At 63.3% G+C, this 54,782-nt stretch carries 60 protein-coding genes (1 of these 60 running past the window's edge); 11 read left to right on the top strand and 49 right to left on the bottom strand.

Translation table 11 applies throughout. The annotated features are described in order from the left end of the window. The 3 genes in view from cysT to RT460_RS10890 are tightly spaced (at most 24 nt apart) and all read right to left on the bottom strand, a layout consistent with a single transcriptional unit that may run on beyond the window. Positions 1-518, bottom strand: the 5' portion of a protein-coding gene (gene cysT / locus RT460_RS10900) for a sulfate ABC transporter permease subunit CysT (protein ID WP_313319010.1). Its footprint begins 319 nt before the window's first position; the window shows 518 of its 837 coding nt (coding positions 1-518); it begins with the start codon at positions 516-518; its stop codon lies beyond the left edge, outside the window. 24 nt (positions 519-542) lie between these two features. Further along, entirely contained in the window at positions 543-1,565 is a 1,023-nt protein-coding gene (locus tag RT460_RS10895; RefSeq protein WP_313318983.1) for a sulfate ABC transporter substrate-binding protein, read from the bottom strand. Positions 1,566-1,577: 12 nt separating this feature from the next. Beyond that, the gene (locus RT460_RS10890; protein WP_313318982.1) at positions 1,578-3,005 is read right to left on the bottom strand and encodes a porin; all 1,428 of its coding nucleotides are present in this window, start codon (positions 3,003-3,005) and stop codon (positions 1,578-1,580) included. Positions 3,006-3,166: 161 nt separating this feature from the next. Between RT460_RS10890 and kbl the strand changes: the two genes are divergently transcribed. Then, entirely contained in the window at positions 3,167-4,381 is a 1,215-nt protein-coding gene (kbl, locus tag RT460_RS10885; protein WP_313318981.1) for a glycine C-acetyltransferase, read from the top strand. A 135-nt stretch (positions 4,382-4,516) separates the two neighbouring features. Here the strand turns inward: kbl and RT460_RS10880 are convergent, their stop codons facing one another. From RT460_RS10880 to RT460_RS10865, 4 genes are all read right to left on the bottom strand, one after another. Continuing rightward, positions 4,517-4,816: a hypothetical protein gene (locus RT460_RS10880; protein WP_313318980.1), complete on the bottom strand. Its 300-nt coding sequence runs from the start codon at positions 4,814-4,816 to the stop codon at positions 4,517-4,519. A gap of 101 nt (positions 4,817-4,917) precedes the next feature. Further along, positions 4,918-5,742: a pseudouridine synthase gene (locus RT460_RS10875; protein ID WP_313318979.1), complete on the bottom strand. Its 825-nt coding sequence runs from the start codon at positions 5,740-5,742 to the stop codon at positions 4,918-4,920. Between the two features lie 21 nt (positions 5,743-5,763). Next, on the bottom strand, positions 5,764-6,261 hold the full coding sequence (locus RT460_RS10870; protein WP_313318978.1) for a hypothetical protein: 498 nt from the start codon (positions 6,259-6,261) through the stop codon (positions 5,764-5,766). A gap of 174 nt (positions 6,262-6,435) precedes the next feature. Continuing rightward, positions 6,436-7,536, bottom strand: a complete 1,101-nt coding sequence (locus RT460_RS10865; RefSeq protein ID WP_313318977.1) for an OmpA family protein — start codon at positions 7,534-7,536, stop codon at positions 6,436-6,438. 383 nt (positions 7,537-7,919) lie between these two features. Between RT460_RS10865 and RT460_RS10860 the strand changes: the two genes are divergently transcribed. Then, on the top strand, positions 7,920-8,945 hold the full coding sequence (locus RT460_RS10860) for a zinc-binding alcohol dehydrogenase family protein (protein WP_313318976.1): 1,026 nt from the start codon (positions 7,920-7,922) through the stop codon (positions 8,943-8,945). 63 nt (positions 8,946-9,008) lie between these two features. Here the strand turns inward: RT460_RS10860 and RT460_RS10855 are convergent, their stop codons facing one another. Continuing rightward, complete coding sequence (locus tag RT460_RS10855) at positions 9,009-11,054, bottom strand: LTA synthase family protein (RefSeq protein ID WP_313318975.1); 2,046 nt, start codon at positions 11,052-11,054, stop codon at positions 9,009-9,011. Positions 11,055-11,216: 162 nt separating this feature from the next. Here RT460_RS10855 and RT460_RS10850 point away from each other — a divergent pair, with 162 nt between their 5' ends. The 3 genes from RT460_RS10850 to RT460_RS10840 all read left to right on the top strand — a co-directional run bounded on the left by RT460_RS10850 (position 11,217) and on the right by RT460_RS10840 (position 15,030). Continuing rightward, a complete protein-coding gene (locus tag RT460_RS10850) occupies positions 11,217-13,247 on the top strand; it encodes an NADPH-dependent 2,4-dienoyl-CoA reductase (protein WP_313318974.1) in 2,031 nt (676 codons plus the stop codon). 605 nt (positions 13,248-13,852) lie between these two features. After that, positions 13,853-14,311 carry a cell wall hydrolase gene (locus RT460_RS10845; protein WP_313318973.1) on the top strand — a complete coding sequence of 153 codons (459 nt, stop codon included), beginning with the start codon at positions 13,853-13,855 and terminating at the stop codon, positions 14,309-14,311. A 101-nt stretch (positions 14,312-14,412) separates the two neighbouring features. After that, complete coding sequence (locus tag RT460_RS10840) at positions 14,413-15,030, top strand: glutathione S-transferase N-terminal domain-containing protein (protein ID WP_313318972.1); 618 nt, start codon at positions 14,413-14,415, stop codon at positions 15,028-15,030. A gap of 74 nt (positions 15,031-15,104) precedes the next feature. On the opposite strand, the gene msrA is transcribed toward RT460_RS10840, so the two are convergent. From msrA to msrB, 3 genes are read right to left on the bottom strand one after another with little or no spacing between them, the layout of a single operon-like run. Further along, on the bottom strand, positions 15,105-15,839 hold the full coding sequence (gene msrA / locus RT460_RS10835) for a peptide-methionine (S)-S-oxide reductase MsrA (RefSeq protein WP_313318971.1): 735 nt from the start codon (positions 15,837-15,839) through the stop codon (positions 15,105-15,107). 15 nt (positions 15,840-15,854) lie between these two features. After that, complete coding sequence (locus tag RT460_RS10830) at positions 15,855-17,606, bottom strand: cytochrome c biogenesis protein DipZ (protein ID WP_313318970.1); 1,752 nt, start codon at positions 17,604-17,606, stop codon at positions 15,855-15,857. Between the two features lie 33 nt (positions 17,607-17,639). Next, positions 17,640-18,143, bottom strand: a complete 504-nt coding sequence (gene msrB / locus RT460_RS10825) for a peptide-methionine (R)-S-oxide reductase MsrB (RefSeq protein WP_313318969.1) — start codon at positions 18,141-18,143, stop codon at positions 17,640-17,642. Between the two features lie 145 nt (positions 18,144-18,288). Between msrB and RT460_RS10820 the strand changes: the two genes are divergently transcribed. Both RT460_RS10820 and RT460_RS10815 read left to right on the top strand, forming a co-directional pair. Further along, complete coding sequence (locus RT460_RS10820; RefSeq protein ID WP_313318968.1) at positions 18,289-19,008, top strand: response regulator transcription factor; 720 nt, start codon at positions 18,289-18,291, stop codon at positions 19,006-19,008. Continuing rightward, positions 19,005-20,495, top strand: coding sequence for a HAMP domain-containing sensor histidine kinase (locus RT460_RS10815; protein ID WP_313318967.1), 1,491 nt, complete (start codon positions 19,005-19,007; stop codon positions 20,493-20,495). The genes RT460_RS10820 and RT460_RS10815 overlap by 4 nt, the downstream gene beginning before the upstream one ends. 19 nt (positions 20,496-20,514) lie before the next feature. Here the strand turns inward: RT460_RS10815 and RT460_RS10810 are convergent, their stop codons facing one another. From RT460_RS10810 to RT460_RS10795, 4 genes are all read right to left on the bottom strand, one after another. Continuing rightward, positions 20,515-21,576 carry a suppressor of fused domain protein gene (locus tag RT460_RS10810; RefSeq protein WP_313318966.1) on the bottom strand — a complete coding sequence of 354 codons (1,062 nt, stop codon included), beginning with the start codon at positions 21,574-21,576 and terminating at the stop codon, positions 20,515-20,517. Positions 21,577-21,682: 106 nt separating this feature from the next. Continuing rightward, positions 21,683-22,162, bottom strand: a complete 480-nt coding sequence (locus RT460_RS10805) for a hypothetical protein (protein WP_313318965.1) — start codon at positions 22,160-22,162, stop codon at positions 21,683-21,685. Between the two features lie 140 nt (positions 22,163-22,302). Then, entirely contained in the window at positions 22,303-24,198 is a 1,896-nt protein-coding gene (prpE, locus tag RT460_RS10800) for a propionate--CoA ligase (RefSeq protein ID WP_313318964.1), read from the bottom strand. Positions 24,199-24,453: 255 nt separating this feature from the next. Continuing rightward, positions 24,454-25,083 carry an RluA family pseudouridine synthase gene (locus RT460_RS10795; RefSeq protein ID WP_313318963.1) on the bottom strand — a complete coding sequence of 210 codons (630 nt, stop codon included), beginning with the start codon at positions 25,081-25,083 and terminating at the stop codon, positions 24,454-24,456. 146 nt (positions 25,084-25,229) lie between these two features. Between RT460_RS10795 and RT460_RS10790 the strand changes: the two genes are divergently transcribed. Beyond that, entirely contained in the window at positions 25,230-26,705 is a 1,476-nt protein-coding gene (locus RT460_RS10790; protein WP_313318962.1) for a hypothetical protein, read from the top strand. On the opposite strand, the gene RT460_RS10785 is transcribed toward RT460_RS10790, so the two are convergent. Continuing rightward, on the bottom strand, positions 26,614-27,570 hold the full coding sequence (locus RT460_RS10785) for a glycosyltransferase (protein WP_313318961.1): 957 nt from the start codon (positions 27,568-27,570) through the stop codon (positions 26,614-26,616). The two genes, RT460_RS10790 and RT460_RS10785, sit on opposite strands and share 92 nt — an antisense overlap. A 405-nt stretch (positions 27,571-27,975) precedes the next feature. Between RT460_RS10785 and RT460_RS10780 the strand changes: the two genes are divergently transcribed. Continuing rightward, entirely contained in the window at positions 27,976-29,928 is a 1,953-nt protein-coding gene (locus RT460_RS10780) for an acyltransferase family protein (protein ID WP_313318960.1), read from the top strand. 73 nt (positions 29,929-30,001) lie between these two features. Here the strand turns inward: RT460_RS10780 and RT460_RS10775 are convergent, their stop codons facing one another. Further along, positions 30,002-30,985 carry a malate dehydrogenase gene (locus RT460_RS10775; RefSeq protein ID WP_313318959.1) on the bottom strand — a complete coding sequence of 328 codons (984 nt, stop codon included), beginning with the start codon at positions 30,983-30,985 and terminating at the stop codon, positions 30,002-30,004. Positions 30,986-31,096: 111 nt separating this feature from the next. After that, the gene (locus RT460_RS10770) at positions 31,097-31,591 is read right to left on the bottom strand and encodes a peptidylprolyl isomerase (RefSeq protein ID WP_313318958.1); all 495 of its coding nucleotides are present in this window, start codon (positions 31,589-31,591) and stop codon (positions 31,097-31,099) included. A gap of 207 nt (positions 31,592-31,798) precedes the next feature. On the opposite strand from RT460_RS10770, the gene typA reads away from it, so the two are divergent. Beyond that, positions 31,799-33,628 (top strand): translational GTPase TypA, encoded by a 1,830-nt coding sequence (gene typA / locus RT460_RS10765; protein WP_313318957.1) that lies wholly within the window; start codon positions 31,799-31,801, stop codon positions 33,626-33,628. Positions 33,629-33,633: 5 nt separating this feature from the next. Further along, positions 33,634-34,107 carry a DUF2127 domain-containing protein gene (locus RT460_RS10760; protein WP_313318956.1) on the top strand — a complete coding sequence of 158 codons (474 nt, stop codon included), beginning with the start codon at positions 33,634-33,636 and terminating at the stop codon, positions 34,105-34,107. Positions 34,108-34,291: 184 nt separating this feature from the next. Here the strand turns inward: RT460_RS10760 and RT460_RS10755 are convergent, their stop codons facing one another. The 31 genes from RT460_RS10755 to RT460_RS10605 form a co-directional block, all read right to left on the bottom strand. Then, positions 34,292-34,777, bottom strand: a complete 486-nt coding sequence (locus tag RT460_RS10755; RefSeq protein ID WP_313318955.1) for a transposase — start codon at positions 34,775-34,777, stop codon at positions 34,292-34,294. 331 nt (positions 34,778-35,108) lie between these two features. Next, a complete protein-coding gene (locus tag RT460_RS10750) occupies positions 35,109-36,476 on the bottom strand; it encodes a 3-deoxy-7-phosphoheptulonate synthase class II (RefSeq protein WP_313318954.1) in 1,368 nt (455 codons plus the stop codon). Between the two features lie 29 nt (positions 36,477-36,505). Next, positions 36,506-37,021 (bottom strand): disulfide bond formation protein B, encoded by a 516-nt coding sequence (locus tag RT460_RS10745; RefSeq protein ID WP_313318952.1) that lies wholly within the window; start codon positions 37,019-37,021, stop codon positions 36,506-36,508. A 145-nt stretch (positions 37,022-37,166) separates the two neighbouring features. Further along, entirely contained in the window at positions 37,167-37,553 is a 387-nt protein-coding gene (gene rplQ, locus RT460_RS10740; RefSeq protein ID WP_313318951.1) for a 50S ribosomal protein L17, read from the bottom strand. A gap of 194 nt (positions 37,554-37,747) precedes the next feature. Next, on the bottom strand, positions 37,748-38,746 hold the full coding sequence (gene rpoA / locus RT460_RS10735) for a DNA-directed RNA polymerase subunit alpha (RefSeq protein ID WP_313318950.1): 999 nt from the start codon (positions 38,744-38,746) through the stop codon (positions 37,748-37,750). A gap of 54 nt (positions 38,747-38,800) precedes the next feature. Then, on the bottom strand, positions 38,801-39,430 hold the full coding sequence (gene rpsD / locus RT460_RS10730; protein WP_312368514.1) for a 30S ribosomal protein S4: 630 nt from the start codon (positions 39,428-39,430) through the stop codon (positions 38,801-38,803). Between the two features lie 14 nt (positions 39,431-39,444). Further along, complete coding sequence (rpsK, locus tag RT460_RS10725) at positions 39,445-39,837, bottom strand: 30S ribosomal protein S11 (protein ID WP_054657227.1); 393 nt, start codon at positions 39,835-39,837, stop codon at positions 39,445-39,447. Positions 39,838-39,850: 13 nt separating this feature from the next. Continuing rightward, the gene (gene rpsM, locus RT460_RS10720) at positions 39,851-40,207 is read right to left on the bottom strand and encodes a 30S ribosomal protein S13 (RefSeq protein ID WP_054663350.1); all 357 of its coding nucleotides are present in this window, start codon (positions 40,205-40,207) and stop codon (positions 39,851-39,853) included. Between the two features lie 347 nt (positions 40,208-40,554). Then, positions 40,555-41,910 carry a preprotein translocase subunit SecY gene (secY, locus tag RT460_RS10715; RefSeq protein WP_313318947.1) on the bottom strand — a complete coding sequence of 452 codons (1,356 nt, stop codon included), beginning with the start codon at positions 41,908-41,910 and terminating at the stop codon, positions 40,555-40,557. Positions 41,911-41,917: 7 nt separating this feature from the next. Then, a complete protein-coding gene (gene rplO / locus RT460_RS10710; protein ID WP_313318945.1) occupies positions 41,918-42,361 on the bottom strand; it encodes a 50S ribosomal protein L15 in 444 nt (147 codons plus the stop codon). Between the two features lie 6 nt (positions 42,362-42,367). Next, positions 42,368-42,559, bottom strand: coding sequence for a 50S ribosomal protein L30 (gene rpmD / locus RT460_RS10705; protein ID WP_062169020.1), 192 nt, complete (start codon positions 42,557-42,559; stop codon positions 42,368-42,370). After that, the gene (gene rpsE, locus RT460_RS10700) at positions 42,552-43,094 is read right to left on the bottom strand and encodes a 30S ribosomal protein S5 (protein WP_313318943.1); all 543 of its coding nucleotides are present in this window, start codon (positions 43,092-43,094) and stop codon (positions 42,552-42,554) included. The genes rpmD and rpsE overlap by 8 nt, the downstream gene beginning before the upstream one ends. Before the next feature lie 161 nt (positions 43,095-43,255). Then, entirely contained in the window at positions 43,256-43,609 is a 354-nt protein-coding gene (gene rplR / locus RT460_RS10695) for a 50S ribosomal protein L18 (RefSeq protein WP_312368527.1), read from the bottom strand. A 33-nt stretch (positions 43,610-43,642) separates the two neighbouring features. Further along, positions 43,643-44,170: a 50S ribosomal protein L6 gene (rplF, locus tag RT460_RS10690; protein ID WP_313318942.1), complete on the bottom strand. Its 528-nt coding sequence runs from the start codon at positions 44,168-44,170 to the stop codon at positions 43,643-43,645. A gap of 15 nt (positions 44,171-44,185) precedes the next feature. Next, positions 44,186-44,584 (bottom strand): 30S ribosomal protein S8, encoded by a 399-nt coding sequence (gene rpsH, locus RT460_RS10685; protein WP_313318940.1) that lies wholly within the window; start codon positions 44,582-44,584, stop codon positions 44,186-44,188. Positions 44,585-44,798: 214 nt separating this feature from the next. Then, complete coding sequence (gene rpsN, locus RT460_RS10680) at positions 44,799-45,104, bottom strand: 30S ribosomal protein S14 (RefSeq protein WP_313318938.1); 306 nt, start codon at positions 45,102-45,104, stop codon at positions 44,799-44,801. A gap of 18 nt (positions 45,105-45,122) precedes the next feature. Further along, positions 45,123-45,665: a 50S ribosomal protein L5 gene (gene rplE / locus RT460_RS10675; protein WP_062169033.1), complete on the bottom strand. Its 543-nt coding sequence runs from the start codon at positions 45,663-45,665 to the stop codon at positions 45,123-45,125. A gap of 11 nt (positions 45,666-45,676) precedes the next feature. After that, positions 45,677-45,994: a 50S ribosomal protein L24 gene (gene rplX / locus RT460_RS10670; RefSeq protein ID WP_017355416.1), complete on the bottom strand. Its 318-nt coding sequence runs from the start codon at positions 45,992-45,994 to the stop codon at positions 45,677-45,679. 16 nt (positions 45,995-46,010) lie between these two features. Next, entirely contained in the window at positions 46,011-46,379 is a 369-nt protein-coding gene (gene rplN / locus RT460_RS10665) for a 50S ribosomal protein L14 (protein ID WP_019186153.1), read from the bottom strand. Positions 46,380-46,392: 13 nt separating this feature from the next. Then, positions 46,393-46,662 carry a 30S ribosomal protein S17 gene (rpsQ, locus tag RT460_RS10660; RefSeq protein ID WP_313318937.1) on the bottom strand — a complete coding sequence of 90 codons (270 nt, stop codon included), beginning with the start codon at positions 46,660-46,662 and terminating at the stop codon, positions 46,393-46,395. A gap of 11 nt (positions 46,663-46,673) precedes the next feature. Further along, complete coding sequence (gene rpmC, locus RT460_RS10655; protein ID WP_054657204.1) at positions 46,674-46,859, bottom strand: 50S ribosomal protein L29; 186 nt, start codon at positions 46,857-46,859, stop codon at positions 46,674-46,676. Then, positions 46,859-47,272, bottom strand: coding sequence for a 50S ribosomal protein L16 (rplP, locus tag RT460_RS10650; RefSeq protein WP_057629593.1), 414 nt, complete (start codon positions 47,270-47,272; stop codon positions 46,859-46,861). The genes rpmC and rplP overlap by 1 nt, the downstream gene beginning before the upstream one ends. A gap of 5 nt (positions 47,273-47,277) precedes the next feature. Next, a complete protein-coding gene (rpsC, locus tag RT460_RS10645) occupies positions 47,278-48,012 on the bottom strand; it encodes a 30S ribosomal protein S3 (protein ID WP_313318936.1) in 735 nt (244 codons plus the stop codon). Positions 48,013-48,030: 18 nt separating this feature from the next. Beyond that, a complete protein-coding gene (gene rplV / locus RT460_RS10640; RefSeq protein WP_054657198.1) occupies positions 48,031-48,366 on the bottom strand; it encodes a 50S ribosomal protein L22 in 336 nt (111 codons plus the stop codon). 12 nt (positions 48,367-48,378) lie between these two features. Next, complete coding sequence (rpsS, locus tag RT460_RS10635) at positions 48,379-48,648, bottom strand: 30S ribosomal protein S19 (RefSeq protein ID WP_132862502.1); 270 nt, start codon at positions 48,646-48,648, stop codon at positions 48,379-48,381. A gap of 6 nt (positions 48,649-48,654) precedes the next feature. Beyond that, entirely contained in the window at positions 48,655-49,482 is an 828-nt protein-coding gene (rplB, locus tag RT460_RS10630) for a 50S ribosomal protein L2 (protein WP_132862501.1), read from the bottom strand. A 10-nt stretch (positions 49,483-49,492) separates the two neighbouring features. After that, entirely contained in the window at positions 49,493-49,792 is a 300-nt protein-coding gene (gene rplW, locus RT460_RS10625; protein ID WP_313318933.1) for a 50S ribosomal protein L23, read from the bottom strand. Continuing rightward, the gene (rplD, locus tag RT460_RS10620; RefSeq protein ID WP_313318932.1) at positions 49,789-50,394 is read right to left on the bottom strand and encodes a 50S ribosomal protein L4; all 606 of its coding nucleotides are present in this window, start codon (positions 50,392-50,394) and stop codon (positions 49,789-49,791) included. Before rplD ends, rplW begins: the two co-directional genes overlap by 4 nt. Positions 50,395-50,406: 12 nt before the next feature. Beyond that, positions 50,407-51,057: a 50S ribosomal protein L3 gene (gene rplC / locus RT460_RS10615; protein WP_282270285.1), complete on the bottom strand. Its 651-nt coding sequence runs from the start codon at positions 51,055-51,057 to the stop codon at positions 50,407-50,409. Between the two features lie 11 nt (positions 51,058-51,068). After that, the gene (gene rpsJ / locus RT460_RS10610; RefSeq protein WP_010341589.1) at positions 51,069-51,380 is read right to left on the bottom strand and encodes a 30S ribosomal protein S10; all 312 of its coding nucleotides are present in this window, start codon (positions 51,378-51,380) and stop codon (positions 51,069-51,071) included. Between the two features lie 375 nt (positions 51,381-51,755). Next, positions 51,756-54,503: a M14 family metallopeptidase gene (locus RT460_RS10605; RefSeq protein ID WP_313318930.1), complete on the bottom strand. Its 2,748-nt coding sequence runs from the start codon at positions 54,501-54,503 to the stop codon at positions 51,756-51,758. Positions 54,504-54,782 lie beyond the last annotated feature (279 nt).

Genomic DNA, 54,782 nt, shown 5'->3' with positions numbered 1-54,782 from the left:
TCGTATTCGCGTTCGGCTTCGGCCAATACCGGCTGCACGATGCGCACCACGAATGGCAGGCCGACAAACACCAACGCAACCACGATGCCCAAGGGCGTATAGGCCACCTTGATGCCCAGCGGTTCCAACCACTGGCCGATCCAGCCCCGCCCGCCATACAGCGCGGTCAAGGCAATGCCGGCCACGGCGGTGGGCAGGGCGAACGGCAGATCGATCATCGCATCGAACAGACGCCGGCCCGGAAACCGATACCGTACGAACACCCACGCTACCCAGGTTCCCATCACGGTGTTGAACGCAGCCGCCGCGAACGCGGTACCAAAGCTCAGACGCAGGGCGGCCAGCACGCGCGGCTCGGTCCATATCTGCCAGATGCCGCCCAGGCCCAACCCGGCCGCTTTCAAGAACACGCCGGCCAGTGGGATCAGGACGATCAGCCCCAACCAGAACAACGTGATACCCATGCCAAGACCAAAGCCGGGGAGTACCCGGCGTTGGCCCCGCACCCGCGGTTGCAGTGTTTGTGCGCTTGCTGACACGGTCTACTTGCTCGCCTGGATCTGGTCGAAGACACCGCCGTCGGCGAAGTGCTCGGACTGCGCACGTGCCCAGGACCCGAATGCGCTGCGGATGGTCACCAACTGCACCTGCGGGAAGCGCGCCACATCGGCCGGATCGGCGTACTGCGCTGAACGTGGGCGGTAGTAGTGACGGGCGGCAATGCGCTGGCCTTCCGGCGAATACAGGTATTGCAGATAGGCCTGTGCAACCTCGCGGGTGCCATGCCGATCGACGTTGCGGTCCAGCAGCGCAACCGAGGGTTCGGCCAGGATCGACAACTTGGGCACGACGATCTCGAACTTGTCCGGGCCCAGTTCTTCCTGGGCGAGGAAGGCTTCGTTCTCCCAGGCCAGCAGCACGTCACCGATGCCACGCTGGACAAAGGTGGTGGTGGCGCCGCGAGCGCCGGTATCGAGCACCGGCACGTTGCGGAACAGCGCGCGCATGTAGTTCAGGATCTTGTCGCGGTCACCCTTGAAGATGTGATCGGCGTACGCCCAGGCCGCCAGGTAGTTCCAGCGCGCGCCGCCGGAGGTCTTCGGGTTCGGCGTCACCACCGACACGCCGCTGCGCAGCAGGTCGGGCCAATCACGGATGCCCTTGGGATTGCCCTTGCGGACCAGGAACACGATCGTCGAGGTATACGGCGCACTGTTGTCCGGCAGACGGCTTTCCCAGTTGGCCGGCAACAGCTTGGCCTTCTCGGCGATGGCATCCACGTCGTAGGCCAGCGCCAGGGTCACCACGTCGGCCTCGATGCCATCGATCACCGTGCGTGCCTGCTTGCCGGAGCCGCCGTGCGAGGTTTCGATGGCGACGTTATCGCCCTTGGTCTCCTTCCAGTGCTTGGCGAAAGCGGCGTTGAAGTCGCGGTACAGCTCACGCGTCGGGTCGTAGGACACATTGAGCAGCTGCACGTCGCGGGCGAACGCGGCGCCGGCCGTGACGGTCAAGCCAAAAGCCAGCGCAGCCGTGGCGATACGGGAAATAAGTGATTGCTTCATGAGGGCTCTCCGTCAGAAGGAAACTTGCAGGCGCGAGAAAACAGCTTTTTCATCAGGCAACTTCGCGCCACCGGAAGCCGCATCAAAACTGCTGTGCAGGTAGTTGGTGGCCAACTTCAGGTTGGCCGTCAGGTACCAGTTGGCACCGACCGTCCAGGACTGGATCTGCGCCGCCGATACCGTCGGGTCGGCGTAGAACGGGAAGGCCGCATCATCGATCTGCAACTCGCCATAGCGGGCGGTCAACTCCAGCGCGCCCAAGCCCCCATTGCTGCCAAATGGACGCGACGGCGTGACACCGCGGTAGCTGGCGTCTTCCCCGGTCAACACGTAACTGGCCGTTGCCTGCCAGGCCCGGTTGTCCAGCTGCTTGCGCAGGCCATCGCGCGCCACGTCCTGTTGCGAGGCGATGTATTCGGCCTGCAGGCCCAGGCCATTGCGGTAGAACCAGGCCTGCGGCGACCAGCGCCGGTGTTCGCCATCGGCTACCACCGCGCTGCGGTAGCTGAAGAAGGTGGCCTGCCCGGGCGAACGGTAGCGCGGCAGGAAGTTGTTGCCGCTGCCATGCTTGTCACCGGTGCTGGCGCCGATACCAAAGCCAAGTCCAGCCCAGGCGCTGTCGCTACCCTTGGCCGGTTCAAAGAACACGCGGCCTGCATACTCGAAATCATCGTCAGGATTGCTGGTGACCGCGTCGCGACCATCGACCGTGCCGTTGAACACGCCCAGCGCATAGCTGAACTTGCCCTTGGCGACCTCGCCCTGCAGCTGCACGCCGAGGTCGCGGTTGGGCGCCAGCTCGCTGGCCAATGCGCGCTCGACGTCGGCCAGGGCCGAGGACGACTGCAGGCGCTCCAGCCCGACCGGTGAGGTGAACTTGCCCACCCGCACCGTATAGGCCGGGTCGAAACGCAGATCGGCATAGGCATCGACGATGCTGGCGCTGTCACCGGCAAATTCCGGGGTGAAGCGGTAGGCCACCAGCTTGCCCAGCGAACCTTCCAGGGTCGGGCGGGCGGTGCGCAGCAGGAAGGTGTCGTTCTGGTTGGCATCGCTGCCCAGGAACACACGAGCGTCGCCCTGCAGCAGGCCGCGCAGCTTCAACTCGTAATTGCCATCGCCGGATTTGAACGACGCGCCTTTCTGGTCGACGGTGATCTTGGTGGCAGTCTTGGCCGCGGCCACACGCTCTTCTTCCTGCAGCTCAAGGCGGCGTTCAAGGATGCGCAGGCGCTGGTCCAGATCGACCAGGCCCACGCCTTCGGTTGCACCCTCACTGACGCCGGCCAGCCGCTCCAGCCGCTGCAGGCGCTGCTGCAGCTGTTCCACGGTGAGCTGCTGGGCCTGCGCCGATGACCCCGCCCCACACGCCGCCAGGGCCAGGCTGAGGGACAACAGCTTCCTGGTCGGCAGGGTGAATGGGGGGCGTGCATGGGTCATCGGTATCTCCTGGTGGGTGGGTGTGCAGTCGATGCTGCGGGTGCACACCCATTACCGAGAAATGACTTCGACCATGGCGCTTATAGCCTTTGCGCATGAAGACAGCGGGCGGACACGCGGAAGGCTAAAATCGGCGTTCCTCTTCACCGCAAGACCCTGCCATGACCGATACCGCGAACACCTCCCCGCTCACCCGGCACTACGCCGAGGAACTGGACGCCATCCGCGCGCAGGGGCTGTTCAAGTCCGAACGCATCATCACCAGCCCGCAGTCGGCCGAGATCACCCTGGACGACGGCCGTACGGTGCTGAACTTCTGCGCCAACAACTACCTGGGCCTGGCCGATCACCCGGACCTGATCCAGGCGGCCAAGGATGCACTGGACACGCACGGCTTCGGCATGGCCTCGGTGCGCTTCATCTGCGGCACCCAGGACCTGCACAAGCAGCTGGAAAAGCAGATCGCCGACTTCTTCGGCAAGGACGACACCATCCTGTATGCGGCCTGCTTCGACGCCAATGGCGGCCTGTTCGAGCCGCTGCTGGGCGAGAACGACGCCATCATTTCCGATGCGCTGAACCATGCCTCCATCATCGATGGCGTGCGCCTGTGCAAGGCCAAGCGCTTCCGCTATGCCAACTGCGACATGGCCGACCTGGAAGCGCAGCTGCAGGCGGCCGATGCCGCCGGCTGCAAGACCAAGCTGATCACCACCGACGGCGTGTTCTCGATGGACGGTTTCATCGCCCCGCTCGATGAAATCACCGCGCTGGCCAAGAAGTACAACGCGCTGGTGCATATCGACGAATGCCATGCCACCGGCTTCCTGGGTGCCAGCGGTCGTGGCTCGGCCGAAGTGAAGGGCGTGCTGGACAAGATCGACATCATCACCGGCACCCTGGGCAAGGCCATGGGCGGCGCGCTGGGCGGCTTCACCTGCGCCAGCGCCGAGGTGGTGGAACTGCTGCGCCAGCGTTCGCGTCCCTACCTGTTCTCCAACTCGCTGCCGCCGCACGTGGTGGCTGCCGGCATCAAGGCATTCGAGATGTTGGCCGCTGCCGATGATCTGCGTGAAACGCTGCGCGAGAACACCGCCTACTTCCGCGAGAAGATGACCGCGGCCGGTTTCGACGTGAAGCCCGGCGTGCATCCGATCAGCCCGGTGATGCTGTACGACGCACCGCTGGCGCAGAAGTTCGCCCAGCGCCTGCTGGAAGAAGGCATCTATGCGATCGGCTTCTTCTTCCCGGTGGTCCCCAAGGGCCAGGCGCGCATCCGCACCCAGATCAGCGCCGCCCACAGCCGCGCACACCTGGACCGCGCGATTGATGCCTTCACCCGGATTGGTCTTGAGCTGGGCGTGATCAAGGGCTGAGGGTTGGCCCGAAGTTGAAAGCAGAACAGGCGCCGAAAGGCGCCTGTTCTGTTTCTGTCCTGTAGTGCCGCGCCGTGCTCGGCAGCGGCCTTACCGGTAACGCCGCTTGCCGAGCAGGGCTCGGCATCAAGGTCGTCAGTTCTTCGCCGGCTCCGCCGAGGCGGCTGCGGTCGGTGCACCCTTGGCTACGCGGATGCCGTTGGCCTTCATCCAGGCGTCGAACTGGTCGGCGCTCATCTTGTTCTCGCCGTCCTGCATCAGGAAACGGTAATTGCCCAGAGCATCCTTTTCTGCCGTCGGCGCAGCCGGGACGGTCACGATCACCGGCAACTCCTCAGCCTTGGCAGCCGTCTTTCCCGAACTGGCACAGCCGGCCAATGCAGCCAACGAAGCGAGCATCACCGCAATACCGGAAACGCGAAAAAAAGCATGCATGGTCGTGGCCTCATCGAAGTTAGGGCCACAGTCTAATCAAACGCTACAACAAGTCCAGCCATTTGATTGAATTCATTGAAATTAATCCAAAAAACCAAACCTCATGCCTGCCCCAGCGCATTCAGCTCCGCGGCGTTCAATTCGCGCCACTGGCCTTTGCCGAGCTCCCCCAGCTGCACCGGCCCGATGGCAATCCGCATCAGACGCAACACATCCAGGCCCAAGGCCTTGAGCAAGCGCCTAATGTGCCGGTTCCGGCCTTCATCCAGGACCACCTCCAACCACGCACTGCGTTCGCCGTGCCGCAGCAGCTGCACCGAGTGCGCGGCGAGATGCTCGCCTTCGTCCTCTACGCCTTGTTGCATCTGCTGCAGCTGCGCTGCATCCGGCACCGCATCCACCTGCACCCGGTAGGTCTTCAACGGCCCGGTTGCCGGATCCGTCAGGCGCGCCGCCCATTCCGGATCATTGCTGAAGAACAACAATCCTTCACTGGCCTTGTCCAGTCGCCCGACCGGCGCGATCCATGGCAAGCCGGCGCCGTCAAAGCACTGGTAAACGGTGTCCCGCCCCTGCTCGTCCTGCACGGTGGTCACCAGCCCGCGCGGCTTGTTCAAGGCCAGGTAGATGCGGCGCTGCGCCTGCAGCGGTTGTCCATCCAGCATCACCTGCTGCCGCCCTGCAATGATCGGGAACTCAGGGTCACGCACCAGCTTTCCATCCACGCTGACGCGACCGTCCAGCACCCGCCGCGCGGCCTCGCTGCGCGAACACACGCCCGCTTTGGACAAGACCCGGGCCAGGCCATGGCGCACCACCGCAGGTGCGGTCTTTGCGGCGGCAGCCGGGCGGGTACGCGAAAGCAAACGCCCGCCGGTTCCAGCACGGCGGGCGTTCGGAGATTGCGGTGGCTTGCGCGAGGTCATGTTCGCTGCGGCGTTGCCGCCTTACTTGACCTCAGGAGCCGGCTGCGCGGCGGCAGGAGCAGCGGCAGCCTCGGCCGGTGCCGGGCGGGCCTTGACCACGCGCACACCACGGGCCTTCATCCAGGCATCGAATTCTTCGGCGGTCATCCGCTTGCCGTTCTGGCTCATGTCAAAACGCCACGGCGTGTTGTCGAATTCGGTCTGCGGCTTGTACGCCGCCGGATCGTTGGCATTGATGGCCGGACGCGCCGGCATGGCACTGGCAACGTTGTTGCAGCTTTCCACGCGCAGACGCATCAGCACACGGTCCAGCGACTGCTCTTCACCCGTGCTGCTGAGTACGCCCGAAGGCATGCCGAGCTGGCCGGGGCGCACATACAGTTCAGACGCCACCGGTGCGATCACCGTGGCAGGCAGCGGCGCCGGCGGCACCACCGATGCGGCCGAACAATCCACGGCTGCGTGGGCGGCAGGCATCAACGCCATCGCGACAAAACCAGCCAGGGCAATACGCAGCATCCGGATTTCCATTCAATGAGATGACGCGGCGAGTGTAGGCAGCGGCAGCGGTGCTTTCAACCGCTATCCGCAGGTAAAAGCGACTGGGTCGCTTATTTACCGAAAACCCCGGCCTGCAGATGCAACAAGGCCCGGCAATGCCGGGCCTTGTCTTGTATCAACCGAAGCGTCCGATTAGTTCTGGACGTTCAGCTCGGTGCGGCGGTTCTTTGCGCGACCTTCCGGGTTGTCCGAACCATCAGCATTGGTGTTCGGAGCAATCGGGCGGCTCTCGCCGTAGCCGATCGGGCCCTGCAGACGAGCAGCCGACACACCATTGGTGGTCAGGTAGTCGTACACAGCCTTGGCGCGACGCTCGGACAGCTTCTGGTTGTAAGCGTCGGTACCCTTCGAGTCGGTGTGACCGGCAACTTCAACGCGCAGATCCGGGTAACGCTTCAGGATCTCGGTGGCTTCGCTCAGGATCGAGACGGCATCCGGACGCAGGGTGGCCTTGTCGAAGTCGAAGTTCACGCCCTTCAGGTCGATCGAGACCGGAACCGGGCAACCGTCCGGACCAATGGTCTGGCCAGGCTGCGAGGTCGGGCACTTGTCGTCGCAGTTGTTGACGCCGTCACCGTCGTCATCCAGGTCTGCGCAGCTCGGAGCAACCGGAGCCGGTGCCGGAGCAACAGCAGCAACCGGAGCCGGGCCCAGCGGGATCACGACGCCGACCGAAGCCAGCACGTCGCCGAACCAATCCTGCTCGTCGCCAGCCAGGGCCGGAGCGATGCTCTGGTCGTCGAAGTCAGCGCGGTAAGCCAGTTCAGCACGCACAGCAACGCGCTTTTCGAAGGTGGTCTGCAGACCCACGCCGACCTTGGCGGCCAGGTTGCCGTCCTTGCGATCGTTCAGCACGGCGCCGGTCAGGTACTCTTCTTCAGACTTCTGGTAGCCCAGGCCTGCCAGCAGGTACGGGTTCCAGCCGCGGCCTTCCTTGATGAAGTGGCGACGCAGGTCCAGCGAGATGCCGTACTGCGACCAGTTCTGATCCTGGTTGTTGTCGAAGTTCGGGTTCTGATAGTTCAGCTCACCGTCCAGCGACCAGTTCGGGCTGATGAACTTGCCCAGGCCCAGCGTAGCGAACGGGGCATCATTGGTGCCGCGGTCGCCGTCCTGGAAGTTGAAGCCGGCCGAACCGGTCAGGTACCAGCGGTCGTCGAATTCCTGGGCCGAAGCGGCCTGGGCGAAAGCCAGACCACCGAGCAGCGCGGCAGTAAGGATCTTCTTGTTCATGAAATACAGCTCCTTGTTTCGGGGGTATGAAACCGGTAGAGGCATGGTCCAGCACAGCGATAATCGTCGCGTTCAGAGACGGCCGTTAATCCTCACGCCATCGCGGCTCACATTATGCGCTGGGCCGTGAAGACGATGTTAACGCACGTATAACAATTGAAGCGACCACCAGACCCCTACGTGTCCGGCTCGGCGCACCGTATACAGCTTGGTCAAAGTGCGCAAGAGCCTGCTACGTCAAGGCTTGCCGGCCGTTTGCTGCGCTGCGGTCGGTTTTGTCCGCGCAGCCCGCGGATTTACAGGGTTTGCATCGCCGTTACCGCCAGCTGAACCGTGGCCTGCGTATTATCTGTCTGCCCCCCACTATTACGGAACTTTCCGGCATGAAAGCGATCGGCCTGCGCCATTACCTTTCCATCGACGATCCGCAGTCGCTGGAGGACGTGGACCTGGCAGCCCCCACCAGACCCGAGGGACAGGACCTGCTGATCCAGGTTCGTGCGCTGTCGGTGAACCCGGTGGATACCAAGCTGCGCAGCCCCCGTCCAGGCGAAGAAAACCCACCACGCGTGCTCGGCTTCGATGCCGCCGGCGTGGTGTTGGCAGTCGGCCCTGACGTTACTGCGTTCGAAGTCGGCGACGAGGTGTATTACGCCGGGGACGTGACGCGTTCAGGCTGCAATGCCGAGCAACAGCTGGTGGACGAGCGGCTGGTCGGGCGCAAACCCAGCACGCTCGACTTTGCCGAAGCCGCCGCCCTGCCTTTGACCACGCTCACCGCCTGGGAACTGCTGTTCCAGCGCATGCCTTACCAACTGGATGGCCGCCGCAATGTCGGCAAGGTGCTGCTGGTGGTGGGCGGTGCAGGCGGTGTTGGCTCCATGGCGATACAGCTGGGCCGGCATGCTGGCTTTACCGTCGTCGCCACCGCCTCGCGCCCGCAAAGCCAGCAGTGGTGCCAGCAGATGGGCGCCGCGCACGTGGTCGATCACCGCCAACCATTGGCGCCGCAGCTGCAGGCCTTGGGCATCACCCAGGTGGATGCGGCCTTGAACCTGGCCGATACCGATCTGTACTGGCAACAGCTGGGCGAGCTGCTCGCGCCACAGGGCCACGTCGGCCTGGTCGTCGAACCGCGCGGGGAACTGCGCATCGGCGACCCCTACAAGGCCAAGTGCATCGGCATCCATTGGGAATTCATGTTCGCGCGGGCGCGCTTCCGTACCGCCGACATGATCGAGCAGCACCGCATCCTGACCCGCGCGGCCAGCCTGATCGATGCTGGCGAGCTGCGCACCACGCTGACCCAGCGGCTGGGCAGCATCACCGCCGCCAACCTGCGGCAGGCGCATCAGCAACTGGAAGCAGGCAGCACCATCGGCAAGCTGGCATTGGAAGGCTGGGAGTAAAACCCCAGCTGCATGGCCGGGGGCGCACCGCCCCTGGCCAGCCCGGCCAGTCCGCGTGCCGACTCAGTGGCGCCGTGACACGACCTGCTCGCGCAGATGCCAGTCCCGCAGCGCCATCCACCCAGTCACCCGCCTCACCTGCTGCCTCGTGGCCAGCGAAGCCGGCTGGCCCAGCGCCCGCACTTCAGCGCGCGTCGCATCCTCCCAGGCGTGCAAGAGCGGTGCATCCAACGGCAGCAACATGCCTTCGCGGGTATAGAGACGCTGGTATTGCGCCAGTGCCACGCCGCCATCTCCGGCCCCGTGCCACAGGTTGCGTCCCGTGGCGAAGTAGCGCTCACCCGGCAAGGCCAGGGAAACCAGCGTTGGAACCAGGTCGGCGTGGCCCGCCAGCGCAGCGGTATCGGGGGCATTGTCGAGCGGGATGAAGGCCGGCGGCACCCGCAGCCAGGCAAATACCCGGTCGACATCCGGCTGTTGGGAAGGCAGATCATAGGAATAGTGCGAGCGCAGGTTGTGGTCACCCGCCGCAGCGACCAGCGTGCGTTCGCCGAGTGGCTGCTCCCGCAGGGCCTGGAGGAAGGCTCCGAATTGATCGGCCTGGTACTGATACGTCGCCAACATCCTGCGCAGTTCGGCCTTGTTGTCCAAGCCACGCTCACCAAGCACAGCCGGGTCGAGGGGATATTCTTTGCGCGGCGTATCCAGGGCGAACGGCGGGTGGTTGGTGGTCGTCAACAGCACCATGAACACGCGTTCGCCCTGCGCGTCCGCCTGTTCCAACAGCTCCTGCGCGAACTGGAACAGCCAGGCATCGTACAAACCCCACTCAGTGCCGCGCGCCGCGGGGAAGCGCTGGCGGATGTCGCGCGCGTCATACACGTTGTCAAAACCCTGGTGGCGGAACGCAGTCCCGATTTCGCGCCAGTCACTGCCGCCGCCATAGATGAACACCGTTCGATACCCCGACCGTTTGAACGGCAGGGCCGCTGACGTATCAAAGGTCAGGCTGGCATTGCGACCACGCGTGAGTGGGCTGATGGCCGATCCCAGCAGCAGGCTTTCAAGCACGGGATGCGTGCCGTTCTGGGTGGCGATGAAATTTTCAAACTGGAAGCCGTGCTCCAACTCGCCACGCAGCCGCCCCAACATGTCATTGCCGGGACCATCGACGCGCAGCAGGTCCTGGCCGAAGGATTCCAGCAGGCCCAGTACCACATGCGGCGATTGCGCCAGTGCGCGCGGCGCACCTGGCACCTGGGGAAACAATGCGGCGCGCACCTGCGCCGGATCCCCGGAAGGCAATCCGGCTGCCAGCGCGGCATCGCGGAGGTCGGTGAAGCCCTGGCGACGCAGGCCCACCAACGGATCGCTGCCAATATCGGTTTCCTTGCCACGGACCCGCGCGGCGCGATACAGCGTCAACGGGGCATTGAGCACCAACGTATTGACGAAGGGATCTGTCGAGACAGTGACGTCGCGACGGATCAGTGGGAACGTACCCACGCTGCCGCGCGCCAACAGCACCAGCAGCAGGCATTGCACCACCACCACCGAAACCTGCAGCCAGCGCCTGTGCGGCCAACGCCAATGCTGCTCCAGCCACTGCCCGGCGTGACGGGTCAGCCACGCGATTCCGAGCCCGGCCACGACCAGGCCCAGCCCCCCGCGCACTACCGGGTAGTCGTTCCAGATCGTTTCCAGCACGGCCCCGGTATCGTCTTCGAACAATCCAAACACGATCGGGTCGAAGCGGGTCTTGTAGAACGCGTAATAGAAGTGTTCACAGCTGGCGGCCAATGCAAACAGCAGCAGCAACGCCACCAGCAGGATCTGCGCCAACCTCACCGCCCGCCGCCGTTGCCCAAGCAACCAGAGCGGTGCACAGACCAGGCCGACGAGGCAGGCAGCGGTGGCTCCGACCACAAGGTCATAGCGCAGCCCGGTGCCCAGCACAGGCCACAACATCGCAAGCCCGCGCTCCTCACCGGCATAGGCCCACCACAAGCCCAGCCGGGCGATAGCCCCCAGTACGACCACGCCAGCCACCAGCAGCCAGAGCCGTGGTGCGATGGCGTTAGTGGGGGTTGGGCGGCTGGGATCGTTCACGGGGGGTCGAACCTTGGGAAAGGAATACCCGGCGGACGGGCGGCGCGCATTGTAATGCGGACGTCACACTCCCGGAATCGGTCTCACTCCGGAAAAGGGCAAGGATTGAGTGACAGCCCAATGCCAGTCAGAATGCCGTTTCCGTACGCAAGCGTATCCATCATGACGCCAGCCACCGCTCCGCCCTACCCGCACCTGTTCGCGCCGCTGGATCTGGGCTTCACCCAGCTGCGCAACCGCATCCTGATGGGATCGATGCATACCGGGCTGGAAGACCATGCCCGCGACTTCCCCAAGCTGGCCGCCTATTTCGGCGAGCGTGCCGCCGGTGGCGCGGCCTTGCTGGTCACCGGCGGCTTCGCCCCCAACGTGGTGGGTTGGCTCACGCCCTTTGGCAGCAAGCTGTCCTGGCCCTGGGAAGTCAGCCGGCACCGCCAGGTGACCGCTGCGGTGCATTCACACGACGCCAAGATCTGCCTGCAGCTACTGCATGCCGGCCGCTACGGCTATCACCCGCTGCAGGTGGCTCCGTCCAAGCGCAAGGCACCGATCAACCCGTTTACTCCGCGCGCGCTGTCGGCCGGTGGCGTCGAACGGCATATCGCCGACTACGCCCGCGCCGCCCGCTATGCACGTGATGCCGGCTACGACGGCGTCGAGGTGATGGGCTCGGAAGGCTATCTGATCAATGAATTCATCGCCCCGCGCACCAATGGCCGCAGCGATGCCTGGGGCGGTGACGCGGCCAAGCGCATGCGTTTTGCGGTGGAGATCGTGCGCCGCATCCGTGAGGCCTGCGGCCCGGACTTCATCATCATCTACCGGCTGTCGCTGGTGGACCTGGTCGAGGACGGCAGCAACTGGCAGGAGATCGTGCAGCAGGCGCAGGCCATCGAAGCCGCCGGCGCAACCCTGATCAACTCCGGTATCGGCTGGCATGAGGCGCGCATCCCCACCATCGCCACCTCGGTGCCGCGCGCCGCCTTTGCCGGCGTCACCGCCAAGCTCAAGCCGCAGGTCGGCATTCCGCTGATCGCCACCAACCGGATCAACATGCCGGACGTGGCCGAGGGCATCCTCGCCGGCGGCGGCGCCGACATGGTGTCGCTGGCCCGTCCGCTGCTGGCCGACCCGCAATGGCCGGCCAAGGCCAAGGCCGGCAAGCCCGAAGCGATCAATACCTGCATCGCCTGCAACCAGGCCTGCCTGGACCATGTGTTCCAGCAGAAGCGCGCCAGCTGCCTGGTCAACCCGCGTGCCGCGCACGAAACCGAGCTGGTCTATCAGCCGACCATCGCCGCCAAACGCGTGGCGGTGGTGGGTGCCGGCCCGGCCGGCCTGGCCTGTGCCACGGTGGCGGCCGAACGCGGCCACAAGGTCACCCTGTTTGACGCGGCCTCCGAGATTGGCGGCCAGTTCAACGTGGCCAAGCGCATCCCCGGCAAGGAGGAGTTCCACGAAACCCTGCGCTATTTCCGCCACAAGCTGGCCGAAACCGGGGTCAGCCTGCGCCTGGACACGCCAGCAGATGTGACCACGTTGGCCGATTTCGACGAAGTGGTGGTGGCTACCGGCATCAGCCCGCGCAAGGTCAACTTCCCCGGCGCCGATCATCCGATGGTGGTCAGCTACCTCGACGTGCTGCTGGGACGAGTGAAGGCTGCCGACAAGGTGGCCATCATCGGCGCCGGCGGCATTGGCTTCGATGTCGGTGAGTTCCTGGTGCACGAAGGCCCCTCGCCTGCGCTGGACCCGGCACGCTGGATGGCCGAATGGGGCGTGGATGCCAGCTTTGAAAGCCGTGGCGCGCTGGCCACCCCGCAGCCCGAAGCCCCTGCCCGCAAGGTCTGGCTGCTGCAACGCAGCCCCGGCAAGCCCGGCGCCAAGCTCGGCAAGACCACCGGCTGGATCCACCGTGCCACGCTCAAGGCCAAGGGCGTGAAGATGCTCGGCGGCGTCGAGTACCTGGGCGTGGACGATGCCGGCCTGCGCATCCGCATCGACGGCCAGGAGCAGTTGCTGGATGTCGGCACGGTCGTGGTGTGTGCCGGCCAGGAGCCCCGCCGCACGCTGGCCGATGCGCTGCAAGCCGCTGGTCGCAGCGTGCACATCATTGGCGGGGCCGATGTCGCCGCCGAGCTGGACGCCAAACGCGCGATCGATCAGGGCAGCCGCGTCGCTGCGGCTCTTTGAGCAAGCAAGCAGAAGCTGGAAACCAGAAAACAGGAACCAGCAACGTAGCCCGGGTAAGCGCAGCGCACCCGGGATGATCGGCCAACGTGACCAACTGACAAACCACCACGCAATACATCCCGGGTGCGCTGCGCTTACCCGGGCTACCGATGGTTGGCAAAACCTTGCCGGCATTGCAGCCGGAGAGTGACCAGCGATGCGGCCGGCGGCAATGCGCTCGCACTGACTGCAACTCGCAAAAAGCGTGATGAATCTCGCAATACCTTGACGCCAGGGTCTTGATCAACACGGCCTCGAATCACCTCGACGGTGTGCCCGCAAAATCCTGAATGCGCGTACCCGGCCCAAAAAAGACCCTGACAACAAACCTGAATGTCAACAATCGCTGTTCAGGATGAGTTTTGGGTTCGCCCCCTAACTTGCGCCCACTTCCGCTCACCCACCAGTTCTGGTGAGCAAGGCGCAGCCCTCCCACAATCTATTGAGGGCTGCCCACGGGGCGGCCCCGATGCCACGGCCGCCTCCCCATAACGCCAAGTCGCAGTGTTGTCCGGCTCCTTTCATGGAGGCAGGTCGGCTGCGGCCCACACGGAGCAAGGAGATTTATGAAACTGGCTTGGATTCTCTGGCTGTCGCAGATGTTGCCGCAGCCGGCAGCCGACTCGTTGTGCTTGAGCACGACCGTTTACTTGGAAGCCCGCGACCAGACCCTGCAGGGACAGCAGGCCGTCGCCGAAGTTGCCCTGCGCCGTCTGGACAGTGGGCTTTGGGGCGATTCGATGTGCAAGGTGGTTACCGCGCGCAAACAGTTCGCCCCCACCCTGGTGGCGCCGGGCACCCAACTGCGCAATGACGATGCCTGGGCCGAGGCCGTGGACGTCGCCTTTGCCGCTGAACGCAACTGGGCCCTGCCCAATGGCCAGCGCAAGGAGATCGTGCCGGGCGCCAGCCACTTCGCAGCCCACGCCATCGCCAGCCCGAGCTGGCGCAACGCCTATCAGGTCGCCACCATCGGCGGGCACACCTTCTATAAGGTGCAGACGCTCAAGCCGCGCGCTTCCTGATCGAGCGGCTCTGGCCGCAGCCTCGCCTCATACCAATCACCACACCGCGCAACGGGGCTTGTGGTGATAATGCGGGAGTCCCTTAACTCCCGAGGTTACTGATGAAGCTCTACACCAAGCCCGGCGCATGTTCGCTGGCTGACCACATCACCCTGATCTGGTCCGGCCTGCCGTTCGAGCTGCAGATCGTGGATCACGCCATGATGAAGTCGCCCGAATACCTGAAGATGAACCCGGCCGGCGCGGTACCGGTGCTGGAAGACGGCGGTTGGACCCTGACCCAGAACGCGGCGATCCTGCACTACATCTGCGACAAGGCACCGGAGTCGGGCCTGGAAGGCGGCAATGACCTGCGTGCCCGTGCCGAGGTCAATCGCTGGCTGTCCTTCGTCAATGCCGACCTGCACCCGACCTTCTACCCGATCTTCGGCTCCACCAAGTACCTGGAGGACGAGGCGGTCATCGCCCGCACCCAGGAAAATTCGCGGCAGAAGCTGAAGACGCTGTACCAGCGCATCAATGACCGACTGGCCGAGGTGGACTGGCTGGGCGGCACGCCGCGCGCCGGCATTGCCGACGCCTACACTTTCGTGACCCTGCGCTGGGCCCGCGGCCTGAAGATCGATCTGGCCGGCATGGACGCGCTGGACCGCTTCGAGCAACGCATGCTGGCCGACCCGGCGGTGCAGGCGGCAATGAAGGCTGAAGGGCTGAACTGATCCCGGTTTCGCGTTCAACATACGGGCCGCCGGTTGCATGATCGGCGGCCCGTTGCGTTTCGGCATCACCGCAACTAGCGCGCCGACAAGCGCATGACCAGGCGCGGCCGCTCCCGGTACAAGGCCGGATACTGCTGCTTCAAGGCGGCAACCTTGGGTAGATCATTGATGCGGATATACAGGGCATCCGGGTGCAGCGTCAGGTAGTTCTGGTGATAGCTCTCGGCTGCGGTGAAAGCCTTGCCGCCCTCTACCTGGGTCACCACCGGCGCGGCAAAAACGGAACTGCGCTGCAGCTGGGCGATATAGGCGCGGGCCGCTTCACGCTGCGCGGCATCATCGGCATAGATGGCCGAGCGGTACTGGCTGCCATGATCGGGGCCCTGCCGGTTGAGCTGGGTGGGGTCATGCACCACCGAGAAAAACACCTGCAGCAACTGTCCATAGCTGACCTGCGAGGGATCGTAGGTCACCTGCACTGCTTCGGCATGCCCGGTTGCACCCCCACTCACCCGCATGTAGCTGGCATCGGCAGCGCTGCCACCGATGTAGCCGGACACCGCGTTGTCCACGCCCTTGATGTGCTGGAACACGCCCTGCACACCCCAGAAGCAGCCGCCGGCAAACACCACCCGCGCCTGGTTGACGCCGGCCTGCTGCAGATCAGCCGCCCCGGTCGGTGCCGGCACGCGTAGCGCCACCGGCGCTGCCTGCGCCGTACGTTCCAGGTTGAACACCGAGAACACCAGCAGCCCTGCAACCAGCGCCGCAATACTTCCAGCGACAAGTTTGTCCATCGCGATCTTCATCACGGACCTCCTCGCTCAACCAAACGTGAAGGCATAGGCGCGCACACCCGGATCGAGGAACTCGATCTCGAACGTACGTTCGCGCACCTGCCCGTCCTGGCGGATCAACTGGTACAGGCGGTTTTGATCCACCACGCCCTCGCCCTGTGCCGACACATCGGCGCCGGCAGCGGCCTGTGGCGCCTGGCCATCGATGCGCACGCGGAAACGCACCGGCCGCGCAGGATCCTGCGGCGCCAGAACCAGATGCAGGTCACGAGCATGGAAGCGGAAGGCGATGCGGCCACCGCCCTGCTCCAGCTGCGCATCCTCGGCACCCACCATCCAACGCCCGCCCAGCGCCCATTGGTTGAGCTGCAACGGTGCCGGCAGGCTGTAGTCGCCCACGCGTCCGCGCTGCATGCCACCGGGTGAAGCGAAGTGTTCGGCGCGGGCGTGGCCGATATAGGTTTCCGGCGACCTCAGGCTGGCCATATCGGCCTGGCGTTCAACCCCGCTGCCTTCCATGCGCATCGCCGGTGCCGCATCACCCGGCAGGCTGTTGCCGGCCTCGCGCAGCAGCTGGCGGATGATCTGCTCGGACTGCGCGTAATTGCCTTCGCCGAAGTGATGGGCGCGGATGCGTCCCTGCGCGTCGATGAAATAGTGCGCCGGCCAATACTGGTTGTTGAAACCACGCCAGATCGCAAAATCATTGTCGATGGCCACCGGGTAAGCGACCTTCAGCTCGGTCACCGCGCGCTGCACATTGTCCAGCTTGCGTTCGAAGGCGAACTCCGGCGCATGCACGCCTATCACCACCAGCCCATGCGCCTTGTAACGCTCGGCCCAATCGCGCACAAAGGGCAGCGCGCGCAGGCAATTGATGCAGGAGTAGGTCCAGAAATCGACCAGCACCACCTTGCCGCGCAGCTGCTGCGCATCCAGCGGTGGGCTGTTGAGCCAGGCGGTGGCGCCAGCCAGCGAGGGCATCTTCCCTTCCACCGGCAGCGCGCCGTTGGTGGCATCGCCCGCAGACATCATCATCGCCGCGCCTGCCGCCGGCGGCTGCGTGGGCAGCACGTCCAGCAACCGCTGCTCAAGCCTTGCCGTGCTGGCCGTCGACAGCCGCGTCAGCAGGCCGGTATCCCAGCCCATCGCAATCGCCACCACCGCCAGCAAGGCCGCGATGCCCAGGCCACGACGGATCCACTCGCCCACACCCAGCCGCTGCTTCAAGGCAGTGAATACGCGCCCACCTATCCATACCGCCAGCGCCAGCGAGGTCGCCGCACCCAACGCGTAAGCCAGCAGCAAACCGGTGGTCCCCACGTTTGCGCCCTGCAGGGCAGCCCCGGTCAGGATCAGGCCCAGGATCGGGCCCGCGCACGGCGCCCACAACAGGCCGGTGGCCACGCCGATCAACAGCGAGCTCAGTACGCCGCCCTGCCCCGCATCGGCTGCCGTACTCAACCGTGCACCCGCGCGCTGCAGCGGCGCCAGCAGGCGGTCGGCCAGCGCCGGCCACAGCAGCGCCAGCGCGAACAACGCCATCACCACCAGCGCGATCCAGCGCCCGATCTGGTTGGCCTGCGCAACCCACTGGCTGCCCACCGCCGCCAGGCTGGCAACCACCGCGAACATCAAGGCCATGCCCACCAGCAGGGGCAAGCCGCTGCGCAGGAACGGGCGGTCGGCACGCGCGAACACGAACGGCAGCACCGGCAGGATGCAGGGGCTGAGCAGGGTAAGTACGCCGCCGAGGTAAGCCAGTACCAGCAGGAACATGCAGGAGTCCTTCTTGAAAGATGGGAGCGCGGATCAGGCCACGAGGAACTGCAGGGCGACCCCGTTTATGCAGTAACGCAAGCCGGTCGGGCGTGGGCCGTCCTCGAATACATGGCCCACATGACCGCCGCAACGGCGGCAGTGCACGGCTACCCGCGCCATGCCGAAGCTGCTGTCGCGGTCCTCGCCCACCGCACCGTGCAGCGGCGCCCAGAAGCTGGGCCAGCCGGTGCCGCTGTCGAACTTGGTTGCCGAGGAGAACAACGGCAGCGCGCAGCCGGCGCAGGTAAACGTGCCGCGCCGGTGTTCGCTATTGAGGGGGCTGCTGAACGCCCGTTCCGTGCCTTGCTGACGCAGCACCGCATACTGCGCGGGGCTGAGCTGTTGGCGCCACTGCGCGTCGCTGCGCATCACTTCAAACACAGCCGAACGCGCTGGTGCCGCCGGGGCCGGGCCATTGCAGGCGGTCAGCCCCAGTACTCCGGCTGCGGCCGCCATGCCACCGATACCAAGCAACCTGCGACGGGTCAGGCTCATGAGCGGTCTCCAGCCAGGGACGATGTCGCCATGCTGCGCCTGCCCCGGTCAACGAATCCTCACGCAGAGTTAAATTCTTCGTGACACATCGGCGCGCCCTTCCAAGGACAATGCCAACCTTCCCCTCGGCCGGCCGCAGGCATCGATGAGCAGCACAAAACGCATCCTGATCGTCGAAGACGATGTGCATATCGCCAACCTGCTGCGCATGCACCTGCGTGACGAGGGTTACGAGGTCAGCCATGCCGCCAGCGGCGATGAGGGCGTGCGCCTGCTCGAAAGCGGCCACTGGGATGCACTGGTACTGGACCTGATGCTGCCTGGCGTGGATGGCCTGGAAATCTGCCGGCGTGCGCGCGCGATGACCCGCTACACGCCGATCATCATCACCAGCGCACGGGCCAGCGAGCTGCACCGCATCCTCGGCCTGGAACTGGGTGCCGACGACTACCTGGCCAAACCGTTCTCGATGCTGGAACTGGTCGCGCGGGTGAAGGCCTTGCTGCGACGTGTGGAGGCGATGGCGCAGAACGCACGCATCGACGCCGGCACCATCGATGTGGCCGGCCTGCGCATTGACCCGGTCGCGCGCACCGCGCAGGTGGATGCGCGCCCGCTGGAACTCACCCCGCGCGAATTCGACCTGCTTTACTTCTTCGCCCGTCACCCCGACCAGGTCTACTCGCGGATGGAACTGCTCAACCAGGTCTGGGGCCATCAACACGATGGCTACGAGCACACCGTCAACACCCATATCAACCGCCTGCGCAACAAGATCGAACATGACCCGGCAACGCCGACGCGCATCCTCACCGTATGGGGACGCGGCTACAAACTGGCCGCCGCCGGCGGGAGCACGGCATGATCCGGCTGACCCTCTCGCAACGCCTGTCACTGGTGTTCTGCGCGTTGCTGCTGATCTGCTGTGGCGCGCTGGCCTGGCTGCAGATGCGCAGCAACCGCATGCATGAGCAGGAAACCGTGCAGCGCCTGTCGCGCGGATTGGCCGAACACATCGCACGCAGCGGCGAACTGATGGATGCGCGTGGCATCCGCGATGGCGAAGTACGCGCGCTGTTCGGCAAGCTGATGTCGGTCAACCCCAGCGTCGAGGTTTACCTGCTCGACGATGCAGGCCGCATCCTCGGCCACGATGCACCGCAGGGGCATCTCAAGCGAGACAGGGTTGATCTAGCGCCGGTGCACGCACTGCTGGCCGGCGACAGCTTGCCGATCTTCGGCGACGACCCGCGCAGCAGCAGCGGCCGCAAGGTCTTCAACGCCGCACCGCTGTGGGTGCAGGGCCGCCAGGTCGGTTACATCTACGTAGTGCTGGTAGGCGAGCAACGCGAAGCATTGGCCGCCGATATCGCTGCCAATGCCACCGTGCGCAACACGCTGTGGTCGCTGGCCATCGTGGCGGTATTCGGCCTGCTCGCTGGTTTGATCGCTTTCCGCTGGGTCACCCGGCCACTGCGCCAGCTGACCCGCCGCATCCAGTCGTTCGACGTGGACAGCGGCGACCCGCAGCTGCCCTTGCCGCCTACGCCATTGCGGGCCGGGGAACGTGATGAACTGAGCATCCTGCAACACAGCTTCGCCCATCTGGGCCAACGCATCGGCGAGCAATGGCAGCAGCTGCGCCAGCAGGACCTGCAACGGCGCGAGCTGGTTGCCAACCTGTCGCATGACCTGCGCACGCCGCTGTCATCGCTGCACGGCTATCTGGAAACACTGGCGCTCAAGGATGCCAGCCTCAGCACCGACGAGCGCCAGCGCTATCTCGCCATCGCGCTGTCGCAGAGCCACAAGGTGGGCCGGCTTGCGCAGGCCTTGTTCGAGCTGGCGCGGCTTGAACATGGCGGCGTGGTGCTGGAGCTGCAGACGTTCTCGTTACCGGACCTGGTGCAGGACGTATTGCAGAAATTCGAACTGGCCGCACAGTCACGCCAGCAACGTCTGGGTGCGGATATTCCCGCAGGGCTGCCGTCAGTGGAGGCCGATCTTGGACTGATCGAGCGGGTGCTGACCAACCTGCTGGATAACGCAATCCGCCACACCCCGGCAGGTGGCCGCATCAGCATATCGTTGCGTGCGCTGGATGATGACGTAGTGGTTCGCGTTGCCGACAGCGGGCCCGGCATTCCACCCGAACGCCGGGACGGATTGTTCAACACGCCCGCTGCACTGGGCAGCCAACGCCCCGAAAGCGGCGGCCTCGGCTTGTTGATCGTGCACCGCATCCTGCAGTTGCACCATCGCCAGATCCGGCTGCTGGACAGCAATGAAGGCGCGGTGTTCGAGTTCTCATTGGCAATGGCCGCGCGCAGACAAGCGCCTCCGCTGGGCTGATTACGCAGCCTGCACGCGTTCAACCAATCTCGCGAATCACACCGCCCTGTCCATCGCGCAGCAATGTCGGTCGCACTTCGACCTGCAGCGCTCCACCCGGCAACGGATACACCCCGCGTTCGGCACGCACGCTGTCCAACAACGCCCTCAACGTGGCATCGGAAAGCACGCAGCGGGCGCTGTCGTCGTCGGTTTGCAGGTCATCCATGCGGCCCGGCTCAAACCGCCACTGGCGGTCCTTGCCGAGCAGCACCAGCGGCTTGTCGTGATGCAGCCGCAGCGGCAGCAGTTCCAGCACGCTGGGCACCTGTCCCGCCCCCAGCACCAAGGTCGTAACTGCGCCTTCGACGGACCACTCCAGCGTTTCCACGAACAACATGCCGGTGCCTGAACCTTCACGTTGGCTGCCCGCCTGCAGCTGCGCCGCCAGCGCCGGATCGCGCAGCAGCGAATCGCGCCCCAGCACGGTGATCCACAGCGGCATGGCCGGCTCCATCACCGCCAGTACGCCAAGCGTGGACCAACGTTTGATCGCCGCCATCTCATCATCGGTCAGGCCGACCATCTGCAGGAAATTCAGCCGCCCGTTGGCGGTATCGATAGCCGGCAACTGCGGATCAGCCACGAATGCCAGATGCCGCAATTGGGTCGGGTTATCCAGCGCGATGGGGCCATTGGCATCAAGGTGATGCCCGGCTTCGAACACGTTGCCGCTGCTGAACACATAGCGCGCAAGATTCTGCATCAGGTTCATCGGCCAGGCCGGCGGCTCACTGTGCCTGCCTTCGTCCGGCGCAGCCGCCAGGCGGAAGGTCAATTCGAAACCAAAGCCACTCTCCTGCGGATCGTCGCTCTGCTTGTCGTACAGCTCGGAAAAGCCGTAACTGACGTAATGCCAATGCGGGGTGGGCGTATCGATCCAATACACGCTGATCCCATCCAGGGGATCGTTGCCACCCAGCGTATGCGACAACACGGTGCCGAAGTGCCGCGGCTCCTGCCCCGCATACAGCGCTGCCATGGCCGCGTTGATCGCATCCCAACCCGCGGTGCTGATCTGACCGCCGTCTTCCTGCGCCATGCAGGGCACTCCAAATGATGGACAAGCCAACATCATAGTGCCCGCACATCGCAGCACATCACCGAGGTGCTGGACCACCGCCTTGGCAGGCAGTGGTCACCGAGGTTCAGCCCACCACCAGTGCGCGTGTCTCTTCCAGCCAGCGGCTGGCGAATGCGGGACTTTTGGCCTTGCCCAGGGCGCTGGCCAGTTCGGGCCAGAGCTGCTCCAGGCTGACGGCGGTCTTGCTGCGATCGATCTTCAACTGGATCAGGTAGCCCTTCAGGCCCAGGTGCTTGCGCACCGATTCGGCCATCCAGTCACGCAACTGCTGGTAGCGCAGCGGGTCATCGCCCAATTGCGTGGTCACTGGCAGCACCGGTGCCTTGTCGGCATTCCCCCCAACCGCTTCGATCAACTGCAAGGCCTGCAGCTGCGCAAGCACGTCATCCGGTGCCCGTAGGCCCTGCGCCATCTGCCCGAGCTCGCGCGCGTCGCGCTGCCCATCCACCAGCAACAGCACCGAGCGCAACGCCGGCGCCAGCTTCAGGCCACGGTTCTCGATTTCCAGGCGGCCAGCGGCCGTCTTGGCATAGATGAATGCCATTCCCCCTCCCACTTTTGTGCACCGCAATACGGTACGCGCGCATTCCCGGAGCCCCCGCCCCGGTCTGTGCAGCTTTGCCTGCCCGCGTACCGCCCCCTTGCGATCACCGCCGCACCGTGGCCTGTCGGCCAAACCGCGCGCTATTTCCCCAGCGCGCGGCGGATTTCATCCAGTGCGGCCGGGTCGTCGAGAGTCGACAGATCACCCGGATCGCGCTGTTCGGCCAATGCCTGCAGTGAACGCCTCAGCAGCTTACCCGAACGGGTCTTGGGAAGCGCATTGACGATATGCACGTGGGCCGGCCGCGCCACCGCCCCGAGCGAACTAGTGACCTGTTGCATCATTTCCGCCGCCAGGCCCTGGGCATCGTCGCCGGGCTGGGTCTGCTTCAGGGTGACGAAGACCAGCGGCACCTGCCCCTTCAGCTCGTCGTGGACGCCAATCACCGCCGCCTCTGCCACCCGCGGATGGGCCGAAATGGCTTCCTCGATTTCACGGGTACCCAGCCGATGCCCGGCCACGTTGATCACGTCATCGGTGCGACCAAGGATGAAGGTATAGCCCTCCTCATCGCGGATGGCCCAATCCAGCGAGCTGTACAGCAACTCCTTGAAGTGGCTGAAATAGCTTTTGAGAAAACGATCGTCGTCGTTCCACACCGTGCTCATGCAGCCCGGCGGCAACGGCGGCTGGATCACCAGCACCCCCTTCTGCCCGGGCGCCACTTCCGCCCCGGTCTGTTCGTCGATCACCTTCATCTTGTAGCCAAGATTGGGGAAGCCGGGTGAGCCGAACTTCACCGGCTTCATCTCCAGCCCCGGTAGCAGGGTCAACGCCGGCCAACCGGTCTCGGTCTGCCAGTAGTTGTCGATCACCGGCTTGCGCAGCGCGCCGCTGATCCACTGTGCAGTCGGTTCGTCCAGGGGCTCTCCGGCCAGGAACAGGTATTTCAGTTCCGACAGGTCGTGGCGGTTGATGAAGTCGACGTCATGCTTCTTCAGCACGCGGATCGCGGTAGGCGAGGAGAACATCGTGCGCACGCCGTATTGCTCGCACAATGCCCACCAGATACCCGCATCGGGGTTGATCGGCAGGCCTTCGTACAACAACGACGTGCAGCCGCCGATCAACGGGCCATACACGTTGTAGGAATGGCCCACCGCCCAGCCGACATCAGAGGTGGAAAACATCACCTGCCCCGGCCCGCAGTCGAACACGGTACGCATCGACTGCGCCATCGCCACCGCATAGCCACCGACATCACGCTGCACGCCCTTGGGTTTGCCGGTGGTGCCGGAGGTATACAGCAGATAGCTGGGTTCGTTGGACTCCAACCATTGCACCGGCACCTCGACATCACCGACCTGCGCGCGCAGCGTTGCGTAGTCTTCGTCGCGCCCGGCGATGCGCGGTTCGGCCGCATCCAGCCCACGCGAGACGATCAACACTTTCGGCGGCGGCGTGCAGGCTTCGGCACATGCCGCATCCACCATCGCCTTGTACGGAATCACCTTGCCACCGCGCATGCCGGCGTCGGCGGCAATCAGCAGCTTGGGCTGGGCGTCATCAATGCGCAGCGCCAGGTTGTGCGCGGCAAAACCGCCAAACACGACCGAGTGCACCGCGCCAATGCGCGCACAGGCCAGCATCGCGAACACCGCTTCGGCCATGTTTGGCATGTAGATGACGACGCGGTCACCCCGACCGACATCGAGTTTGAGCAGGACTGCGGCGAACGCATTCACTTCGCGGTAGAGATCACGATAGGTGAGCTCGCGGGTCACATTGGTTTCGGTGGAAATGGCGACCAAGGCGAGTTGGTCAGCGCGTTCAGCCAGGTGCCGGTCGACCGCGTTGTAGCAGAGGTTGGTCTGGCCACCGACGAACCAGCGGCGAAACGGGGGATTGCTGTAATCCAGGATCTGCTGCGGCGGGCGGTGCCAATGGATGGCCTTGGCTTCTTCGGCCCAGAACGCCTCGGGCTCATCAATGGAACGGCGGTAGATCTGATCGTACTGCACGACACCCTCCGACACCTGCCTGTTGTGTGCCGAGCATAGTCCGGACAGTGGGCTGGACTCCCTGCGACGATGGTCTTAAGACCAAAGCCCTAAAAGCCAACGCCTGCCCTCACCCCAACCCCTGCTTCGCGCCCCGGCCATTGCATTGGCGCAAGGGCGTTCAAGGAGCAGCGAACCCGTGGTTCGCAAGCTGCTCCTTTCACCCCCTGAACGGGAGACCGGTTCGGATCGCATCGGCTGCCAGTGCACCAGCCCGGCAAGCTTTTGCTTCTAGAAAGGGCACGCCGAAACAAACGCCAGCGCCACACCGGTCAGCGGATGCACAAACGCCAAGCGCCTGGCATGCAGGCACACCCGCATCGCAGGCTGGGCTTCGTACATCACGTCGCCCACGATCGGATGCCCGATGCTGGCCAGATGCAGGCGGAGTTGATGGCTGCGGCCGGTCACCGGCTCCAGCTCAAGCCGCGTGGTCTGCGCCGCGACATCACGGGCCAGCACCCGCCAACGCGTCAACGAAGGCTTGCCCAGTTCAACGCTCACCATCTGCTTTGGCCGGTTGGGCCAGTCGCAGATCAGCGGCAGGTCGATCTGCCCGGATTCGCCCTCGACCAGCCCTTCCACCAGCGCCTCGTAGCGCTTGCTTACTTGTCGCTGCTCGAACTGTTTGGACAAGGCAACCTGCATTTGCTTGCCACGCGCATACAGCATCAGGCCCGAGGTCACCTGATCGAGCCGGTGCACGGTCATCGCGTCCTCGTACTGCAGCTGCAGTCGCGTAACCAGGCAGTCCTTGTTTTCCTCCGAGCGCCCGGGCACCGACAACAACCCAGCCGGCTTTTCCGCCACCACCAGGGCCTGGTCCACAAAATGAATCAACTCGCTCATCACAATCGACATGGGCAAACACCTTGCCCTACGTTGCATAGTCTGGAGCGAGGCAGGAAGCACGGCAACCTACGCGTTCCAGGGCTGGTGCAATGTCCGGTGATCATGCAGGCTTGTGCGACGGCACCTGTTGCCCCTCCTATCGCCATGGCCCATCAATGCATTCGCTGACCTCGTCCAACCCCCTGCGTGCTTACAGCAAGCTGCCAGCCAGCTTGAAGGTCCATCTGCCCGATTTCGGCATGGCGATAGGCCTGATCCTGCTGATCAACGCGGCGTGGCTGTTGGTGGATCCGATCCTCAGGATCTACATGGGTGATTCGATGGTGTTCCTGCAATCCACGGTCATGCGTGGGTCTGCCGCCGAACGCTCCTACCTCTATGGCCTGGCTCTTTTCTATCTGCACAAGCCCTTCGCCTCGGCGCAGGCGATACTCGCTTTCAACCTGCTGTGCGCCATGCTCACTTCACTGGCCCTGTTCGGTTGGCTGCGGGTTTTCCTGCGCCTTCCCCTGTGGATCTGCCTGGCCGCAACGGCGCTGTTCTGCAGCGAACCGGCGCAGGTATTCATGGCACGCATGGTCATGGCAGAAACATTCGGCCTGGCTGCCCTGATTGGCACCTTTGGCTGCCTGGCGTTCTATCTGCGCACCGCTAACCTGTTGTGGTTCCTGCTCGCCGTGCTGACGGGCTTGGCTGCTGCCGCGCTCCGCACCAATTTCCTGCCCTTGGTGTTGGGAATGTCGCTGGTGGCTGCGCTGCTTTGTCTGTTTGAGCGGCCGCGTCGGCGGGCCCGCTTTGGCCGTTTCGCAGCGGCGCTGGCATTGCTGGTAGCCACCCATATCGGCTACACCCAATGGTATGGCCGTGCGGTGGGGCAACCGGCGGGCTATGTCGCACATACCGGCATGATGGCTATTGGACTGGTCGCTCCGCTGATCAAGCCAGAGCATTTCGAAGGCACCGGGGTCTCGGGCGAGATACTGAAGAACGTCCGCCTGCCACTGGACGATCATTGGCAACGCGGCAACCACATCTGGTCGTCCAAGGGCCTGTGGGCCGAGCTGAGCAAAGCCAGCCCCAACGCCGAGATGGTCGCCCGCACCGTTACCCGCAGGGCGATGCTCAGCGACCCCGTTGGCCTGCTGAAGATCAACGTCGCCACACTGGGTGGGTACTTCAACAAGAGGAAGTCCTACTTGCGCATGCAGGATGACATCGGGGTCATCGCCCCGGACCCGTACGCCATCCAGGTCATCCGTACCTGGTTCAACTGGGATGTCAGCAACTTGTCCAGGACCGAGAGCCCGGCACGCACGTATTTCAAGCATGCCGCCATCTGGTTCAAGTTCTGCCTGTTTGCACTCTTGCCGTTGGCGCTGGCCAGCATGATGATCGGCTGGCGCAGGCCCGAACGCACGCAGTACCTGCTGCTGGGCTTTACCTCACTCGGGTTGCTGGCCTGCCATCTGCTGTTCGTGCATATCGTGTCCTACCGCTACCTGCACCCACTGCCGTGGTTCGTGCTGGCACACATGGCGATCATCGCGAGCTGGCTGCTTGGCAGGCTGCCGACGAAGGACCCGCAACCCCAAGATAGGCCAGCGTCTTCATCTCACGCCGGCCACGCGTGACGACGTCCAGGATCAGGCCGACGGTGACCAACAAGGTGCTGAGGACCATCAGCGCCGAGGCCAGGATCAGGCTCGGGAACCTCGGCACCAGGCCAGTTTCAAAATAGGTCAGCAACACCGGCACCAGCAGTACTACGGCAAGCAACCCGACCAGGCCGCCGAGAATTCCATAGAAGGCCAAAGGGCGTTCGGCAGCGAACAACTTGAGCATCGTCCCCAGGATCCGGAAGCCATCCCCCCAGGTGTTGAGCTTGCTCACCGACCCGTCCGGACGCTCGGCATAGGGCGTAGCCACTTCAGCGACCGGCATGCGCAACTCCAGTGCATGCACCGTCAGCTCGGTCTCGATCTCAAAACCCGCCGACTGCATCGGGAAGCTCTTCACAAAGCGCCGCGAAAACGCGCGGTAACCAGACAGGATGTCCCGGCACGCGCGCCCAAACAGGCGCGAAAGGAAAGTGGTCAACATGACGTTGCCCCAGGCATGCCCACGCCGATAGGCCCGCTCGTCGGTGGCCTCGCGCAGGCCGACCACCATGTCATGCCCATCAAGCACCTGCTGCACCAGCAAGGGCGCGCTCGGCGCGTGGTAGGTCGCATCACCATCGACCATGAGGTACACATCGGCTTCGATGTCCGCGAACTGACGCCGCACCACATTGCCCTTGCCGCGCAGCTTTACCGACCGCACGATCGCACCGGCCTCGCGAGCACGTTGTGCCGTGGCATCGGTGGATTGGTTGTCGAACACATAGATATCCGCATCGGGCAAGGCCGCCCGCATGCCAGACACCACTTCGGCGACAGTCAGCTCCTCGTTGTAACAGGGGACAAGCACGGCAATTCTTGGAGCAGACATCGTCATTCCTGAGGTTGCGCGCAGACAGCACCGCGAAAATGGGCAGCCGCACGACGAGGACTTGGAAGCAGAACATGCTGCTGCATGCTCTTATCGGCGGACATGCTAACCAATCTGCCTGACCTACACACGCGCCCAGCGCCCAGCAAGACGAGCGGGCGCTCGGCCTGACCCATCCAGGCAACGCAGGTTCGGGCTGCGCGAAGCACGCGTTGTGCGCCCAGGACCACGGCAGGCTGCCTTTGCCAATAATACGTTCGGCGACGCAAGCCTCACCGCGGCGCAGCGAAGCTGCACGATGCGCCTCCCCACATGGAGGGCTGCCTGGCAACGCCAAGGACCAACAGCCGGGGGAATGGGCAAGCGTAATCCTTGCCTATAATCGCCCCAATTCAGTCGCCCGATCTCGAAATGACCCCCAACAATGCCTATCGGCCAGAAATCGATGGCTTACGTGCCATCGCGGTCCTGGCAGTGCTTTTCTTTCACCTGGATCCTAACTGGGCCCCGGGGGGATATGTAGGCGTAGACGTGTTCTTCGTGATCTCAGGCTTCCTGATCACCGCCATCATCGTCCGCTCACAGGCGGAATCACGCTTTTCCTTCGGCGACTTCTATCTGAGGCGGATCCGCCGCATTGCCCCAACCTACTTCGCTGTGGTGTTGGCGAGCCTGGTGGCCGGCTATCTGCTCATGCAGCAGCCCGATCTCAAGCAGTTGGCCGCGGCCGCAGGCTGGAGCGCGGTATCACTCCCCAACGTCTATGTCTGGCAGCATCTGGATACCAGCTATTTCGCAGCTGACAGCCGGCAACTCCCGCTACTGCACCTGTGGTCACTGGGTGTAGAAGAGCAGTTCTACCTGGTCTGGCCGCTGCTGCTATTGGCAGGACTGCGCTGGTTGCCACGCAACCTGTTGCCGTGGGTCCTGTTGGCGCTGATCGGTGCCTCGTTCGCCTATGCCCAGCAGCAATCCGTCATTGACCCCAAGTTCGCCTACTACATGCTGCCTACACGGGCAGGCGAACTGGCCATTGGTGGCTTGCTTGCCCTGTTTCCTGCCGTGCGCAACGCCCACCGCAGCAACCATCCGCTGTTTGAAGCCGTGGCACTGGCCGGCGTGGGCCTGATCATTGGCAGCATCTTGATGCTCGATGGCAACAGTCGCTTCCCCGGCTGGAACGCACTGCCAGGCTGCCTGGGCGCCGCATTCGTCATCTTGGCCGACAGCCAACGTCGTTGTCTTGTCCTTGCCCCGCTGCGCTCCCGGCTGATGGTTGGCATTGGCCTTGTTTCCTACTCACTCTATCTATGGCACTGGCCGGTGCTGGCCTTCCTGCGCTATCTGTCGATACCGTTCAACCCCATCGTCGTCGGCGCTGCGATCCTTGTGCTGGCAGTTCTCAGCTACTGGTTCATCGAGCGTCGCACGCGCCACCTGCGTATGGGCAAGGTCAAACAGGTGATCCTGCTGGCGATCATTCCGGTTGTCGTGATCATCGGGCTATCGGTGACGTTGGACCACAGGGCCGATCGCAAGATCGCAAAACAAGAGCGCGCCAATCTGGACAGTGCCAGCAAGCAACGTCTTCGACAGACCGCTGCTGCCTATGAGTTCCCGTACAACTGCCAGCTGGGCAAGCTCGATACGGATGTGTTGACGCGCCCGCTGTGCGTGCACGGCAAGCCCGCTGACCGGGCCGCGGACATCCTGCTTTGGGGGGATTCGCATGCCTCGCACTACGTTGGCGTGCTCGGCGCCATCGCCGAAGCCAATCATCTGCGGATCCGCAACGCGTCGCTGTCCACCTGCCCACCAGTCTGGGGCGCAGAGCCGTACGGGACTGGAACCTTCCAAGCCGGGTGTTCCCAGTTCCGGCCCTTCATCCAGCGCAACCTGGCGCCTTATCGCACGGTGATCCTGGGTGCGTCGTGGAGCGTGCATCGCCGCAACCACCATTTCGACCAGGATCTACGCAATACGCTGGCAGAACTGACCGGAGCCGGCAAACAGGTGGTGTTGCTGGCCCAAGCCCCCCGGTTTCCGGATTACGACCGCAACTGCGAGATCCGTCAGACCGGCCATCAAATGCTGGATTGCGAAGCGGTTGCCAGCCGGCCGGATTCGGACGAGGCCACGGCCATCAACCGGTTCCTGACATCGCTCGCCGCGGAGTATCCCAACACCTACGTACTCGACATCCATGACCTGCTGTGCAGGCAAGGGCGCTGCTCGCCGTACCTGGATGGAAAACCCCTGTATTTCGATAGTGGCCACCTGAGCATGGAAGGGTCCTGGCAGCTCGGTGCACGCCTGCTTGCCAGCGGCGCACCCCTGCCACCGCCGCTGCAGGCCAAGCCCTGAGACACCTGCAACGCAGATAAAAAAACGCCGGGCAATGCCCGGCGTTTTCTTGACCTGTGGACTGACGCTGCTGTTACAGCAGGTCGGCCACGCCAGCGCGTTCTTCTTCCAGCTCACCCAGGGTGATATCGATGTACTTCTTGGAGAAGTCGTCGATCGGCAGATCCTTGACGATGGTGTACTGGCCGTTCTCGGTGGTGACCGGGAAGCCGAATACAACGCCTTCCGGAATGCCGTAGGAACCGTCGGACGGCACGCCCATGGTCACCCACTTGCCATTGCTGCCCAGCATCCAGTCATGCACGTGGTCGATGGCGGCATTGGCGGCCGAAGCGGCCGAGGACAGGCCACGGGCGGCGATGATGGCTGCACCACGCTTGCCGACGGTCGGGATGAAGGTGTTGGCATTCCATTCCTGATCGTTGATCAGCTCGGCAACCTTGGCGCCGCCGGTGGTGGCGAAGCGGTAGTCCGGGTACATGGTCGGGCTGTGGTTGCCCCACACGGTGAAGTGCTCGAAGCTCTCCACGGTCTTGCCGGTCTTGGCAGCCAGCTGGCTCAGGGCGCGGTTGTGGTCCAGGCGCAGCATGGCGGTGAAGTTCTTCGGGTTCAGGTCCGGAGCCGACTTCATGGCGATGTAGGCGTTGGTGTTGGCCGGGTTGCCGACCACCAGCACCTTCACGTCACGCTTGGCGACGGCGTTCAGGGCCTTGCCCTGCACGGTGAAGATCTTGGCGTTTTCCAGCAGCAGGTCCTTGCGCTCCATGCCCGGGCCACGCGGACGGGCGCCGACCAGCAGGGCCACGTCGACGTCCTTGAAGGCCACCAGCGGATCCGCGGTGGTCACCACGCCGGCCAGCAGCGGGAACGCACAGTCTTCCAGTTCCATGACCACGCCCTGCAGGGCGGCCTGGGCCTTTTCGTTGTCGATTTCGAGCAGCTGCAGGATGACCGGCTGATCCTTGCCCAGCATTTCACCGGAAGCAATGCGAAACAGCAGTGCATAACCGATATTGCCGGCAGCGCCGGTTACGGCAACACGAACGGGTGCTTTCATGGGGGTTTCCTCTGCTAAGAAGCGTTTGTGGGGGTAAGGCCTGGCAGATGCGGACGCACCGGCCAGGCTGCAATCAGAAACGGCCACCTGTCAGGTGGCCGTCGGAGTCAATCAGGCGGCGAGGATCTTGTTCCACTCGGCGACGCGGTCGGCCTTGGCGGCCAGCACGGCGTCGGTGTCGCCTTCCAGGGTGATCTTGTTGATGGCATCGCCCTGCTTGATCGCATCAACCACGTCCAGGCCTTCAAGCACCTTGCCAAACACAGTGTGCTTGCCATCGAGCCAATCGGTCTTGATGTGGGTGATGAAGAACTGGCTGCCGTTGGTGTTCGGGCCGGCATTGGCCATGGACAGCACGCCGCGCTCGTGGCGCACGCCATTCTTGGTTTCGTCTTCAAAACGGTAGCCCGGGCCACCGCGGCCGGAGCCTTCCGGGCAGCCGCCCTGGATCATGAAGTCGGCAATCACGCGGTGGAACGCCAGGCCATCGTAGAAGCCATGCTTGACCAGGTTGACGAAGTTGGCCACGGTCAGCGGCGCCTTGTCGGCGAACAGCTCGACCTTGATCGGGCCGCGGGAGGTGTCGAAATTGGCGATCAGGGACATGGGAATCCTTAGTAAAGAAGACTTCTCTCGGTAGCCCAATAGTTTACACCCGGCCCCGCCGGACGTGCCGTCCTCCTCCCCTCACCTCCTGGCCTCACAGCTGAATGTCTGGCTGACCTGAACAGGCACTTTTCGCACAAGGCCCACATACCGGTATAATGGCGAACTCATTTTCCCCATTCACGGCACCGGCTGGCCGTCTTTCGCATGTCCATCGAAAATCTTCGCAACATCGCCATCGTCGCCCACGTCGACCATGGCAAGACCACCCTCGTCGACCAGCTGCTCAAGCAGTCCGGCACCCTGTCTGAGCGTACGGTGCTTGCCGAGCGCGTGATGGACAGCAACGACCAGGAAAAGGAACGCGGCATCACCATCCTGGCCAAGAACACGGCCATCAAGTGGAATGGCAACCGCATCAACATCGTCGACACCCCCGGACACGCCGACTTCGGCGGTGAAGTGGAGCGCGTGCTGTCGATGGTCGACTCGGTGCTGATCCTGGTTGACGCGATGGACGGCCCGATGCCGCAGACCCGCTTCGTCACCCAGAAGGCCTTCGCGATGGGCTTCAAGCCGATCGTCGTGGTCAACAAGGTTGACCGCCCGGGTGCGCGCCCGGAGTGGGTGATCGACCAGGTGTTCGACCTGTTCGACAAGCTCGGCGCCACCAACGAGCAGCTGGACTTCCCGATCGTCTACGCCTCGGGCCTGAATGGCTACGCCGGCCTGGAAGACACCGTGCGCGACGGCGACATGACCCCGCTGTACGAAGCGATCATGCAGTACGTGCCGGTGCCGGAAGTCGAGGCCGATGGCCCGTTCCAGATGCGCATCAGCCAGCTGGACTACAACAACTTCGTCGGCGTGATCGGCATCGGCCGCATCCAGCGCGGCAAGGTCAAGAAGAACCAGGCCGTCACCGTGATCGACCGTGAAGGCAAGAAGCGCCAGGGCAAGGTCCTGCAGGTGCTGGGCTTCATGGGCCTGGAGCGCATCGAAGTGGACGAAGCCCAGGCTGGCGACATCATCGCCATCTCCGGCATCCAAGAGCTGACCATCTCCGACACCGTCTGCGCCGTGGAAGCCCCGGAAGCGCTGCCGGCACTGACCGTCGACGAGCCGACCATCTCGATGACCTTCCAGGTCAACAACTCGCCGTTCGCGGGCAACAAGGACCTGTCTGGTGGCAAGTTCCTGACCAGCCGCCAGCTGAAGGAGCGCCTGGAGCGCGAGACCGTGCACAACGTGGCACTGAAGGTCGAGCAGCTGGAAGACGCCGACAAGTTCCTGGTCTCCGGCCGTGGCGAGCTGCACCTGTCGGTGCTGATCGAAACCATGCGTCGTGAAGGCTATGAGCTGGCCGTGTCGCGCCCGGAAGTGATCATCAAGGAAATCGACGGTCAGCTGATGGAGCCGATCGAGCAGCTGGTGGTGGACATCGAAGAACAGCACCAGGGCGGCGTGATGGAAAAGCTGGGCACCCGCAAGGCCCTGCTGGAAAACATGGAACCGGACGGCAAGGGCCGCGTGCGCCTTGACTTCAAGATCCCGGCGCGTGGCCTGATCGGCTTCCAGAACGAGTTCAAGACCCTGACCCAGGGTTCTGGCCTGCTGTTCCACGTGTTCGACCATTACGGCCCGAAGGAACAGGGCGCCATCGCCAAGCGCCTGAACGGCGTGATGATCGCCAATGCCCCGGGTGCCACCCCGGCCTACTCGCTGGGCCCGCTGCAGGAACGCGGCAAGCTGTTCGCTGCTGAAGGCGACAACGTGTACGAAGGCCAGCTGATCGGTATCCACTCCAAGGACAACGATCTGACCGTCAACGCCATCAAGACCAAGCCGCTGACCAACATGCGCGCTTCGGGCAAGGACGACGCGATCCAGCTGACCCCGGCCATCAAGTTCTCGCTGGAACAGGCACTGGACTTCATCGACGACGACGAGCTGGTGGAAATCACCCCGAAGGAAATTCGTCTGCGCAAGAAGTTCCTGACCGAAAGCGACCGCAAGAAGGCCTCGCGCGGCGGCTGATTGTCTTGACCGACAACAAGCCCTACAACCCGGATCCGCATGCGCATCCGGGACTGGCAGCCATCGCGCTGCTGGAAGCGGGAAAGGCCGTACTGGCCTTTCTCGCTGCGGCCGGCCTGGAAATCTCCGGGCCCGCCCCGCTCCGCAACATCATCAATGCCCTGATCCACCGCGTCGGCGGTGACCCGGAGAACGGCGCGTTCTCTTCGCTGCTGGGCATGATCACCCCCGATACCGTGCACTTGGGTGCGGCCGTTCTGGTCGGCTACGGGCTGCTGCGTGCGCTTGAAGCCTGGGGCCTGTGGCGCGCCAAGGCCTGGGCCTCATGGCTGGGCTGCATTTCGGCCGCGCTGTACCTGCCGCTGGACTTCTACGCCATCGTCAAACACCCCGGCTGGCCGTCCTGGCTGCTGTTGGCGGTCAATCTATTGGTCGTGTGGGTGCTGGCCCGCGACCTGCGCAAGCGCAACAAGCGGTAACCCGCCTCCTGTAGTGCCGAGCCATGCTCGGCATGCGGCCTGCCCCACAATGCAAAAGCCCCACCTGTAGTGCCGAGCCATGCTCGGCAATGGGCTTTACCGGTAACGCCCCAGCCGAGCATGGCTCGGCACTACATGACGGGTTCGCTTGTAACGCCTCTGCCGAGCATGGCTCGGCACTACATCAAAGCTGCCAGCCCCATCTGCACCAGGCATAGGGGTAATCCTGCGGCTGTTCGCACAGCCCCGCCCGCACTGGATTGTGCAGCAGGTAATTGGCTACGCCACGCAATGATTCATCGCGTCTGATCGCATGATCGTGATAGCCCGTCTGCCAGATCGAACCGACACCACCAATGAACCTTGCTGAGCGCGACTTCAACCGTTGCAAGCACGCGCCCAGCGAACCCGATTGAAGCTGCAGCAGCCAATGCAGATGATCTGGCATCAGCACCCAGGCAAGGCTGTAACTGATACCTGCAAGCTCACAATCGCGAAGCGCCTCGATCACCGCTGCCGCGTTTTCCGGCCGAGCAAACAGCGGCGCCCGCCCGGCGGTCACCGTAGTGATTGAATAGATGTTGTTGGGCAGCGATACGCGCCCGACGCGCAGTTTTGGACTGGACATCGCTGCAGCCTGAGGCCGGCGATCAAGAAGATCCGTCAGCACTTCACCGCTTCACCTGTAGTGCCGAGCCATGCTCGGCAATGGGCTTTACCGGTAACGCTCCTGCCGAGCATGGCTCGGCACTACCAATCTGACATTACCGGCAAGGCCCCTGCCGAGCATGGCTCGGCACTACAGATCTGGCATTGCCGGTAACGCTCCTGCTGAGCATGGCTCGGCACTAGAAATCTGGCATTACCGGTAACGCTCCTGCCGAGCATGGCTCGGCACTACAGATCCGGCATTGCCGGTAACGCTTCTGCCGAGCATGGCTCGGCACTACAGATCTGGCATTGCCGGTAACGTCCTTGCCGAGCATCGCTCGGCACTACCTTCAGCCTTGCTTGCGGACGATGGCCATGGCGATCTCGAGCGACTGCTCGTAGTTCAGTCGCGGGTCGACGCTGGAACGGTAGGCGCGCTCCAGATCGCGCTCAGTGAGCTCACGCGCGCCACCGGTGCATTCGGTGACATCTTCGCCCGTCAGCTCCAGGTGCACGCCGCCCAGGCGCGTGCCGGCCGCTGCATGCAGGTCGAACGACATCTCCACCTCGCTGCGGATATTGTCGAAACGACGGGTCTTGTAACCATTGCTGGTGCTCTCGGTGTTGCCATGCATCGCATCGCAAACCCACAGCACCCGGCGACCATCGCGCTTGATTGCATCCAGCAGCGGCGGCAACTTGTCGGCAATCTGCGCCGCGCCCATGCGATGGATGAAGCTCAGACGGCCCGGCTCGTCGTCCGGGTTCAGCACATCGATCAGACGCAAGAGCTGATCCGGCTGTACCGATGGCCCCACCTTGATCGCGATCGGATTGCGCACGCCTCGCAGGTACTCCACGTGCGCGCCATCCAGCGCTGCAGTGCGCATGCCGATCCACGGGTAATGCGTGCTCAGGTTGAACCAGCCATTCTGTCGCGGCACCTGGCGGGTCAGCGCCTGCTCGTAGGGCAGCAGCAAGGCCTCGTGCGAGGTGTAGAAATCCACCCGGTTGAGGTTGTGCACCTGCGAACCGGACAGGGTCTCCATGAAGCGCACGGCATCACCGATCGAGGCCACCATTTTCTGGTACTCCTCGGCCAGCGGCGAACAGCGCATCCAGGCCAGGTTCCAGTATTCGGGATGGTGCAGATCGGCAAAGCCGCCATCAATCAGCGCCCGCACGAAATTCATCGTCAACGCCGAGCGCGAATGCGCGATGATCATCCGCTGTGGGTCCGGCACGCGCGCCGCCTCGGTGAACGCCGGCGCATTGATCACATCGCCGCGGTAGCTCGGCAAGGTCACGCCATCACGGGTTTCGGTATCGGCCGAGCGCGGCTTGGCGTACTGGCCGGCGAACCGGCCCACCCGGATCACCGGCGTGCGCAGGCCATGCACAAGCACCAGGCTCATCTGCAGCAGCACCTTGAGCCGGTTGGAAATCGTGCCCGATTCGCAGTCGACGAAGTTCTCCGCGCAGTCACCGCCCTGCAGCAGGAAGCGCTTGCCTTCCTGGGCCTCGGCCAGTTGCTGCTTGAGCGCGAAGATCTCCCACGAGGTCACCAGCGGCGGCAGCTGCCGCAGCTCTGTCAACGCCGCCTCAAGCGCCTGCGGGTCCGCATAGGTCGGCATCTGCAGCGCAGTCTTGCCACGCCAGCTGTCCGGCGCCCAGCTGCTGGCAGTGGCGACGGGTGACGAAGACGGGGATGCGTTCATTGCAGATACCAATCAGGAAAGTGGAAGAATCAGATCAGGCGCTTCTTGCGCGTACGCAGGCCGACATACAGCGCCCAGCCGGCAAGCAGGACAAACCACACCAGGCTCCACATCGGCATGCTCAGGCCAAGGAAGGTCCAATCGATGTTGCCGCAATCGCCGGTACCGGTCAGCACGGTGCGGAACACCTCGAACGGCCCCATGGTTTCGGCAAGGAAGCTCAGCGGCGGGCCACAGCTGCTGCCCAGGTCCTTGGGCAACAACTGCACGTAGACATGGCGCCCGGCAATGCCGGCACCAACCAGGGCGGCAATGAAGGTCAATACGCCGTAACCGGCACGCCCGCCACGGCTGGCCGGGCCGTGCAAGGCACCCAGCAGGAACAGCACACCCACCGATGCAAAGGCGATGCGCTGGTAGATGCACAGCGGACAGGGCTCAAGCCCCATCTGGATCTGCATGTAGATCGCAAACGCCAGCAGCCCTGCACATACCAGGAAGCCCAGCAGGCACTGCGCACGGAAGCTCCAACGCAAGGGGTTCATCGCATCATTCCAGAGTAGACAATGCGGCAAGAGTAGCAGGCCATCCGCGCACGTTCAGCAGTGATGCCAGCTGCAACTTCATCAAACAGAAAGCCCGGCGTAGGCCGGGCTTCTGTTGCATCCGTCGATGGATCGCAGTGCGCGATTACTCGGCGACTGCTTCAGCCACGGCGGTCGGACGATCGACCAGCTCAACGTAGGCCATCGGTGCGTTGTCGCCAGCGCGGAAGCCGCACTTCAGCAGACGCAGGTAGCCGCCCGGACGACCGGCGTAGCGCGGGCCCAGGATGGTGAACAGGTTGCCGACGGCTTCCTTGTCACGCAGGCGAGCGAAGGCCAGACGACGGTTGGCGACGGAGTCGACCTTGGCCAGGGTGATCAGCGGCTCGGCAACGCGGCGCAGTTCCTTGGCCTTCGGCAGGGTGGTCTTGATCAGCTCGTGCTTGAACAGCGACGCAGCCATGTTCTTGAACATTGCTTCGCGGTGGGCGCTGGTGCGGTTGAACTTGCGGCCCGACTTCATGTGACGCATGGGTTTATTCCTTGGTTAATGGTGAGACGTTGGACTTCGTTGTCGCCATCCTGGCGTTGTAAGTGGACTGCGGATGGTCCTGGTCGCCCGTCCTGGACGACCGGCATTGCGGCGTTGTTTAACCGTCAATGCGGGTACTGCTGAAACGATATTCCCCCGCATGGTCGCCCATGCGGGGGAACAGGTATTGCTTATCAACCAAGCATGCCGTGAGCGGCGACACCGGCCGGCGGCCAGTTCTCCAGCTTCATGCCAAGCGACAGGCCACGCTGGGCCAGCACTTCCTTGATCTCGGTCAGCGACTTCTTGCCGAGGTTCGGGGTCTTGAGCAGCTCCACTTCGGTCTTCTGGATCAGATCACCGATGTAGTAGATGCTCTCGGCCTTCAGGCAGTTGGCCGAACGCACGGTCAGCTCCAGGTCGTCGATCGGGCGCAGCAGCACCGGATCCACGCCGTTGTTGGCCGGCTTGGCCGCACCGCGGTCGCGGTGGGTGAAATCGCCGAACACCGACAGCTGATCGCTGAGGATGTCGGCCGCAGTGCGGACAGCTTCCTCGGCATCGATCGTGCCGTTGGTTTCGATATCGATGACCAGCTTGTCCAGGTCGGTACGCTGCTCGACGCGAGCGGCTTCCACCGCATAAGCGACGCGGCGGACCGGCGAGAACGAAGCATCCAGCACCAGACGACCGATCGCACGCGACTCTTCGTCCGGACGGCGGCGCGAGGCAGCCGGCTGGTAGCCGAAACCACGCTCGACCTTCAGGCGCATGTTGATCGCTGCGTCCTTGGTCAGGTGGCAGATCACGTGGTCGCCGTTGATCACTTCGACGTTGTGGTCAACCTTGATGTCGGCAGCAGTCACGATGCCCGGGCCCTGCTTGGACAGGGTCACGGTGGCGCTGTCGCCGGAATGCATGCGGATCGCCACGTCTTTGAGGTTCAACAGGACTTCGAGAACGTCCTCCTGCAGGCCTTCAAGGGTGGTGTACTCATGCAGCACGCCGTCGATCTCGACTTCGGTAATGGCGAAGCCCGGGATGGACGACAGCAGCACGCGACGCAGGGCGTTGCCCAGCGTATGCCCGTAACCACGCTCCAAGGGTTCGATCACGACCTTGGCGCGGGTCTCGGTAAGGCGTTCGATCTGCGGACCGCGAGGACGCAGAACCTGGTTTGCGGTAACCGTCATGTTGCGGGTTCTCCTGCGAACCTCCGGTGCAACCCGGAGGTTCTCCATTGTGAATTACTTCGAATACAACTCGACGATCAGCGCTTCGTTGATATCCGCAGGCAGGTCAGCGCGATCCGGAACAGCCTTGAATACGCCGCTGAACTTCTTCGAATCCACTTCCACCCAGGACGGGCTGAGGTCGTGCTGTTCGGCGACGGTCAGGGCTTCCTGGACGCGCAGCTGCTTGGCAGCCTTCTCGGACAGGGCGATAGCGTCGCCAGCCTTGACCTGGTACGAAGCCAGGTTGACCGACTTGCCGTTGACCGTGACACCGCGGTGCGAGACCAGCTGACGAGCAGCCGGACGGGTCACTGCGAAGCCCATGCGGTAAACGACGTTGTCCAGGCGGGTTTCCAACAACTGCAGCAGGTTCTCGCCGGTGTTGCCCTTCTTGGTCGAGGCCTTCTTGTAGTAGTTGCGGAACTGACGCTCCAGCAGACCGTAGATACGCTTGACCTTCTGCTTTTCACGCAGCTGGGTGGCGTAGTCGGACAGCTTGCCCTTGCGGGCGGTAGCGCCGTGCTGGCCGGGCTTCTGCTCCAGCTTGCACTTGGAGTCCAGCGCACGGGCCGGGCTCTTCAGGGAGAGGTCGGCGCCTTCGCGACGGGCGAGCTTACAGGTAGGACCGATATAACGAGCCATTTCTTATCGCTCCTTTAGACGCGACGCTTTTTCGGCGGACGGCACCCGTTGTGCGGGATGGGCGTCACGTCGATGATGTTGGTGATCTTGTAGCCGACGTTGTTCAACGAACGTACGGCCGACTCACGACCCGGACCCGGGCCCTTGATGCGGACTTCCAGCGACTTCAGGCCGTAGTCCAGAGCAGCCTTGCCAGCCTTTTCGGCGGCAACCTGCGCAGCAAAGGGGGTCGACTTGCGCGAGCCGCGGAAGCCGGCGCCACCGGAGGTCGCCCAGGACAATGCATTGCCCTGACGGTCGGTGATGGTCACGATGGTGTTGTTGAAAGAAGCGTGGACGTGGGCAACGCCGTCGGTGACGACGCGCTTGATCTTCTTCTTGGTCTTAGCAGCAGCGGGCTTAGCCATTTTCTAGGGTCCCTTACTTCTTCAGAGCCTTGCGCGGACCCTTACGGGTACGTGCATTGGTCTTGGTACGCTGACCACGCAGCGGCAGACCACGACGGTGACGCAGGCCGCGGTAGCAGCCCAGGTCCATCAGGCGCTTGATGGCGATGCCGACTTCACGACGCAGGTCGCCTTCGACGATGTACTTGCCCACTTCGAGGCGCAGACGGTCGATTTCCGGCTCCGACAGGTCGCGGATCTTGGTGGTGGAAGTAACGCCTGCGGCTTCGCAGACCTTCTTCGAACGGGTACGGCCGATGCCGTAAATGCTTTGCAACCCGACCCAGACATGCTTCTGGGCTGGCAGGTTGACGCCTGCAATACGCGCCATGACGCGGTTCTCCAGCTGAGTGATGGCCGAATACGCACCGACAGGCGCGCCAATCCGGCAGGATGGATCAAAAAAGTGAACTAGCGATACTAACAAGGCTTCGGTTTGCTTGGAAGCCCGTGGAACGTAATGTTCCACAGACCCGGCGTGGGGAGTGTGCCCGCGCTCCAGCGCCGGATGTGCCTGGCAGGGAGATTGCTCTCCAAGCCGCCCGCGCTACTCCCGCGCGGAACAACCACATCACACCCCCACCCGAAACCGCTGCAGGGGCCGCCCTTCTGTTGTAATGCCGCCCCGGGAACCAGGGCAGCTTTTCGCTAAAGGAAGCGATAAGTATAACCGGTGAATCAGCCGCGTGCAAAACCGCCGCGATTGCCGCCCTTCAGGTTGGCCTTCTTCAACAGGCTTTCGTACTGGTGCGACATCAGGTGTGCCTGGACCTGGGCGATGAAATCCATCACCACCACCACCACGATCAGCAACGAGGTGCCGCCGAAGTAGAACGAGGCATTGAGCTGGGTGCGCATGATTTCCGGCAACAGGCAGACGATCACCAGGTACAGCGAACCGGCGGCAGTCAGGCGGGTCAGCACGGCGTCGATATACTCGGCCGTGGCCTTGCCCGGACGGATGCCCGGAATCAGCGCGCCCGACTTCTTCAGGTTGTCGGCGGTTTCCTGCGAGTTGAACACCAGCGCGGTATAGAAGAATGCGAAACCGCTGATCAGCGCAGCAAACACGATCATGTGCAGCGGCTCGCCCGGACCCAGCGCATTGGCCACCTTCTGCAGCCACGTGGCCGAGCTGGCCTGACCGGACCACATTGCCAGCGTCGCCGGGAAGGCCAGGATGCTGGACGCGAAGATCGCCGGGATCACGCCTGCCATGTTGAGCTTCAACGGCAGGAACGAGGTCTGGTTCATGTAGGCATTACGGCCACCCTGGCGGCGGGCGTAATTGACGGTGATGCGGCGCTGGCCGCGCTCGACGAACACCACGAAATAGGTGAAGGCCAGCACCACCAGCACGATGATCAGCAACGAGATGAAGCTCATGTTGCCGTCACGGTAAGCCTCGACGGTGTGAATCACGGCGGCCGGCAGGCCTGCCACGATACCGGCGAAGATGATCAGCGACACACCGTTGCCGATGCCACGCTCGGTCACCTGCTCACCCACCCACATCAGGAAGATGGTACCTGCGGTCAACGCCACGACGGCCGTGAGCACGAAGCCCATGCCCGGTGCGTAAACCACCGGTGCACCGCCCGGCGACACCTGGTTCTGCAGTGCCAGCGCGATACTGCCGCCCTGCACTACCGCCAGGAGCACCGCGCCGATGCGCGAATACTGCGTGATCTTGCGACGACCCGACTCACCTTCCTTCTGCATGGCCTTCAGGGCCGGGAAGATGTGGACCGCCAGCTGCATCACGATGGATGCCGAAATGTACGGCATCACGTTCAACGCGAAGATGCTGAAACGGTGCAGGGCGCCGCCCGAGAACATGTTGAACATGTCCACGATGCCGCCGCCCTGCGCCTGCATCAGCGCAAGCATGGCATCGGGGTTGACGCCCGGCACCGGCACGTAGCAGCCGATGCGATAGACGAGCAATGCCCCGAGTACGAACAGAAGACGCTGGCGAAGTTCTGTGAACTTGCCCATCCCGCCCGCGAGGTTACCGATGCCAGCTTGCGCCATGTTCCAGTTACTCCTGTACGCTGCCGCCGGCAGCTTCAATCGCGGCCTTGGCGCCGGCAGTAGCAGCAACACCCTTCAGGGTGAATGCCTTGCTCAGCTCGCCCTTCAGGACGATCTTGGCCTTCTTTGCGGTCGACGGGATCAGCTTGGCTGCACGCAGTGCGGCCACGTCGATCTCACCGGCTTCCAGGCGATCAAGGTGGTAGGACAGCACTTCTGCGGTGTCCTTGGCCTTGTGCGAGAAGAAGCCGATCTTCGGCAGACGGCGCTGCATCGGGGTCTGGCCGCCTTCGAAGCCAGCCTTGATCTTGCCGCCACCCTTACGGGCAAACGAGCCCTTGTGACCGCGGCCAGCAGTCTTGCCCAGGCCGGAGCCGATACCGCGGCCGACGCGGGTGCGCTCGGTGCGGGCGCCCGGTGCCGGGCTCAGTTCATTGAGACGCAGAGTCATGGTCGATTACTCCTCAACCTGGACGAGGTACTGAACCTTGTTGATCAGACCGCGAACCTGCGGGCTGTCCTTCAGTTCACGCACATCATTGAGCTTGTTCAGGCCCAGGGCACGCACCGACAGGCGGTGACGCGACTGGGTGCCACGCAGGCCGCGCACCAGGCGCACCTTTACGGTCTTGACGGTTTCATTAGCCATGGTTCAGATCCTCCACCTTCTTGCCGCGCTTGGCAGCAATACGTGCCGGCGACTGCGCTGCAGCCAGGCCCTTCACGGTGGCGCGAACCAGGTTGATCGGGTTACGCGAACCAACAGCCTTGGCCAGAACGTTCTTCACTCCCACGGCTTCCAGCACGGCGCGCATGGCACCGCCGGCGATGACGCCCGTACCTTCCGAAGCCGGCTGCATGAACACGCGAGCTGCGCCGTGACCATCCTTGATGGTGTGCCACAGGGTGCCGTTGTTCAGGTCAACGCTGACCAGGTTCTTGCGAGCCTGCTCCATCGACTTCTGGATGGCGACCGGCACTTCGCGTGCCTTGCCATAACCGAAGCCAACCTTGCCTTCGCCGTCGCCGACCACGGTCAGTGCGGTGAAGGTGAACTGGCGACCGCCCTTGACGGTCTTGCTGACGCGGTTGACCGCGACCAGCTTTTCGATCATGCCGTCGTCTACTTTCTCTTCGCGGTTACGGTCGCGATCGCGACCCCGCTGCTGACGCTCTTCTGCCATTTCGATTCCTTGATTGATTGGGTATGTACGGCTCGGGGCCGCTTATGGTTGTGAGGTGGTGCATTGAATCGCCAGCCGTTGCAAAAGAACGAAGGGCGCCCGGTACCAACCCGTACCGGCAGGCAGGCGGAAAGGGGCCAAAGGCCCCTTCCCTGTTTTACTTAGAACTGCAGGCCGCCTTCGCGGGCTGCTTCGGCCAGAGCCTTGATGCGGCCGTGGTAACGGTAACCGGAACGGTCGAAAGCGACCTTTTCGATACCGGCAGCCTTGGCGCGCTCGGCGATCATCTTGCCGACCTTGGCGGCGGCGTCGATGTTCTTGCCGTTCTTCAGGCCTTCCTTGACGTCAGCCTGGGCGGTGTTGGCAGCAGCCAGCACCTTGGAACCGTCAGCGGTGAACACCTGTGCGTACAGGTGCTGACCGGTGCGCAGCACCGACAGACGAGCCACGCCCAGGGTACGGATGTGCGAACGGGTCGACTTGGCGCGACGCAGACGGGCAATGTTCTTGTTCATGTTCTTTATCCTCGAAAGCTGAAAACCTAAGAATTAGGCCTTCTTGGCTTCCTTGCGAATGATGACTTCACCGGCGTACTTCACACCCTTGCCCTTGTAGGGCTCCGGCGGACGGTAACCGCGGATCTTGGCGGCAACTTCACCGACGACCTGCTTGTCAGCGCCCTGCACCAGAATTTCGGTCTGGGTCGGGGTCGACAGGGTGATGCCTTCCGGCGCCACGAACACGACAGGGTGGGAGAAACCCAGCGACAGGTTCAGGTCCTTGCCCTGCATGGCAGCGCGGTAACCCACGCCGACCAGCTCAAGCTTGCGCTCGAAGCCTTCGGACACGCCCTGCACCATGTTGGCCAGGATTGCGCGGACGGTACCAGTCAGAGCGTCGAAGGTGATGTCCTTCGGGTTCAGCGTGGCAACGCCGTTGTCGAGAGTGATTTCAACGCCAGCGGCCTTGTTCAGCGACAGGGTGCCCTTCGGGCCCTTCACGCTCACAACTTCCGGCTGGATGGTCAGTTCAACGCCCTTGGGCAGGTTGATCGGCTTCTTGGCTACGCGGGACATAGTGGACTCCTTCCCTTAGGCCACGAAGCACAGGACTTCGCCGCCGACGCCCAACTGGCGCGCCTGCGCATCAGTCATGATGCCCTTGGAGGTGGAAATGATCGAGATACCCAGGCCATTCATGACCTTCGGCAGCTCGGACTTGCCGCGGTACTGGCGCAGGCCCGAACGCGAGAAGCGCTTCAGGGTCGCGATGACCGGCTTGCCTTCGAAATACTTCAGGACGATTTCAAGCTCGGCCTTGTTGTTCTCGATGTTGTTGACGCGCAGGTCGGTGATGTAACCCTCGTCCTTCAGGACCTGGGCAATAGCCACCTTGACCTTGGACGACGGGGCTTTCACCGTCTGCTTACCAACCGCGGCCGCATTCTTGATGCGGACCAGCAGGTCGGCGATGGGATCAGTCATGCTCATGTAAATACCTTTGAGTGCACCGATATCCGCTTTCGCGAAAATCTCGTGTTTTCCTGGGATGGGCCAGGGCCCTTGACGCTCAAGCCGCCCTTTCGGGCAGGCAAGGAGCGGGATTATACGACAAAAAGTCCGACTTGCGTCGGACTCTTTGCTTTACCTTCAGGTTGCCCTGCCGGTGACCTGGCCGGGCCTTGCGGCCCGACCGGGGTATTGCTTACCAGCTGGCCTTGCGCAGGCCCGGCACGTCGCCGCGCATGGTGGCTTCACGCAGCTTGTTGCGGCCCAGGCCGAACTTGCTGTAGACGCCACGCGGACGGCCCGACAGCTCGCAACGGTTGCGGTGGCGGCTCGGCGACGAATCGCGCGGCAGCTTGGACAACTTGGTTGCGGCTTCGATCTTCTCTTCGTAGGTCGCGTCCACCGAGGACACGATCTTCTTCAGAGCAGCGCGCTTGTCAGCGAACTTCACTGCCAGCTTCTTCCGCTTGATGTCGCGGTTGACCATGGAGGTCTTTGCCATTTCGGTATCCTCGACGTATCAGTTACGGAACGGGAACTTGAACGCTGCGAGCAGCGCCTTCGCTTCCGCGTCGGTCTTGGCGGTGGTGGTGATGGCGATATCCATACCGCGGATCGCGTCGACGGCGTCGAAGTCGATTTCCGGGAAGATGATCTGTTCCTTCACACCCATGTTGTAGTTGCCACGACCGTCGAACGAACGACCCGACACGCCGCGGAAGTCACGCACGCGCGGCAGCGAGATGTTGATCAGGCGATCCAGGAACTCAAACATGGTGTCACGACGCAGCGTGACCTTGCAGCCGATCGGCCAACCATCACGGATCTTGAACGAAGCCACCGAGACGCGCGACTTGGTGACCACCGGCTTCTGGCCGGTGATCTTGGTCATGTCGGCAACGGCGTTTTCAAGAACCTTCTTGTTGGTCGCAGCTTCGCCCACACCCATGTTCAGGGTGACCTTGACCAGGCGCGGCACTTCCATCGGATTGGTGTAGCCGAACTGCTTGGTCAGCGCCGGCACCACTTCTTCCTTGTAAAACTTTTCGAGACGGGAATTCATCAATTCATTCCTCAGGCGTCAAGCGCCTCACCGCTGGAGCGGAACACACGCAGTTTGCGTCCATCCTCCAGCACCTTGAAGCCAACGCGCTCGCCCTTGCCCGAAGCCGGGTTCAGAACATTGACGTTGGAGATATGGATCGAAGCTTCACGCTCGACCACGCCGCCGGCAACACCTGCCTGCGGGTTCGGCTTGGTGTGGCGCTTGACGATGTTCACGTTGGCGACGATCACACGATCGCCGTCGACGCGGACGACTTCGCCCTGCTTGCCCTTGTCCTTGCCGGTGTTGACGACGACTTGGTCGCCCTTCTTGATACGGTTAGCCATGATTATCTCCTGGCGCTCACAGAACTTCGGGAGCGAGCGAGACGATCTTCATGAACTTCTCCGAACGAAGTTCACGGGTCACCGGTCCGAAGATGCGGGTGCCGATCGGCTCTTGCTTGTTGTTGAGCAGGACCGCAGCGTTGCCGTCGAAACGGATCAGCGAGCCATCGGCGCGACGCACACCCTTGCGGGTACGCACCACGACGGCGTCATACACTTCACCCTTCTTGACTTTGCCGCGCGGGATTGCGTCCTTCACGGTGACCTTGATGATGTCGCCGATGTGGGCATAACGGCGCTTGGAACCACCAAGCACCTTGATGCACATCAGTTCCTTGGCACCGGAATTGTCCGCAGCATCAAGGTAGCTCTGCATCTGGATCATGATTCAGATCTCCTTATTCAGCCGCACGCGTGATGACTTCCACCACGCGCCAGTTCTTGGTCTTGGACATCGGAGCAATCTCGGTCACGCGCACGACATCACCTTCATTGCAGGTGTTGTCGGCGTCGTGTGCGTGCAGCTTGGTCGAGCGCTTGATGTACTTGCCGTACAGGGCGTGCTTGACCTGGCGCTCCACCAACACGGTGACCGTCTTGTCCATCTTGTTGCTGACGACACGGCCTTCGACCGTGCGCAGCGTCTTCTTTTCAGTATTTTCGCTCATAGCAGCCATCCTTACTTCGTGCTGCCGATCAGGTGCTTGACGCGAGCAATCTCGCGACGCACCCGGCGGGTTTCGTGGGTCTTCGGCAGCTGGCCGGTGACCTGCTGCATACGGAGCGAGAACTGCTCCTTACGCAGGTCGGTCAGGTGGGCCTTGAGTTCGTCAGCCGACTTCTCGCGGAGTTGTTTGATGTCCATCAGCGCACCGTCCGGGTTACGAAAGTGGTGGTCACCGAGAGCTTGGCAGCTGCCAGGCGGAACGCCTCGCGTGCCACTTCCTCAGTCACGCCCTCGACTTCATAAATCATGCGGCCCGGCTGGATCTGAGCGACCCAGTATTCCACGCCACCCTTACCGGCACCCATTCGGACTTCGATGGGCTTCTTGGTGATGGGCTTGTCGGGGAACACGCGGATCCACATCTTGCCGCCGCGCTTGACGTAGCGGCTGATCGAGCGGCGAGCCGCTTCGATCTGACGCGCGGTCAGCTGGCCGTGAGCGGTTGCCTTCAGGCCGTACTCGCCGAAGCTGACAGCGTTTGCGCTCCAGCTCAGGCCGTCGTTACGGCCCTTGAACATCTTGCGGTATTTGGTTCGCTTGGGTTGCAACATTGCCGTTACCTCGCTTCACGAGCCGGGCGCGACGGACGGTCACCGCGGTCGCCGCGATCGTTACGATCGTTGCGCGGGCTGTCGTCCTGCTTTTCCTGGCCAACCTGGGAGAAATCAAAGACTTCACCCTTGTAGATCCAAACCTTGATGCCGATGATGCCGTAGGTGGTGCTGGCTTCAGCGAAACCGTAGTCGATATCCGCACGCAGGGTGTGCAACGGCACGCGGCCTTCGCGGTACCACTCCGAACGGGCGATTTCAGCGCCGTTCAAGCGGCCGCCGACGTTGACCTTGATGCCCAGGGCACCCAGGCGCATCGCGTTGCCGACCGAGCGCTTCATTGCACGGCGGAACATGATGCGGCGCTCCAGCTGCTGCGCGATCGACTCGGCAACCAGCTGTGCGTCCAACTCCGGCTTGCGCACTTCGGTGACGTTGATGTGCGCCGGGACGCCCATCATTTCGCTCACTTCCTTACGCAGCTTTTCGATGTCCTCACCGCGCTTGCCGATCACCACGCCCGGACGGGCGGTGTGGATCGTCACGCGAGCGGTCTTTGCAGGACGCTCGATGAGGATCTTGCTGACGCCAGCCTGTGCCAGCTTCTTGCGCAGCATTTCACGCACTTTCAGGTCGGCTGCCAGGTAACCAGCAAACTCGGCCTTGTTGGCGTACCACTTGGAGTTCCAATCCTTGGAAATACCGAGGCGGATACCAATCGGATGAACTTTATGACCCATGGTCTTTATCCTTTCCGCTTACTTGCCGGCGCCCACAACCACAGTGATGTGGCTGGTGCGCTTGAGGATGCGGGTACCGCGGCCTTTCGCCCGCGCCATGAAACGCTTCAGGGTCGGACCTTCATCAACCATGATGGTCTTGACCTTCAGCTCGTCGACGTCAGCGCCCTGGTTGTTCTCGGCATTTGCAATAGCCGACTCCACCACCTTCTTGATCAGGTGGGCAGCCTTCTTGTCCGAAAACTTCAGCAGGTTGACCGCACGCTCGGCCGGCAGACCGCGCACCTGGTCAGCGACCAGACGAGCCTTCTGCGCAGAGATGCGCGCGGAGCGCAGGATTGCTTTCGCTTCCATTGTCATCTCTCCTTACTTGCCCGACTTCTTGTCAGCGCCGTGACCCTTGAAGGTCCGGGTGACAGCGAATTCGCCAAGCTTGTGACCGACCATGTTCTCGTTGACGAGAACCGGGACGTGGTTCTTGCCGTTATGCACGGCAATCGTGAATCCAACCATTTCCGGCAGGATCATGGAACGGCGCGACCAGGTTTTGATCGGCTTCTTGCTGCCCGCAGCGGCCTCCACCTTCTTGACGAGGTGGTGATCGACGAACGGGCCCTTCTTGAGTGAACGTGCCATGGTCGATTAGCCCCTACGATCGCGGACGATGAACTGCTGAGTGCGCTTGTTATGGCGCGTCTTGTAACCCTTGGTCGGAACACCCCACGGGGTGACCGGATGCGGATTACCCTGGCCGGCCTTGGCTTCACCACCACCGTGCGGGTGATCCACCGGGTTCATGGCGGCACCGCGGACGGTCGGCTTGACGCCGCGCCAGCGCTTGGCACCAGCCTTGCCCAGCTTTTCCAGGTTGTGCTCATCGTTACCGACTTCACCGATGGTGGCGCGGCATTCGACCGGCACCTTACGCATTTCACCCGAGCGCAGGCGCAGGGTGGCGTAGATGCCTTCACGAGCGACCAGCTGCACGCCTGCACCAGCAGCACGAGCGATCTGAGCGCCCTTGCCCGGCTTCAGCTCGATCCCGTGGACGGTGGTACCGACCGGGATGTTGCGCAGCGGCAGGGTGTTGCCGGTCTTGATCGGGGCGTGAGCGCCCGAGATGACCTGGTCACCTGCCTTCAGGCCCTTCGGGGCGATGATGTAGCGACGCTCGCCGTCGACGTAGCACAGCAGGGCGATATGGGCAGTGCGGTTCGGATCGTATTCGATACGTTCCACGCGTGCCGGAATGCCTTCCTTGTTGCGCTTGAAGTCGATCAGACGGTAGTGCTGCTTGTGACCACCACCCACGTGACGGGTAGTGATGCGACCGTGGTGGTTACGACCACCGGACTTGCTCTGCGGCTCCAGCAACGCTGCGTGCGGTGCGCCCTTGTGGAGATCGGGCGTGACCACGCGCACGGCCGAACGACGGCCTGCGGAGGTGGGCTTGAATTTCATCAATGGCATGGGATGTACCTCAGGCCTTGGCCGTTACATCGATGGACTGGCCATCGGCGAGACGCACATACGCCTTGCGCCAATCGCCGCGACGGCCGGTGCGGTTACGGAAGGACTTGTTCTTGCCCTTGACGTTCAGCACATTGACCGACTCGACCTTGACGTCGAACAGCTGCTCAACCGCGGCCTTTACATCGGCCTTGGTGGCTTCGTTCGAAACTTCGAAGACGTATTGGTTGGAGATTTCCTGCAGGCGCGCGGTCTTTTCAGAGACTCGCGGTGCACGCAGCACGCTGAAGATTTTTTCGTTGGCGCTCATGCCAGCCACTCCTCGACCTTCTTGACCGCGTCAGCGGTGATGACGACCGTGTCGGCACCGACCAGAGCGACCGGATCCAGGCCCTGGACGTCACGCACCTGCACATACGGCAGATTGCGGGCGGACAGGTACAGGTGCTCGGTAGCCTCTTCGGTGACGATCAGCGGGCGCTTGCCCACTTCCAGGCCAGCCAGCTTGGTGATCAGAGCCTTGGTGCTGGTCGCGTCTACATCGAACGACTCAACGATGGTGATGCGGCCCTGACGGTTCAGCTCGGACAGGATGGCGCACATGGCGGCGCGATACTGCTTACGATTGACCTTCTGTTCGAAGCTACGCGGCTTGGCCGCGAAGGTGACACCACCGCCGACGAAGATCGGAGCGGTCAGGGCACCGTGACGTGCGCCACCACCCTTCTGCTTCTTCGACTTCTTGGTGGTACCAGCCACTTCAGAACGCGTCTTCTGTGCCTTGGTGCCGGCACGTGCGGCGTTGCGGTAAGCAACGACGACCTGGTGAACCAGATCTTCGCTGAAATCGCGACCGAACACGGCGTCGGAGACCGAGACCTTGTTGTTGCTACCCGTGATAACGAGTTCCATCGTCATCTCTCCTTATGCCTTGCTAGCCGGACGCACGATCACGTCACCACCGGCTGCGCCAGGCACGGCGCCGCGGATGGCAATCAGACCACGCTCGACATCGACCTTGACCACTTCCAGGTTCTGCGTGCTCTGCTGCACTGAACCCATGTGGCCGGACATCTTCTTGCCCGGGAAAACGCGACCCGGGGTCTGGCGCTGGCCCAGCGAACCCGGCGCGCGATGCGACAGCGAGTTACCGTGGGTTGCATCGCCCATACGGAAGTTGTAGCGCTTGATGGTGCCCTGGAAGCCCTTACCCTTGGTGACGCCCTGGACGTCAACCGTCTGGCCGACTTCAAAGATGTCTGCCTTGATTTCGCCACCGACGGCGAAATCGCCGATCTGCGCGTCTTCAACGCGGAATTCCCACAGGCCACGACCAGCTTCAACCTTCGCCTTGGCGAAGTGACCGGCTTCCGGCTTGTTGACCAGTGCAGCGCGACGGGCGCCGACGGTCACCTGCACGGCGCTGTAGCCGTCGGTTTCGACGGTCTTGATCTGCGCGATGCGGTTCGGGGTTGCTTCAATCAGGGTCACCGGGATGGACTGGCCATCTTCAGTGAAAACGCGGCTCATGCCAGCCTTGCGGCCCACGAAGCCCAACGAATATTTCTTCGTCATGGTCGTAGTCCTCAGGTCAACTTGATCTGAACGTCGACGCCGGCAGCCAGTTCGAGCTTCATCAGCGCGTCCACGGTCTTGTCGTTAGGGTCAACGATGTCAAGCACGCGCTTGTGCGTGCGGGTCTCGTACTGGTCACGCGCGTCCTTGTCGACGTGCGGGGAGACGAGGATGGTGTAACGCTCGATCTTGGTCGGCAGGGGGATCGGGCCACGCACTTGCGCGCCGGTCCGCTTTGCCGTTTCAACGATCTCGCTGGCCGAACGGTCGATCAGGCGATGATCAAACGCTTTCAACCGAATTCGGATCTTTTGGTCCGCCATGACGGTGTTCCTATAGGTCTAAAGAGCGACAGGCTCGGCCCCTTTGTGTGCCGAACCCCATGAAAACGACGGTTGGCGCCAAGGCACCTCCCGTCAACGTGAATCCCTTCAAAACAGCAAGGCGGCCCGGTTACCCGGCCCGCCCCAGACATATTCAAACGCACGAATACACCCCGATCTAACCGGAGTGCCCCATGCGACCTGTCCTTGTCTGGCGAATACGAGGTACGTCCTGTGCCTCATTTCGCTGGTTGCGAAGGCCCCGTAAACGGGACTTCCGCGAGTGGTCTTGCATTCTCTCAGTATTTTCAGCCGCTTGCAAGTCACCCCCTATCGAGGGACAGGGAGCTTCAGCTGGCAGTGGGCTTCAGCGACTCAAAGCGCCTGCGTCCCGCCGTGGCCGGCGGCCTCGGCGCCCTGCTTTTGCGCACGCAGCAGGCTATTGAACAGCAGCTTGAACGAGGCATGGGTCTGGGCGCGGAAGGTGATATCCGCGCCAAAGAACGCCAACCGCCCCTGTCCAACATCGGCCTCGGCCGCCAGCACCCCGCCCTGCAGGTGACCCTGGCCCCAGGCCCAGCCGCTACGCAGCGGGGTCGCCGAGTCGAAGCGCAGCAGCGGCCGGATACCGTCAGCTGCCTCGGGCAGATCGAATACCGGCGCATTATCCCAGCGCCCGTCCGAGAAATACACATCCAGCTGCGGCCCCAGCCCCCAGTTCAGCGGCTGCGCCTTGTCCACCGCCACCTGCAATACGCTGCCGGGAATGTAGTAGTCACGCTGCGTCAGCGCCTTGGCCTCGCCGCCGGCTGCATCGCCGTGCAGGTGATTGCGCACCGGCAGACCCAGCAGCTGCGCCAGCCCACTGGAAGAGCCCGTGGCGACCACATCACCGCCCGCATCCAGGAACGCCCGCAGCGCGACTACAGCGGCCTCGCCCTCCAGCGACCCCAATCGATTGTGGTACTCCACGGGAATGCGGGCAGGATCAAGCGCCGGCGGCACCCTGCCCGCCTTGCCCTCGATCGCCAGCGCGGCCGGCAGCGGCAAGGCACCACTGGGCAGCAGCAGGACATCGAAGCGCTGGCGCAGGTCGCCGGCCAGGATCTGCTGCGGATACACCAGTTCGTACTCAAAGCCGAAGGTCTCCAGTACCAGGCGGGTCCAGCCAGAGACCATCGATCCGCCGTATTGGTCCCACAGTGCGATACGCGGCTTGCGCACCGGCACGGCTCCCTCCAGCCCCGCATCGGCAACCTCGGCGCGCAGGCCCGTGCCCTGCAACGCTACAGCCATCACCTGGGCACTGGCGGCAGGCACCCAGAACGCACCATCGCGCGCAGGCAGGCGCCGCACTTCAAGCCCCTGCCCGAGCAGACGGTTCACTGCCAAAAACGTGTCATTGGCGCGAGCGTCCAGCACATACCCCCGGGCGGACGGGGGCACATCCACCGCGACCGGTTGTTGCAGCTGGCCGGACGGCAATGCGGCGAAAGGACCGTCCAACGCCTCGAATACCCGGTCAAAATCCACACCCATCTGGAACGCCAGGGTCCAACCCGCCGAGTCGTATGGCGCTATCGGCGGCCCGCCCGGATATTCGAAATCCTGCGGGTGATCCTGCGGCTCGAACATGTCCCGAAGATGCGGCCTGAAGGCCTGGTCTGCGCGCACTACATAGGAGCCGCGCGGATAGCGCTTGCCCGCCACACGGAAGGTATCGGTCGCCTGCTGCACCTCGATGCCCGCCAGTTGCAGCGCATTGATGAACTTCACCGCCGTGGGGAAATCCGCCTGATCCGCCGACAGGATGTAAGCGCGCGCATCACGTTGCGCGGGCTGCCTCAACAGCTGGGCCACCTGCGCTGGCGCCAACTCGCCCGGATGGGTATCGGCCACCTTGGCCAAGGCACTGGGGCTGGCGGTCCAGGTATCACGACCGCCGCGCTCGATGGAGTTGCGGCCCATGCGGTAGATGTTCAACAGCAGCTGTTCGCGATGACGCGAGGCGTAATCCAATAGCGCCCAATTGGCGGTAAGGCTGTAATCAATGGACTGGCGAAAGTGCCAGGTCTGCGCCGGCACCGGCGCCGGCAGATTACTGTCCGGCAACTGGCGCTCCGGCAGGAACGGGATCTGCATCGGCGTGGGATTGCCGGTTATTTCTGTCAGCACGCCGAGCATGTTGTGGAAGTACGGCATGGTGCGCAGGCCACCGTTCCACCAGGTGGAATACACGCTGCCGCGCTTGGAGACCGCGCCAGGCTTGTCCTCCTGCAGGTAGCGCAGGTTCATCGCCGCGCCCAAGGCTTCCAATCCAACCGGGATCATCGCGTCGATGTTGTAGTTGTACGGGTCCCGGTACGGCGGGATGACGATGACCGTGCCCTTGGGCGAAGTCTGGTGATGGTTATAGACAATCTGCGGATACCAGCGCGTGTACATCGCCAGATTCATGTTGCGCGTTTCCTGCAGCGCAGCCATGTAGAAATCGCGGTTGTTATCGTGGCCGGCGTACTTCTGGTACAGGCGCGGTGGCTTGTCCAGCACTCGTTGCTGCGGCACCGGCTCGCGCATATACCAATCCGAGTACAGCTGCTGGCCGTCAGGATTGGCATGCACCAGCAATACGATTGTGTCGTCGAGGATGCGGCGTGTTTCAGCATCGTCGCGACTGGCCAGCTGCCAAACCGTTTCGATCAACTGGTGTGCACCGACGGTCTCGTTCGCATGCAGACCACCATCGATCCACACCACCGCCCTACCCTCCGCGGCCAACGCCACGGCCTCTTGCGGGTTGTCGCGTGCACGCGCCAAGCGCTCGGAGATGGCGCGGTACTCCTCCAGCCGCGCAAGGTTGGCCGGCGAAGAGGCAACCAACATCAGCTGCGGCCTTCCCTCTTCGGTCTTACCCAGCTCGACCAGGCGAAAGCGATCCGACGCCGCCGCGACCTTGCGGAAATACGCCTCGGTCTGCGTGTAGTTGGCGAGCATGTAGTCGTCGCCGATATCGAAGCCGAAATGGGCTTTGGGCGACGGCACGGCGGCGTGCAGCGCCCCCATGCCAATCACCGTCAGCAGCACCGCCTGCAGCAAGCGTTGCGTCATCCTGGAAATACCCATTGCCACCTCCCCGTTGCCGACACCGAAAGTAGCATCGACCAATGCTGACTTGATGGGCCGAAAGACAGGGACGGCACGTCATGCAAGCCACACGGGATTAGAGGTGAGCTGCGGCAGAGTTCCGCCATTGGCGCCGTTGTCCGGGCCACCGCTGTGCAAATAAAAAAGGGCGGCCCGGAGGCCGCCCTTCTTCAACACCTTGCTTCCCGAAGGAAACGCAGCGCTATTACTTGGTGATCTTGGAGACCACGCCGGCGCCGACGGTACGGCCGCCTTCGC

The sequence above is a fragment of the Stenotrophomonas sp. genome (genome assembly GCF_032061965.1).
GTDB lineage: Bacteria > Pseudomonadota > Gammaproteobacteria > Xanthomonadales > Xanthomonadaceae > Stenotrophomonas.
Note: the sequence above shows the minus strand (reverse complement) of the source record. Positions and strands in the feature narration are given on the sequence as shown.

What these genes read in the sequence shown, in the direction of transcription:
- RT460_RS10810 (WP_313318966.1), bottom strand. Translation starts at nt 21,576, where the DNA reads ATGGCGCAGGAAGACGGCGGTCAGATCAGCACCGCGGGTTGGGATGCG.
- RT460_RS10820 (WP_313318968.1), top strand. Translation starts at nt 18,289, where the DNA reads ATGAGCAGCACAAAACGCATCCTGATCGTCGAAGACGATGTGCATATC.
- rplV (WP_054657198.1), bottom strand. Translation starts at nt 48,366, where the DNA reads ATGGAAGCGAAAGCAATCCTGCGCTCCGCGCGCATCTCTGCGCAGAAG.
- rpsE (WP_313318943.1), bottom strand. Translation starts at nt 43,094, where the DNA reads ATGGCAGAAGAGCGTCAGCAGCGGGGTCGCGATCGCGACCGTAACCGC.
- RT460_RS10745 (WP_313318952.1), bottom strand. Translation starts at nt 37,021, where the DNA reads ATGAACCCCTTGCGTTGGAGCTTCCGTGCGCAGTGCCTGCTGGGCTTC.
- rpsJ (WP_010341589.1), bottom strand. Translation starts at nt 51,380, where the DNA reads ATGGCGGACCAAAAGATCCGAATTCGGTTGAAAGCGTTTGATCATCGC.
- RT460_RS10875 (WP_313318979.1), bottom strand. Translation starts at nt 5,742, where the DNA reads ATGACCTCGCGCAAGCCACCGCAATCTCCGAACGCCCGCCGTGCTGGA.
- RT460_RS10860 (WP_313318976.1), top strand. Translation starts at nt 7,920, where the DNA reads ATGAAAGCGATCGGCCTGCGCCATTACCTTTCCATCGACGATCCGCAG.
- secY (WP_313318947.1), bottom strand. Translation starts at nt 41,910, where the DNA reads ATGGCGCAAGCTGGCATCGGTAACCTCGCGGGCGGGATGGGCAAGTTC.
- RT460_RS10830 (WP_313318970.1), bottom strand. Translation starts at nt 17,606, where the DNA reads ATGTTCCTGCTGGTACTGGCTTACCTCGGCGGCGTACTTACCCTGCTC.
- RT460_RS10785 (WP_313318961.1), bottom strand. Translation starts at nt 27,570, where the DNA reads ATGACGATGTCTGCTCCAAGAATTGCCGTGCTTGTCCCCTGTTACAAC.
- rpsD (WP_312368514.1), bottom strand. Translation starts at nt 39,430, where the DNA reads ATGGCTCGTTATATCGGTCCTACCTGTAAGCTCGCCCGTCGCGAAGGC.
- rplE (WP_062169033.1), bottom strand. Translation starts at nt 45,665, where the DNA reads ATGAATTCCCGTCTCGAAAAGTTTTACAAGGAAGAAGTGGTGCCGGCG.
- rpsM (WP_054663350.1), bottom strand. Translation starts at nt 40,207, where the DNA reads ATGGCGCGTATTGCAGGCGTCAACCTGCCAGCCCAGAAGCATGTCTGG.
- RT460_RS10880 (WP_313318980.1), bottom strand. Translation starts at nt 4,816, where the DNA reads ATGCATGCTTTTTTTCGCGTTTCCGGTATTGCGGTGATGCTCGCTTCG.
- rplN (WP_019186153.1), bottom strand. Translation starts at nt 46,379, where the DNA reads ATGATCCAGATGCAGAGCTACCTTGATGCTGCGGACAATTCCGGTGCC.
- RT460_RS10605 (WP_313318930.1), bottom strand. Translation starts at nt 54,503, where the DNA reads ATGGGTATTTCCAGGATGACGCAACGCTTGCTGCAGGCGGTGCTGCTG.
- typA (WP_313318957.1), top strand. Translation starts at nt 31,799, where the DNA reads ATGTCCATCGAAAATCTTCGCAACATCGCCATCGTCGCCCACGTCGAC.
- RT460_RS10775 (WP_313318959.1), bottom strand. Translation starts at nt 30,985, where the DNA reads ATGAAAGCACCCGTTCGTGTTGCCGTAACCGGCGCTGCCGGCAATATC.
- RT460_RS10840 (WP_313318972.1), top strand. Translation starts at nt 14,413, where the DNA reads ATGAAGCTCTACACCAAGCCCGGCGCATGTTCGCTGGCTGACCACATC.
- RT460_RS10790 (WP_313318962.1), top strand. Translation starts at nt 25,230, where the DNA reads ATGCATTCGCTGACCTCGTCCAACCCCCTGCGTGCTTACAGCAAGCTG.
- RT460_RS10770 (WP_313318958.1), bottom strand. Translation starts at nt 31,591, where the DNA reads ATGTCCCTGATCGCCAATTTCGACACCTCCCGCGGCCCGATCAAGGTC.
- kbl (WP_313318981.1), top strand. Translation starts at nt 3,167, where the DNA reads ATGACCGATACCGCGAACACCTCCCCGCTCACCCGGCACTACGCCGAG.
- RT460_RS10750 (WP_313318954.1), bottom strand. Translation starts at nt 36,476, where the DNA reads ATGAACGCATCCCCGTCTTCGTCACCCGTCGCCACTGCCAGCAGCTGG.
- rpsH (WP_313318940.1), bottom strand. Translation starts at nt 44,584, where the DNA reads ATGAGCATGACTGATCCCATCGCCGACCTGCTGGTCCGCATCAAGAAT.
- rpsS (WP_132862502.1), bottom strand. Translation starts at nt 48,648, where the DNA reads ATGGCACGTTCACTCAAGAAGGGCCCGTTCGTCGATCACCACCTCGTC.
- RT460_RS10805 (WP_313318965.1), bottom strand. Translation starts at nt 22,162, where the DNA reads ATGGCATTCATCTATGCCAAGACGGCCGCTGGCCGCCTGGAAATCGAG.
- RT460_RS10780 (WP_313318960.1), top strand. Translation starts at nt 27,976, where the DNA reads ATGACCCCCAACAATGCCTATCGGCCAGAAATCGATGGCTTACGTGCC.
- rpoA (WP_313318950.1), bottom strand. Translation starts at nt 38,746, where the DNA reads ATGACGGTTACCGCAAACCAGGTTCTGCGTCCTCGCGGTCCGCAGATC.
- rpmC (WP_054657204.1), bottom strand. Translation starts at nt 46,859, where the DNA reads ATGGACATCAAACAACTCCGCGAGAAGTCGGCTGACGAACTCAAGGCC.
- rpsC (WP_313318936.1), bottom strand. Translation starts at nt 48,012, where the DNA reads ATGGGTCATAAAGTTCATCCGATTGGTATCCGCCTCGGTATTTCCAAG.
- rplX (WP_017355416.1), bottom strand. Translation starts at nt 45,994, where the DNA reads ATGGCTAACCGTATCAAGAAGGGCGACCAAGTCGTCGTCAACACCGGC.
- rpsQ (WP_313318937.1), bottom strand. Translation starts at nt 46,662, where the DNA reads ATGAGCGAAAATACTGAAAAGAAGACGCTGCGCACGGTCGAAGGCCGT.
- rpsN (WP_313318938.1), bottom strand. Translation starts at nt 45,104, where the DNA reads ATGGCAAAGACCTCCATGGTCAACCGCGACATCAAGCGGAAGAAGCTG.
- rpsK (WP_054657227.1), bottom strand. Translation starts at nt 39,837, where the DNA reads ATGGCTAAGCCCGCTGCTGCTAAGACCAAGAAGAAGATCAAGCGCGTC.
- msrB (WP_313318969.1), bottom strand. Translation starts at nt 18,143, where the DNA reads ATGAGCCTGACCCGTCGCAGGTTGCTTGGTATCGGTGGCATGGCGGCC.
- RT460_RS10795 (WP_313318963.1), bottom strand. Translation starts at nt 25,083, where the DNA reads ATGTCGATTGTGATGAGCGAGTTGATTCATTTTGTGGACCAGGCCCTG.
- RT460_RS10865 (WP_313318977.1), bottom strand. Translation starts at nt 7,536, where the DNA reads ATGAACAAGAAGATCCTTACTGCCGCGCTGCTCGGTGGTCTGGCTTTC.
- rplF (WP_313318942.1), bottom strand. Translation starts at nt 44,170, where the DNA reads ATGTCCCGCGTAGCCAAGAAGCCGATCAACCTGCCCAAGGGCGTTGAA.
- RT460_RS10895 (WP_313318983.1), bottom strand. Translation starts at nt 1,565, where the DNA reads ATGAAGCAATCACTTATTTCCCGTATCGCCACGGCTGCGCTGGCTTTT.
- RT460_RS10815 (WP_313318967.1), top strand. Translation starts at nt 19,005, where the DNA reads ATGATCCGGCTGACCCTCTCGCAACGCCTGTCACTGGTGTTCTGCGCG.
- RT460_RS10890 (WP_313318982.1), bottom strand. Translation starts at nt 3,005, where the DNA reads ATGACCCATGCACGCCCCCCATTCACCCTGCCGACCAGGAAGCTGTTG.
- RT460_RS10845 (WP_313318973.1), top strand. Translation starts at nt 13,853, where the DNA reads ATGAAACTGGCTTGGATTCTCTGGCTGTCGCAGATGTTGCCGCAGCCG.
- rplP (WP_057629593.1), bottom strand. Translation starts at nt 47,272, where the DNA reads ATGTTGCAACCCAAGCGAACCAAATACCGCAAGATGTTCAAGGGCCGT.
- rplO (WP_313318945.1), bottom strand. Translation starts at nt 42,361, where the DNA reads ATGACTCTGCGTCTCAATGAACTGAGCCCGGCACCGGGCGCCCGCACC.
- rplR (WP_312368527.1), bottom strand. Translation starts at nt 43,609, where the DNA reads ATGAACAAGAACATTGCCCGTCTGCGTCGCGCCAAGTCGACCCGTTCG.
- rplQ (WP_313318951.1), bottom strand. Translation starts at nt 37,553, where the DNA reads ATGCGTCACATGAAGTCGGGCCGCAAGTTCAACCGCACCAGCGCCCAC.
- rplW (WP_313318933.1), bottom strand. Translation starts at nt 49,792, where the DNA reads ATGAGCGCCAACGAAAAAATCTTCAGCGTGCTGCGTGCACCGCGAGTC.
- RT460_RS10850 (WP_313318974.1), top strand. Translation starts at nt 11,217, where the DNA reads ATGACGCCAGCCACCGCTCCGCCCTACCCGCACCTGTTCGCGCCGCTG.
- rplB (WP_132862501.1), bottom strand. Translation starts at nt 49,482, where the DNA reads ATGCCATTGATGAAATTCAAGCCCACCTCCGCAGGCCGTCGTTCGGCC.
- RT460_RS10870 (WP_313318978.1), bottom strand. Translation starts at nt 6,261, where the DNA reads ATGCTGCGTATTGCCCTGGCTGGTTTTGTCGCGATGGCGTTGATGCCT.
- rplD (WP_313318932.1), bottom strand. Translation starts at nt 50,394, where the DNA reads ATGGAACTCGTTATCACGGGTAGCAACAACAAGGTCTCGGTCTCCGAC.
- msrA (WP_313318971.1), bottom strand. Translation starts at nt 15,839, where the DNA reads ATGAAGATCGCGATGGACAAACTTGTCGCTGGAAGTATTGCGGCGCTG.
- rplC (WP_282270285.1), bottom strand. Translation starts at nt 51,057, where the DNA reads ATGACGAAGAAATATTCGTTGGGCTTCGTGGGCCGCAAGGCTGGCATG.
- rpmD (WP_062169020.1), bottom strand. Translation starts at nt 42,559, where the DNA reads ATGGCTAATGAAACCGTCAAGACCGTAAAGGTGCGCCTGGTGCGCGGC.